The sequence below is a fragment of the Streptomyces sp. NP160 genome (genome assembly GCF_006335115.1).
Taxonomy (GTDB): domain Bacteria; phylum Actinomycetota; class Actinomycetes; order Actinomycetales; family Quadrisphaeraceae; genus Quadrisphaera.
The window spans coordinates 1-57,671 of sequence record NZ_VDMJ01000021.1 but is presented as its reverse complement, the minus strand read 5'-3'; the positions used below and the strand labels follow the sequence as shown (position 1 = coordinate 57,671).

The 57,671-nt window shown below is 77.4% G+C and carries 47 protein-coding genes, 1 tRNA gene and 2 pseudogenes (1 of these 50 running past the window's edge); 18 read left to right on the top strand and 32 right to left on the bottom strand.

The window, feature by feature from the left end; translation table 11 throughout:
• The 7 genes from FHN55_RS12140 to FHN55_RS12110 form a co-directional block, all read left to right on the top strand.
• On the top strand, positions 1 to 121 hold the 3' end of the coding sequence (locus FHN55_RS12140; protein ID WP_139712583.1) for a potassium/proton antiporter. 1,442 nt of this gene lie to the left of the window's left edge; the window shows 121 of its 1,563 coding nt (coding positions 1,443-1,563); its start codon lies off the left edge, out of view; the stop codon is at positions 119 to 121.
• The gene (locus FHN55_RS12135; RefSeq protein ID WP_139712581.1) at positions 105 to 710 is read left to right on the top strand and encodes a helix-turn-helix domain-containing protein; all 606 of its coding nucleotides are present in this window, start codon (positions 105 to 107) and stop codon (positions 708 to 710) included. Before FHN55_RS12140 ends, FHN55_RS12135 begins: the two co-directional genes overlap by 17 nt.
• A 143-nt stretch (positions 711 to 853) precedes the next feature.
• The gene (locus FHN55_RS12130) at positions 854 to 2,272 is read left to right on the top strand and encodes a uracil-xanthine permease family protein (protein ID WP_139712580.1); all 1,419 of its coding nucleotides are present in this window, start codon (positions 854 to 856) and stop codon (positions 2,270 to 2,272) included.
• A 4-nt stretch (positions 2,273 to 2,276) separates the two neighbouring features.
• Entirely contained in the window at positions 2,277 to 2,987 is a 711-nt protein-coding gene (locus FHN55_RS12125) for a cysteine hydrolase family protein (protein WP_218974611.1), read from the top strand.
• 98 nt (positions 2,988 to 3,085) lie between these two features.
• Positions 3,086 to 4,234, top strand: a complete 1,149-nt coding sequence (locus FHN55_RS12120; protein WP_180357800.1) for an MFS transporter — start codon at positions 3,086 to 3,088, stop codon at positions 4,232 to 4,234.
• 87 nt (positions 4,235 to 4,321) lie between these two features.
• The gene (locus FHN55_RS12115; RefSeq protein ID WP_139712577.1) at positions 4,322 to 4,663 is read left to right on the top strand and encodes an FmdB family zinc ribbon protein; all 342 of its coding nucleotides are present in this window, start codon (positions 4,322 to 4,324) and stop codon (positions 4,661 to 4,663) included.
• Between the two features lie 141 nt (positions 4,664 to 4,804).
• On the top strand, positions 4,805 to 5,542 hold the full coding sequence (locus tag FHN55_RS12110) for an SAF domain-containing protein (RefSeq protein ID WP_139712576.1): 738 nt from the start codon (positions 4,805 to 4,807) through the stop codon (positions 5,540 to 5,542).
• Positions 5,543 to 5,654: 112 nt separating this feature from the next.
• Here FHN55_RS12110 and FHN55_RS22715 read toward each other — a convergent pair whose 3' ends face one another.
• Positions 5,655 to 5,816 carry a hypothetical protein gene (locus FHN55_RS22715; RefSeq protein ID WP_180357799.1) on the bottom strand — a complete coding sequence of 54 codons (162 nt, stop codon included), beginning with the start codon at positions 5,814 to 5,816 and terminating at the stop codon, positions 5,655 to 5,657.
• A 64-nt stretch (positions 5,817 to 5,880) separates the two neighbouring features.
• Positions 5,881 to 9,699, bottom strand: coding sequence for a DNA2/NAM7 family helicase (locus tag FHN55_RS12105; protein WP_139712575.1), 3,819 nt, complete (start codon positions 9,697 to 9,699; stop codon positions 5,881 to 5,883).
• A gap of 111 nt (positions 9,700 to 9,810) precedes the next feature.
• Between FHN55_RS12105 and FHN55_RS12100 the strand changes: the two genes are divergently transcribed.
• Positions 9,811 to 9,882: transfer RNA gene (locus tag FHN55_RS12100), tRNA-Arg, on the top strand.
• A gap of 10 nt (positions 9,883 to 9,892) precedes the next feature.
• Here FHN55_RS12100 and FHN55_RS12095 read toward each other — a convergent pair.
• From FHN55_RS12095 to FHN55_RS12075, 5 genes are read right to left on the bottom strand one after another with little or no spacing between them, the layout of a single operon-like run.
• A complete protein-coding gene (locus FHN55_RS12095) occupies positions 9,893 to 11,269 on the bottom strand; it encodes a hypothetical protein (protein WP_218974610.1) in 1,377 nt (458 codons plus the stop codon).
• The gene (locus tag FHN55_RS12090) at positions 11,266 to 11,979 is read right to left on the bottom strand and encodes a bifunctional 2-polyprenyl-6-hydroxyphenol methylase/3-demethylubiquinol 3-O-methyltransferase UbiG (RefSeq protein ID WP_139712573.1); all 714 of its coding nucleotides are present in this window, start codon (positions 11,977 to 11,979) and stop codon (positions 11,266 to 11,268) included. Before FHN55_RS12090 ends, FHN55_RS12095 begins: the two co-directional genes overlap by 4 nt.
• Entirely contained in the window at positions 11,976 to 12,656 is a 681-nt protein-coding gene (locus FHN55_RS12085) for a DUF2064 domain-containing protein (protein WP_139712572.1), read from the bottom strand. Before FHN55_RS12085 ends, FHN55_RS12090 begins: the two co-directional genes overlap by 4 nt.
• Entirely contained in the window at positions 12,653 to 13,360 is a 708-nt protein-coding gene (locus FHN55_RS12080) for a glycosyltransferase family 2 protein (RefSeq protein WP_139712571.1), read from the bottom strand. The genes FHN55_RS12085 and FHN55_RS12080 overlap by 4 nt, the downstream gene beginning before the upstream one ends.
• A complete protein-coding gene (locus FHN55_RS12075) occupies positions 13,357 to 14,427 on the bottom strand; it encodes an NAD-dependent epimerase/dehydratase family protein (protein WP_139712570.1) in 1,071 nt (356 codons plus the stop codon). The genes FHN55_RS12080 and FHN55_RS12075 overlap by 4 nt, the downstream gene beginning before the upstream one ends.
• A gap of 64 nt (positions 14,428 to 14,491) precedes the next feature.
• On the opposite strand from FHN55_RS12075, the gene FHN55_RS12070 reads away from it, so the two are divergent.
• Complete coding sequence (locus tag FHN55_RS12070; RefSeq protein ID WP_257570919.1) at positions 14,492 to 15,685, top strand: molybdopterin-dependent oxidoreductase; 1,194 nt, start codon at positions 14,492 to 14,494, stop codon at positions 15,683 to 15,685.
• The gene (locus FHN55_RS12065; RefSeq protein WP_180357798.1) at positions 15,682 to 16,218 is read left to right on the top strand and encodes a hypothetical protein; all 537 of its coding nucleotides are present in this window, start codon (positions 15,682 to 15,684) and stop codon (positions 16,216 to 16,218) included. The genes FHN55_RS12070 and FHN55_RS12065 overlap by 4 nt, the downstream gene beginning before the upstream one ends.
• A gap of 123 nt (positions 16,219 to 16,341) precedes the next feature.
• Here FHN55_RS12065 and FHN55_RS12060 read toward each other — a convergent pair whose 3' ends face one another.
• From FHN55_RS12060 to FHN55_RS12040, 5 genes are all read right to left on the bottom strand, one after another.
• Positions 16,342 to 17,457 carry an FAD-dependent monooxygenase gene (locus tag FHN55_RS12060; protein ID WP_218974616.1) on the bottom strand — a complete coding sequence of 372 codons (1,116 nt, stop codon included), beginning with the start codon at positions 17,455 to 17,457 and terminating at the stop codon, positions 16,342 to 16,344.
• A 16-nt stretch (positions 17,458 to 17,473) separates the two neighbouring features.
• Positions 17,474 to 18,013 (bottom strand): isoprenylcysteine carboxyl methyltransferase family protein, encoded by a 540-nt coding sequence (locus FHN55_RS12055; RefSeq protein WP_139712566.1) that lies wholly within the window; start codon positions 18,011 to 18,013, stop codon positions 17,474 to 17,476.
• The gene (locus FHN55_RS12050; protein WP_139712565.1) at positions 18,010 to 19,128 is read right to left on the bottom strand and encodes a type III polyketide synthase; all 1,119 of its coding nucleotides are present in this window, start codon (positions 19,126 to 19,128) and stop codon (positions 18,010 to 18,012) included. The genes FHN55_RS12055 and FHN55_RS12050 overlap by 4 nt, the downstream gene beginning before the upstream one ends.
• A 67-nt stretch (positions 19,129 to 19,195) precedes the next feature.
• The gene (locus FHN55_RS12045; RefSeq protein ID WP_139712564.1) at positions 19,196 to 20,083 is read right to left on the bottom strand and encodes a hypothetical protein; all 888 of its coding nucleotides are present in this window, start codon (positions 20,081 to 20,083) and stop codon (positions 19,196 to 19,198) included.
• A 41-nt stretch (positions 20,084 to 20,124) separates the two neighbouring features.
• Positions 20,125 to 21,021, bottom strand: coding sequence for a Ku protein (locus tag FHN55_RS12040; RefSeq protein WP_139712563.1), 897 nt, complete (start codon positions 21,019 to 21,021; stop codon positions 20,125 to 20,127).
• Between the two features lie 82 nt (positions 21,022 to 21,103).
• Here FHN55_RS12040 and FHN55_RS12035 point away from each other — a divergent pair, with 82 nt between their 5' ends.
• The 3 genes from FHN55_RS12035 (at position 21,104) to ligD (ending at position 24,716) form a co-directional block, all read left to right on the top strand.
• A complete protein-coding gene (locus FHN55_RS12035) occupies positions 21,104 to 22,729 on the top strand; it encodes a molybdopterin-dependent oxidoreductase (protein WP_139712562.1) in 1,626 nt (541 codons plus the stop codon).
• A 253-nt stretch (positions 22,730 to 22,982) separates the two neighbouring features.
• Positions 22,983 to 23,663, top strand: a complete 681-nt coding sequence (locus FHN55_RS12030) for a fasciclin domain-containing protein (protein ID WP_139712561.1) — start codon at positions 22,983 to 22,985, stop codon at positions 23,661 to 23,663.
• An 84-nt stretch (positions 23,664 to 23,747) separates the two neighbouring features.
• Positions 23,748 to 24,716 carry a non-homologous end-joining DNA ligase gene (gene ligD, locus FHN55_RS12025; RefSeq protein ID WP_218974609.1) on the top strand — a complete coding sequence of 323 codons (969 nt, stop codon included), beginning with the start codon at positions 23,748 to 23,750 and terminating at the stop codon, positions 24,714 to 24,716.
• Here the strand turns inward: ligD and FHN55_RS12020 are convergent, their stop codons facing one another.
• The 7 genes from FHN55_RS12020 to FHN55_RS11990 all read right to left on the bottom strand — a co-directional run bounded on the left by FHN55_RS12020 (position 24,717) and on the right by FHN55_RS11990 (position 33,252).
• Positions 24,717 to 26,723 carry a gamma-glutamyltransferase family protein gene (locus tag FHN55_RS12020; RefSeq protein WP_257570918.1) on the bottom strand — a complete coding sequence of 669 codons (2,007 nt, stop codon included), beginning with the start codon at positions 26,721 to 26,723 and terminating at the stop codon, positions 24,717 to 24,719. It lies immediately after the preceding gene.
• 51 nt (positions 26,724 to 26,774) lie between these two features.
• Positions 26,775 to 27,275, bottom strand: a complete 501-nt coding sequence (locus FHN55_RS12015) for an HNH endonuclease (RefSeq protein WP_139712560.1) — start codon at positions 27,273 to 27,275, stop codon at positions 26,775 to 26,777.
• A gap of 455 nt (positions 27,276 to 27,730) precedes the next feature.
• On the bottom strand, positions 27,731 to 28,558 hold the full coding sequence (locus tag FHN55_RS12010) for a C40 family peptidase (RefSeq protein ID WP_139712559.1): 828 nt from the start codon (positions 28,556 to 28,558) through the stop codon (positions 27,731 to 27,733).
• 379 nt (positions 28,559 to 28,937) lie between these two features.
• A complete protein-coding gene (locus FHN55_RS12005; protein ID WP_139712558.1) occupies positions 28,938 to 29,618 on the bottom strand; it encodes a metal-dependent transcriptional regulator in 681 nt (226 codons plus the stop codon).
• Between the two features lie 36 nt (positions 29,619 to 29,654).
• Positions 29,655 to 30,788, bottom strand: coding sequence for a bifunctional 2-methylcitrate synthase/citrate synthase (locus tag FHN55_RS12000; protein ID WP_139712557.1), 1,134 nt, complete (start codon positions 30,786 to 30,788; stop codon positions 29,655 to 29,657).
• Positions 30,785 to 31,705 carry a methylisocitrate lyase gene (gene prpB / locus FHN55_RS11995; RefSeq protein WP_139712556.1) on the bottom strand — a complete coding sequence of 307 codons (921 nt, stop codon included), beginning with the start codon at positions 31,703 to 31,705 and terminating at the stop codon, positions 30,785 to 30,787. Before prpB ends, FHN55_RS12000 begins: the two co-directional genes overlap by 4 nt.
• The gene (locus FHN55_RS11990) at positions 31,705 to 33,252 is read right to left on the bottom strand and encodes an MmgE/PrpD family protein (protein WP_139712555.1); all 1,548 of its coding nucleotides are present in this window, start codon (positions 33,250 to 33,252) and stop codon (positions 31,705 to 31,707) included. Before FHN55_RS11990 ends, prpB begins: the two co-directional genes overlap by 1 nt.
• Before the next feature lie 64 nt (positions 33,253 to 33,316).
• Here FHN55_RS11990 and FHN55_RS11985 point away from each other — a divergent pair, with 64 nt between their 5' ends.
• On the top strand, positions 33,317 to 34,705 hold the full coding sequence (locus FHN55_RS11985) for a deoxyribodipyrimidine photo-lyase (RefSeq protein ID WP_139712554.1): 1,389 nt from the start codon (positions 33,317 to 33,319) through the stop codon (positions 34,703 to 34,705).
• An 18-nt stretch (positions 34,706 to 34,723) separates the two neighbouring features.
• On the opposite strand, the gene FHN55_RS11980 is transcribed toward FHN55_RS11985, so the two are convergent.
• The gene (locus FHN55_RS11980) at positions 34,724 to 36,025 is read right to left on the bottom strand and encodes an MFS transporter (RefSeq protein ID WP_139712553.1); all 1,302 of its coding nucleotides are present in this window, start codon (positions 36,023 to 36,025) and stop codon (positions 34,724 to 34,726) included.
• Positions 36,026 to 36,349: 324 nt separating this feature from the next.
• Here FHN55_RS11980 and FHN55_RS11975 point away from each other — a divergent pair, with 324 nt between their 5' ends.
• Positions 36,350 to 37,099 carry a PIG-L deacetylase family protein gene (locus FHN55_RS11975; RefSeq protein WP_218974606.1) on the top strand — a complete coding sequence of 250 codons (750 nt, stop codon included), beginning with the start codon at positions 36,350 to 36,352 and terminating at the stop codon, positions 37,097 to 37,099.
• A 1-nt stretch (position 37,100) separates the two neighbouring features.
• Here the strand turns inward: FHN55_RS11975 and pdxH are convergent, their stop codons facing one another.
• Entirely contained in the window at positions 37,101 to 37,775 is a 675-nt protein-coding gene (pdxH, locus tag FHN55_RS11970; RefSeq protein WP_257570917.1) for a pyridoxamine 5'-phosphate oxidase, read from the bottom strand.
• Positions 37,776 to 37,848: 73 nt separating this feature from the next.
• Between pdxH and serC the strand changes: the two genes are divergently transcribed.
• Positions 37,849 to 38,973: a phosphoserine transaminase gene (gene serC, locus FHN55_RS11965; RefSeq protein WP_218974614.1), complete on the top strand. Its 1,125-nt coding sequence runs from the start codon at positions 37,849 to 37,851 to the stop codon at positions 38,971 to 38,973.
• Here serC and FHN55_RS11960 read toward each other — a convergent pair.
• From FHN55_RS11960 to FHN55_RS11925, 9 genes and pseudogenes are all read right to left on the bottom strand, one after another.
• Positions 38,859 to 41,885, bottom strand: a complete 3,027-nt coding sequence (locus tag FHN55_RS11960) for a BTAD domain-containing putative transcriptional regulator (RefSeq protein WP_180357797.1) — start codon at positions 41,883 to 41,885, stop codon at positions 38,859 to 38,861. The genes serC and FHN55_RS11960 overlap by 115 nt on opposite strands.
• Positions 41,840 to 42,166, bottom strand: a complete 327-nt coding sequence (locus FHN55_RS11955) for a winged helix-turn-helix domain-containing protein (RefSeq protein ID WP_139712549.1) — start codon at positions 42,164 to 42,166, stop codon at positions 41,840 to 41,842. Before FHN55_RS11955 ends, FHN55_RS11960 begins: the two co-directional genes overlap by 46 nt.
• A gap of 6 nt (positions 42,167 to 42,172) precedes the next feature.
• Positions 42,173 to 42,319: a hypothetical protein gene (locus FHN55_RS22710; RefSeq protein WP_180357796.1), complete on the bottom strand. Its 147-nt coding sequence runs from the start codon at positions 42,317 to 42,319 to the stop codon at positions 42,173 to 42,175.
• Positions 42,316 to 44,925, bottom strand: a complete 2,610-nt coding sequence (locus tag FHN55_RS23755) for an AAA family ATPase (RefSeq protein WP_139712548.1) — start codon at positions 44,923 to 44,925, stop codon at positions 42,316 to 42,318. Before FHN55_RS23755 ends, FHN55_RS22710 begins: the two co-directional genes overlap by 4 nt.
• 11 nt (positions 44,926 to 44,936) lie before the next feature.
• Positions 44,937 to 45,536 (bottom strand): annotated as a pseudogene (locus FHN55_RS24285) (BTAD domain-containing putative transcriptional regulator); the annotation flags it as partial.
• 59 nt (positions 45,537 to 45,595) lie between these two features.
• Positions 45,596 to 49,150, bottom strand: a complete 3,555-nt coding sequence (locus FHN55_RS11940; protein WP_139712546.1) for an ABC transporter ATP-binding protein — start codon at positions 49,148 to 49,150, stop codon at positions 45,596 to 45,598.
• Between the two features lie 111 nt (positions 49,151 to 49,261).
• Positions 49,262 to 50,494 carry an SAM-dependent methyltransferase gene (locus FHN55_RS11935; RefSeq protein ID WP_139712545.1) on the bottom strand — a complete coding sequence of 411 codons (1,233 nt, stop codon included), beginning with the start codon at positions 50,492 to 50,494 and terminating at the stop codon, positions 49,262 to 49,264.
• Positions 50,494 to 51,849, bottom strand: a complete 1,356-nt coding sequence (locus FHN55_RS11930; protein ID WP_139712544.1) for an MFS transporter — start codon at positions 51,847 to 51,849, stop codon at positions 50,494 to 50,496. Before FHN55_RS11930 ends, FHN55_RS11935 begins: the two co-directional genes overlap by 1 nt.
• Positions 51,846 to 52,310: a MarR family winged helix-turn-helix transcriptional regulator gene (locus FHN55_RS11925; RefSeq protein WP_218974605.1), complete on the bottom strand. Its 465-nt coding sequence runs from the start codon at positions 52,308 to 52,310 to the stop codon at positions 51,846 to 51,848. The genes FHN55_RS11930 and FHN55_RS11925 overlap by 4 nt, the downstream gene beginning before the upstream one ends.
• An 83-nt stretch (positions 52,311 to 52,393) precedes the next feature.
• Between FHN55_RS11925 and FHN55_RS11920 the strand changes: the two genes are divergently transcribed.
• Together FHN55_RS11920 and FHN55_RS11915 are read left to right on the top strand one after the other, a co-directional pair.
• The gene (locus FHN55_RS11920; RefSeq protein ID WP_139712542.1) at positions 52,394 to 52,630 is read left to right on the top strand and encodes a DUF2530 domain-containing protein; all 237 of its coding nucleotides are present in this window, start codon (positions 52,394 to 52,396) and stop codon (positions 52,628 to 52,630) included.
• Between the two features lie 90 nt (positions 52,631 to 52,720).
• Positions 52,721 to 54,310: a diguanylate cyclase gene (locus FHN55_RS11915; protein WP_139712541.1), complete on the top strand. Its 1,590-nt coding sequence runs from the start codon at positions 52,721 to 52,723 to the stop codon at positions 54,308 to 54,310.
• 3 nt (positions 54,311 to 54,313) lie between these two features.
• On the opposite strand, the gene FHN55_RS11910 is transcribed toward FHN55_RS11915, so the two are convergent.
• Positions 54,314 to 55,600 (bottom strand): CapA family protein, encoded by a 1,287-nt coding sequence (locus FHN55_RS11910; protein ID WP_139712540.1) that lies wholly within the window; start codon positions 55,598 to 55,600, stop codon positions 54,314 to 54,316.
• Positions 55,597 to 57,671 (bottom strand): annotated as a pseudogene (locus tag FHN55_RS22705) (hypothetical protein); the annotation flags it as partial. The pseudogene FHN55_RS22705 and the gene FHN55_RS11910, both read right to left, overlap by 4 nt.

Below are 57,671 nucleotides of genomic sequence, written 5' to 3'. Positions count from 1 at the left end.
CGCGCTGTCCGAGCGGGGCAGGCTGGCCGGCTGGACGACGCCGGGTGCCTCCCGCGTGCCGGAGCTCCGCCCCGCCCCGGGCCGCGACCGTACAGTGCCGCAGCGTGACGCTGAGCGCTGACGGTGACGGCCCCGGGACGACCGGCGGCGCGGACGACGTCGACGTCCTCGTCGCCGGGGTGGGCGCCAGGGTGCGCGCACTCCGCTCCCAGCAGGGGATGACGCTGTCCGAGCTGGCAGAGGCCGCGGGGCTGTCCGCGTCGATGGTGTCCACCGTCGAACGGGGCCGGACCGCGCCCTCCCTGGGGACGCTGGCGCGCCTGGCGGCCGGGCTCGGCGTCCGCGTCGCGTCCCTCTTCTCCGCAGCACCCGCCGACGAGTCCCCGGTCCTGCGCAGGGCGGACCAGATCGTCGACACCACACCCGGTGGCCTGGTGCGGCGCCTGGCGGTGTTCCAGCCGGAGAAGGACGTCGAGGTCTACGTCGACGAGTACGCGCCCGGGACCAGCCACGCCTCGCGCCCCTCGCAGCACCCCGGCCAGGAGTACGGAGTGCTGCTCGAGGGGACCCTGGAGGTGGAGCTGGGCGATGACGTGCACCGCGTCGAGGCGGGAGACGCCATCCACTACGAGGCCAAGCAGGCGCACCTCATCCGCAACACCGGCACCAGCGCAGCGCGGGCGGTGTGGGTGAACGTCCGTCGCCTCTGATGGCGCCCGTGAGGAACCGGTAACGGTGGCGTAACAGCACCAGGCAGCTCGGGCAACACCGGAGCAACAACACGGTTGTAGGAATTGCACTGACAGCGAAGTCAGTCGACTCGCTCCCTGCTCCCACGACTCGAGGTGGCCCCATGTCCGCCCCCGCCCGCGTGCTCGCCGTCAGTCCCGAGGACCGGCTCCCCGCCGGCCGCACCGCGCTCTTCGGGGTCCAGCACCTGCTGGCCCTCACCGGCATCTTCATCTTCCCGGTGCTGCTCGGCAGCGCCCTGGACCTCCAGACCGCGCAGGTGGGCCAGATCGTCCAGGCCTGCTTCCTGCTGACGGGCATCGTCACGGTGCTGCAGTCGAGCCGCCTGCTGCGCCTGCCGATCGTCCAGGGGCCCACCGCAGCCTTCTTCGTGGCGCTCATGACCTCCGGCGCCACCTACGGCCTGGGCACCGCCTTCGGCTCCATGGTGGTCGCCGGCCTCGTCTTCATGGCCCTGACCGTCCCCCTGGGCAGGCTCGGTGTCTTCGGGCACGTCTCCCGGGTGGCCACCCACCCGCTGGTCTTCGGGTCGCTGTTCGTGGTCATCGGCGCCCAGCTGGCCGCCATCGGGCTGCCCAACTGGTTCGGCGTCCCCGGCACCCCCGGCTTCGGGACCCGCAGCTTCGTCGTCGCCGCGGTCACGGCCGTGGTGGTGCTGGGCTGCCTCGTGCTCGGGCGCGAGGGCCTCGTCAAGCGCGGCGCCGTCGTCTGGGGCATCGCGGCCGGCACGGCCGCCGCCGCAGCGATGGGCACCTGGGCGCCGACCGCGCCGACCGCCGTCCTCGGGGCCCCCGAGCCGCTGCCCTTCGGCTTCGGCGTGGCCTGGCCGGCGGTGCTCCTCATGCTCCTCGCCTTCCTGCAGGCGGGCACGGAGTCGATGGGCATGTACTCCCTCGTCGGCGGCTGGACCGGCCAGAAGGTCTCCTTCCAGCGCGTCAACCGAGGCCTGTTCACCGAGTTCGCGGGCACCGTGGTCGGTGGTCTGTTCGGCGGCATCGGCACCACCTCCTACCCGGAGAACGCCGGCATCGTGCGCGTCACCGGCGTCGGCAGCCGCCGCGTGACGATGGCGGCCGGCGCCTTCGCCGTCGTCCTCGCCTTCGTGCCCGCGGTCAGCCTGTTCATCGCCGGCCTGCCGGGCCCGGTCCTCGCAGCGGCCTCCACGATCCTGTTCGGGACCATCGCTGTGGGCGGCGTCCAGATGCTGGCCGAGGTCGAGTGGGACGACATCAACCTGGCCGTCGCCGGCCCCTCGATCCTGGTGGCGCTGGGGGTGCAGTTCCTCCCCGCCGAGGTCTCCGCCGCGGCCCCGCCGGCCCTCGCCGGACTGGTCACGAGCCCGATGATGGTGGGCGTCGTGCTCCTGCTCGTCCTGCACGCTCTGCTCAACCTCGGCCTGCGCCCCGTCCTGGCCCGCCGGTCCGCCGGCTCCCCCTCCGACGCGGCGACGCCCACGGCTGCCGACGAGGTCGTCCTTCCCGCCCAGGCGCAGCGCGCCGCCGACGACCTCACGAAGGCCTGACCCCGTGACCACCTCCCCCGCTCACCGGGTGTACGGAGAACACCGCCCGCTGGCGACCGACGGCGCCTTCGCCGAGTGGCTCGACCCCACTCGCTCCGCCGTCATCTCCATCGACATGCACGACGGGCACCTGTCCGAGGAGCCCGACTGCCCGTGCCCCGCCCCGCGCGGCCGCGAGGTGGTGGCGCCGGTCGACGCCTTCCACCGCGCGGCCCGTGCCGCCGGGGTGCCCGTCATCCACGTGCGCTCCGAAGTCCGGGCCTCCGGCGTGGACGACGTCCGCGGCGTCCCCAGCGCGTGGCGCACGACCTTCCCCCAGTGGGTGGGCCCCATCCCCGGCGCCGACCAGCACGCCCTCGCCGGCAGCCGCTGGACGAGGTTCACCACCGAGGTGCTCCCGGGCGACGAGGTGGTCACGGGCAAGAAGCGCCTCTCAGCCTTCTACCCCACCGACCTCGACTTCCTGCTCCGGCAGATGGGCGTCCGCACCGTGGTGCTGGACGGGATCATGGCGGACTGCTGCGTCCTCAACACCGCCTTCGACGCGAACAACCTCAGCTACCGCGTCGTGGTGCTGGAGGACCTCGTGCGCGGCACCGACGAGGCGCTGGAGGCCGCTGCCCTGTCCGTGGTCTCGCTGCACCTGGGCCTGGTGACCACCTCGTCCGACCTGCTCGCCGCGTGGTCCCCCGTACCGGCGGTCACGGCCCGGTGACCACCGGCGGCCAGACCGCTGCCCGCCCGCTCCCGGACTCTCCGGCGCCCGCAGCGCCGGGGAGTCCGGCGTGGCGCGCACCGGCCACCGTCGTCGGGGTGGTGGTGGCGTCCACGGCCCTGTCCACCGCTCCCACCCCGCTGTTCCCCCTCTACGCAGCCCGCGACGGCCTGACGACGACCGCCACCACCGCGGCGTTCGCCGTCTTCGCCGTCGGCGTGGTCGTGGGCCTCGCCGCCGCCGGCAGGTCGAGCGACAGGTGGGGGCGGCGCAGGGTGCTGCTGGTGGCGAGCCTGCTGGAGGCGGCGGCCGCGGTCGTGCTGGCCGCGGCCCCGGGCACCGGCGGGCTGGTGGCCGGGCGCGTGCTCTGCGGGCTGGGGGTGGGTGTGCTGGCCTGCACGGCGTCGGTCGCCGTCCGCGAGCTGGTCGCAGGGGCGGCTGAGCCGGTGAGGCGCCGCTGGGCGACGGCCGCGGGAGCCATGAGCATGGCCGGCCTGGGCCTGGGCCCGCTCCTCGCCGGCGCTCTCGCCCAGAGCGCGCCCGCGCCGCTCCACCTCGTGTACGGGGTGCTGGCCGTGGCCCTGGCTGCCTGCTGCGCGGCGCTCGGTCGCCTCCCGGAGACGGCCCCCGGCTCGGGCCCGGGAGAGGTGCTTCCGCCCCGTCAGCGACCTCTCGCCGGGACCGTCGTCGGCGCCGCTCCCCTCCTCACGGCCTTCACGGCCTTCACGGTGACGGGCTTCTACGGCGGGCTCGCCCCCGAGGCGCTGCGCACCGTGGGCGGGCCGCCGGGACCGCTGGCCGCCGGGGCTGCGATCGGGTCCGTCTTCCTGGCCGGAGCCCTCTCCCCCCAGCTGCTCCCAGCTGAGCGGTGGACCGGCCGGCTGGCCGGGGTCCTCTCCGTGACCGCCGGCACCGTCGCAGCCACCACCGCGCTGGTGCTCGCCTCCCCGGGGCTCCTCCTGGTGGCCGCTCCCCTGGCGGGTGCGGGCTGCGGCCTGCTGTTCGCCTCCGCCGTGGCGGCGGCCTCCAGAGTCGCCCCCGCGAACCGGGCGGCTGCGGCCCGCGCAGTCTTCCTCGCCGCGTACGCGGGTCTGGCGGGACCGGTGCTGGCGCTCGGCGCGCTCCTGCGCGCGGTCCCGCTGAGCACCGCCGTGGTGCCGCACGCGGCCCTGGTGGTCGTGCTGCTGGCCGCCTCCCTGTGGGCCGCACGGGTCCGCTCACCCCAGGAACAGGACGACCAGCGGTAGAGTTGGCACTCGAGCGGCCGGAGTGCCAGCGCCCCGCGCGACCGCGTCCCGCCCGCTCGTCGTCGTCGTGAACCGAGGAGCTCCAGCGTGCCCACGTACGCCTACACCTGCACCGCCTGCGACCACAGCCTCGAGGTGCGGCAGTCGTTCTCCGACGCAGCGCTGACGGAGTGCCCGGAGTGCTCCGGTCGCCTGCGCAAGCGCTTCGACGCCGTGGGCGTGGTGTTCAAGGGCAGCGGCTTCTACCGCACCGACTCCCGCTCCGAGGGCAAGGGCGGCTCGTCGAGCTCGACCGGCTCCAGCGACAGCTCGTCCAGCTCGTCCAGCTCGTCCTCGACGCCGTCCAGCGGCAGCTCCTCGAGCTCCGGCTCCAGCTCGGCGAGCAGCAGCTCCGCGCCCGCCAGCAGCTCCTCCTCGTCGTCCTCCTGACGGCCTGACGCCCCGCCCGGTGCTCCCACCGGGCGGGGCGTCGTGCTGTCGTGCGCCCACAGGCGGCCTGGGCGGCCCGTCCGTCCACAGGCGGCGGTCCGGTCACCGCGCGGCGGTCGGGCCCGCCGGCACGCTGCCGCGATGACCACCACCGCCTGGCCGCCCCCGCAGCGGCGCACCGCCCCGTCCTCCCCCGCGCCGGGTGCGGCGCGCCGGAGGCTGCGCCGGGCCCTGCGGCGCTCCCGCCGGCCGCTGGCCGCCGTGCTGCTGGCCTGCGCGACAGCGCTGGGCGTGACGGCGCTGGTGCCCCACGAGGAGACCGGGGGCGGGGTGCCGGTGCTCGTGGCCGCGGACGACCTGCCGGCCGGCGCCGCGGTCGCCGCGGGCTCGCGGGTGGCCGTCCTCCCGCCCTCGGCCGTGCCCTCCGGCGCCCTGGGGCCCGCCGACGTCGACGCCTCCGGGCGCGCCGCGGACGCCCGCCTGGCCGCCCCCGTGCGCGCCGGCGAGGTCATCACCGACGTCCGCCTCAGCGGCGGCGACGTGCTCGCGTCCCTCGCCCCCGGTCAGGTGGCCGTGCCGGTGGCGGTGACCTCACCGCTGCCGGACGGGCTGGTGGTCGCCGGTGCGCGGGTCGCGGTGCTGGCCGCCGCACCCGAGGCTCCGGCGGTCCCGGAGGACGAGGAGGGCACCGCGCCCGCCAGCGGGCTGCTCGTCCGCAGCGCGACGGTGCTGGTGGTCAGCACCGACCCGCTCACCACGGGCCTGCTCGCCGGCGGCAGCGGCGGCACCTCGGTGGTCCTGGCGCTGGACGACGACGCCGCCGCCCGCGTGGCCGCGGCCACGGCGGACGGCGGCGTCGTGCTCGCCCGGTCTGCCTGACGCGGCCCTCAGCGGGTCTGGGCGCGGGCGGCGTACTCGTCGGACGTCGCGATCTTGCCGCACGCCAGCCCGCGGCCGCGGTGAGGAGAAGGGGGCGACGGCGCGTCGCGGCCTAACCCCAGTGGGGCGGGCGGTCGGCGAGCAGCCGCTCCGCCTCAGCCGCCCAGCGCCGCGCGTCCTCGGAACCGCCGGGAGCCGGGGTGGCGCGAGGACCGGGCTCGCGCAGCGTCGGTGCCTCCACCTCCTCGCCGGGGGCACCGGTCGGGGGCGCCACCACGCGGCGCCTCGCGCGCCCCGGGCGGCGTCCCCCACCCGCAGGGCCGCCGGTCGAGGTGGGGTCAGGCACCGCTGGAGAGCTCGCGCAGGACGGCCGCGACGGGCCCGGTCGGGTCGTCGAAGAGCTCCCGGGCGCTGACCCGCACCACCCCCCAGCCCAAGTGCCCGAGCTGCTCGGGCACCACGAGCTCGCGCTGGACGAGGTCGCCCACCGGGTCGTCGTCGGTACCGGCGGGGATGTCGGTGAGCACGGCCACGGCCGGGCCGTCAGCCCCCGCCGGGAGCACCACCACGTCGGGCACCGAGCCGGTGACGAGCGCCCGCGCACCGCGTCCGCCGAGGCGGTCGGACAGGCGCGCCAGCAGCGGGTCCGGAGCCGGCGCCTCGGCCAGCGGGCCACGCCGCGCCCCGAGGGCGCGCAGCGGCTCCAACGGGTCCGTGGCCGGGGGCTCCTCCAGGGACAGCAGCAGCTCCCGCAGGGCGGAGGCGCCGGTGGAGGTGCACTGCGAGGCCTCCAGCACCTCCCCCGCCACGCAGCTGACCACGGTGAGCCGCTTGCGGGCCCGGGTGAGCACCGACGCGAGCCAGCGGTGGCCGTCGGCGTCGTCGAGGGGCCCGAAGCGGTGCACGAAGCGGCCGAGGGGGGTGACGCCCAGGCCGACCGAGAAGACCACCGCGTCGCGCACGGTGTCGGCGCAGCGCTCGACGTCGGTCACCACGAAGCTCTCGCGGCGGCGGCGCCGCAGGAAGGCCGCCAGCTCGGGGCGGGCCGGCAGTGCGGCGCGGACCGCGTCGGCGATGCGGCGCGCGTGCGGCCGGGTCAGCGCCACCACCGCGAGCGACTCGTTCGGGTGGTCGCGCACGTGGCTGAGCACGAGGTCGACCACCGCCGCGACCTCGCCGTCCGGGCTGTTCACCACGCCGTCGGCGTCGGGGCGGCCGGTGACGTCGCTGACGCGGCGCAGCCGCACCGGCGGGCGACCGGGCGGGCAGGGCACGGCCCGCTCCCCCGTGGTGGTGCCGGGCACGGCGCTGGCCAGCGCCGCCAGCTGCAGCGGCATCCGGTGCTGCCAGGCGAGGCGGACGGTGGGCAGCACCTGCTCCAGGGCGTCGAAGACGCTGCGCCGCGAGCCGCGCGGCAGGGGCGCCTCGTCGGAGCGGCGGGGCGCCACGCGCACCGGCGTGGGGCCGCCGGGGTCACCGACCACCACCAGCTGGCGGCCCGCGGAGGCGGCGAGCACGGCCTCGGGCACCCCGACGCGGTGGGCGGCGAGCACCAGCACCACGTCGTAGCGGCGCTGCGAGGCGAGCTCGACCGAGAGGGCGAGCGGGCCGCTCACGCGGCACGGGGCGCTGGCCGACAGGGCCGTGGCCCCGCGCACGCGGTGGACCGCGGCGGCGCGGCGCTGCTTCTCGCGGGCGGCGAGGGCGGCGCTGGCCTCGGCGTGGCCGACGGCGTCGAGCGCGCCCAGGGCGGGGTCTGCGGCCACGAGCGTGTCCAGCACCGACCGCCACCAGGAGCGGCGCAGCTCCACCACGGCCTGGTCGGGGTCGAGGCCGCGGCGGCGCGCCTCCTCCAGCAGCGGCACCAGGCCGCGGCGCTCGAGGACGGCGAGCAGCTGCGCGCGCTGCGGCAGGTCGGCCAGGGTGCCGGAGTCGGCCACCAGCGCCCCGAGCCGCTCGGTGAGGGCGTGCCACGGCTCGTCGGCGAGCCCGCCCCCGCCCGTGGTGGGGGCGAGCACGGCGGACAGGGCGCTGACCTGCGCGACCACCTGGTCGAGCACCACCTCGGCCGCGGGGACGCCCTGCGGCACGCGCGGCGGGGCGCCGGCCGCGTCCTGGGCGCGCCAGGCCTCCCAGTCGAGGCGGGCGCGCTCGGCGTCGACGAGGGCGCCGTGGAGGTCGTCGAGGACCACGCCGGGGCGCACCAGCTCCCGCGCGGCGCGCTCGAGGCGGCGGCGCTCGAAGACGCCGTAGCGCGGGCCGGCGGCCCGCTGCGCCGGCGGCGCGGTCGCGTCGATGAGCGGCGTCAGGGGCCTGTCGAAGACCGCGGGCAGGAAGGAGTCGAGGCAGTCGCGCACGCGCGCCAGCAGGTCGAGCTGGGCCTGGGCGTCGGCCACGCAGCCCGGCACCCGCAGGCCGCTGCCGCCGGCCAGCACGGTGGCCTGGCGGCGCAGGGCGGGCAGCAGGTCGTCGCGCAGGGCGCGCGCCTCGTCGAGGGCCTCGGCGGCCTGGGCGCGGTCGGCCAGCGCCGCCCCCGACCACGCGGTGTCGCCCACGCGCGCCGACAGGGCGCCGAGGTCCACCGCCTCCCGCAGCTCCACCGCGGCCTTCTCGCGCTCGGCGGCGTCCATCGCGCGCAGCGCGGCCGGGGCCAGGCGCACCGGGTCGGGCCCGGGCGGCAGGACGGCGAGGGCCGCCATCGCCTCCAGCGCGGACACCCCCCAGGGGCCGCGGCGGGTGTGCAGCGCGGCGCGGTGGCGCCCCAGCGCGGCCACCACGTCCCCGTCGCCCCCCGCGACAGCGGGAGCGGGCGCGGGCGCGTCCACCGGAATCACCGGCAGGGGGCCGGTGCTGTTCGGGTCCACCGACCCGGTCGCGTCGACGAGGAGGTCACCGAGCCCGCGGGCCGCCAGCCGGCGGGCGACGTCCTCGGCCTCCTGCTGCTGGCCGGCCACGAGCAGCACGCTGCGGCCGGTGGCGGCCAGCGCCGCCACGGTGGTGGCCGCCACCTGGGTGGCCCCGGTGCCGGGGCCGGCCTCCACGCGCACGGAGCGGCCCGCGAGCACGGTGTCGAGCACCCGCCGCTGGGAGGCGTCCAGCGGGAGCACCTGCACGTCGTCCGGGTCCACCCCGCGGGCGCCCTCGGGGAGCTCGACGGCGGCGCCCGGGCTCTGCAGCCGCGTGCGCGCGGGGGCGTCGCCGGCCAGCGCCAGGGCGACGTCGGAGCCGGCCAGCTCGTCGCCGGCCCGGTCCAGCTCGGCCACGAGGGACCTGGCCACGTCCACCAGGACCGTCACGAGCAGACCGGGCTTGACCTGGATGTCGGGGGCCGAGACGCGGGTCAGGGAGCGCAGGCGCTCCAGCGCGGGAGCGGGGTCGAAGCCGTGGGCGTGCACCGACAGGGCCGCCAGACCGGCCGGGTCGACGGGCACGCCGCGGCGCTGCAGCTCCCGCACGAGCGCCGGGTTGGTGCGCACCGGGCCACCCAGGCCGATCTCGTAGTCCACCGGGCCGGAGCCGCGGGCGTGCAGCTCGGCCGGGCGCAGCAGCAGCGGGGTGCTCACGGTGAGGCCGGTGGCCTCGTCGTGCCAGGAGGCGAGCCCGACGGCCAGGACGCAGGCCTGCAGGCCGTGCTCGTCGGCGAGGGCGGACGCCTCGCCGCGGATGGCGCGCGCCCGCCGGCGCGCCTCCTCGAGCGCTCCCGCCTCGCGGAAGAGGTGGGACAGGCGCGTGGGACGGCCGGCCAGGAGCAGGGCGACGCCGGAGGGGTGGGCCGAGGCGAGCTCGAGGGACCCGTCGCGCAGGTCCTCCGCGGTCATGAGCGGTTCGGGGCCGCCGAGGGAGGCCAGCTCGGTGCGCCAGCCCGCGAGGGCCCGCTCGAGGGCGCTCGCGCCGGGGCGGCCGCCGGGGACGGCGCGCCGGCCGGTGGCGGGCACGGGGCGCCCTCCCCTCGGGGCGGCCGGGGCGGCCGGGGCGGCCGGGGCGGCCGGACCACCGGGGCCGGCGAGCTGGCCGGCACCGCCGGCGGGCGGCGCCGGTGCGTCGGGGCGCCCGCCGTCGCCCTCCGGCGACGGGGTGGACGACGGCTGCTGCCCTGCACCCGGTGCCGCCCCGGCACCAGCAGCACCACCCGCCACGCCCATCAGCCCTTGAGTCACTCGGAAAGGCTAGTGCGCCGCGGACGTGGTCAGCACGACCGAACGGTGCGTCGCGACCGCGGCGTCCTGCGCGGCGGGGACGGGGCTCCACCCGGCTACGCTGGGACCCGCGCCCTGGTAGCTCAGCGGAAGAGCAACCGCCTCCTAAGCGGTAGGTCGCGGGTTCGAGTCCCGCCTGGGGCACTCCGTGGTGTCACCAGCTCGTGTAGAGCAGGTGCTGCACCACGAGGGCCCACGCGACCTGGCCGGCGAGGGCCGGTCCGGCCCACCGGGGCGGCAGGGCGAGCAGCGCCAGCGCCATCCACGGGACGACGGGCAGCCAGATCCGCTCGACCTCCCCCTTGCTCATCTGCGACAGCGAGGCCAGCAGGACGAAGGCGGCGGCGCCCGCCACGAGCAGCACCACCGCACGCCGCTCCCGTGCTGCGCCGTCGCCGGCCGCCGTCACCTCGCGGCCCCACCTCCCTGCGGCGGCCAGCCCAGCGCCCACCAGCGGTCCGGCGCTCACCGCGAGCGCGGCCAGGTTGCCCCAGCTCCAGTAGGCGGCGGGCCGCCGGGAGGCGATGCCGTCCCAGTACCGCTCCACCAGCACCGGGTAGGCCTCCCAGATGGCGTACCCGCCCGCGAGCAGGAGCAGGAGGGGGACGAGGGCCGACACCGCGGCCACGGGCAGCGGCGTCCAGCGGCGCCCGGCCGCGAGGACGGCCAGGCACAGCGTCCCGAGCAGGGGCAGGCCGTAGGAGAAGGTCACGCAGGTGCCCAGCAGCAGGCCCGCCAGCACCGCCCAGGCCGTGCGCGCGGACGCCGCGCGCGCCGTGGTCGCCAGTGCGAGGGTGGCCAGGCCCCAGGCCGCGGTCGCGGTGAAGACGGCGTCGGCGCTGACGCAGAGGTAGACGGCCGCGGGGCTGAGCACCAGGTAGGGCGCCGCTGCCCGGGCCGCCGTCGGCGCCCCCAGGGCGCGCAGGGCCACGAGCACCGCGGGCACCGTCGTGGCCGCCACGGCCGTGACCACCAGACCGGCGGCGAGGTCACCGCCCAGCCCGAGCCGCACGAGGGCGACGAAGAACAGCAGCGCCCCGGGCGGGTGGCCGGCGACGTGCGTGACCCAGTTGTCGGGCGCCGCGGAGTACGGGATGCGCGCGGTGAAGGTGGACAGCAGCTCGGGCACGGAGGTCACCTCGCGCGCCGTGGGCAGGTACTCCCAGCGGTTGCCCAGCGCGCGGGTGAGGCCGGAGGGCCCGTCCACCAGCGCGAGCGCGAGCATCCAGGCGGCCGCCGCGACGGCGCTGACCAGCAGCAGCCGCCCCCAGGGCAGGCGCTGGGCCAGCCGCGGGCCCCAGCGGACGCCCGCCACGGCGAGCGCCAGCGCCACCGGTGTGCCGACGCCCAGGCCCGGCTGCCAGATCCCGTGGGTGGGGGCGAACCCGAGGTCGTCGTCGCGGGGGTGGACCTGCCACCCGGTCAGCAGGGGCACCAGGACACCGGCCGCCACCAGCAGCAGCGTGGCGAGCAGCCCGACCAGCGGCGCCCGGCCCGTCGCCACGGGGTCGAGGACCGCCGCCCGGCTCACCGCTGCCACCCCGCGTGCACGAAGCAGCGCGCACCGGCCCGCCGGACCTCGACCTCCTCGAAGCCGCTGCGGTGCAGCGCCGTGCGCAGCGCCCGCAGACCCAGGCGCGCCCAGCGGAACGGGGCGCTGCTGGCGCCGTCGTCGTCGACGACGACGAACCAGCCGTCCTCGTCGGCGTGCTCGTCGGCGTCGGCCTCCACCACCAGCACCCCGCCGGGGGCGAGGAGGTCCGCGCAGCGGGCGAACAGGGCGCCCGGGTCGCCGCCGATGCCGAGGTTGCCGTCCATGAGCAGCACCGTGCGCCAGTGGCCCTCGCGGGGCAGGGCGTCGAAGACCGACCCGCGCACCGCGCGGGCGCCGCGGTCGGCGCACGCCTGCGCGGCCTCCGGGGCGACGTCCACGCCGAGGGCCTCCAGGCCGTGGTGCAGGGCGGCGCGGACCATCCGCCCCGGCCCGCACCCGACGTCGAGGAGCGGGCCCTCGACGCCGGCGATGGCGCTGGTGTCGGCGCTGTCGGCGGGCGCCCGGAGGGTGTCGAGCTCCCAGCTCGTCCCCGTCTCCCGGCGCTGCCCGCCGTCCCCCGGTGGCGAGGACCGGTGCAGGTGGAGCCGCCCGGACCGCCGGCTCCGCAGGTGCCGGCGGTAGGGCTCGTCGCAGCCCTCGCCGAAGACCGGTGGCCCGGGGCGGAGCGCGTCGGCGAGGTGGCTCACGAGGCGCCTGCCGCCGCACCCGCGACGGACCGCGCCCACGCCCTGGCGGTGCGGGTGGCGGGGGCGAGGGCGCTGACGGCGGCGAGGTCGTCAGGGGTGTCGACGTCCCGCAGCTCCCCCAGCAGCCCGACCCGCAGGCCGGCCCCGAGCAGCCGGTCCAGCTGGCGGGCGCCGGTGTCCTCCTGCGACATGGGCACGCCGCGGACGAGGTCGCCGCGAGCGGGCCGGGGGCCCAGGCCGAGGGCCCAGAAGCCTCCGTCGGCCGCCGGCCCGAACCAGGCGCCCCCGGGCCGCTCCCGGCCCAGCAGCAGCCCGAGCGCCGGGGCGAGGTCCTCCGGGCGCAGCTGGGGGGTGTCCATGCCCACGAGCAGGAGCGGCCCGGCCACCACGTCGAGCAGGTGCCCGAGCCGCTCGTCCAGCCCGCCGGCCGGCTGCTCGAGGACCTCCCACCCGTCCAGCTGCGCGGCCCGCGGCGGGCTGCCCTGCAGGAACAGGACGCGGCGCACCCCGGGAGCGCCGTCGGCCGTGAGGTCGACGGCCTCGAGGGTGTCGAGCAGGCTCGCCTCCGCCACCCGCGCGGCGCCCTCGGGCCCCAGCGCCGGTGCCAGCCGTGTCTTGACGTGCCCCGGCACGCACTCCTTCGCGACCACCACCAGCGCTGGTCCCTCACCCGTCATCGGCGTCCCCCCTCGGCTGCCGCGAGCACGCGGCTCATGTCACGCACGGCGCCCACGGTGCCGCGCACCGTGCCGGTGACCTTCGAGCGGCCCGTCCGGGGGCGGTAGGCGACGTCGACCTCCGCCACCCGCAGGCCCGCCCGCACCGCCCGCGCGACGGCCTCCAGCGGGTAGCCGCTGCGCCGGTCGCGCAGGTCCAGCGCCAGCAGGTCCGCCCGGCGGGCCACGCGCATCGGCCCGAGGTCGTGCAGGCGCAGCCCGAGCCGCATCCGCACCAGCACCGACAGCGCGGCGCCGGCCACCCGGGCGTGCAGCGGCCAGGCGGAGCGGCTGGTGGCGCGCCGCCGGCCCAGGACGAGGTCGGCCGCCCCGGCGTCGACCAGCGCCACCAGGCGGGGCAGCTCGCCGAGGTCCAGGCTGCCGTCGGCGTCGCAGAAGGCGACCAGGGGGGCGGTCGCGGCCTCGAGGCCCGCGTGGCAGGCCGAGCCGAAGCCGCGCACGGGCTGCACCACCACGCGGGCGCCGGCGGCCCGGGCGACCTCGGCGGTGCCGTCGGTCGAGCCGTTGTCGACGACGACGGCGGAGTACTCCGGTCCCAGGGCCGCCAGCTCCGCCAGCACCCCCGGCAGGGCGCCGGCCTCGTCCAGGCAGGGCAGCACCACGTCGACGCGGACCCCGCCGCCGGGCGGCTGCGGGACGCTCACGCGCGCAGCGGCGCGACGGCGAACTCGCGCAGGCCCTCGGAGACCGGCACGGCGGCGCGCCACCCCAGCTCGGCGGCCGCGCGCTGGGAGGACGCCGTCACGTGCCGGACGTCACCGGCCCTGAACGCGCCGGTGACCTCCGGCGGCGGGCCTCCGAGCGCCTCGGACAGCGCGGTGGCGAGCTCGAGGACGGTGGTGACCGTCCCGCTGCCGGTGTTGAAGGCGCGGCTCGTGCCGGCGGGGGCGTGCGCCGTCCAGGCCAGCGCCGCCACCCCCGCGCGGGCGACGTCGTCGACGTGCACGAGGTCGCGGCGCTGGGCGCCGTCCTCGAAGACCCGGGGCGCCCGGCCGTGCTCCAGCGCCGAGCGGAAGATCGCGGCGACGCCCGCGTAGGGGGTGTCGCGGGGCATGCCCGGCCCGTAGACGTTGTGGTAGCGCAGGGCGGCGACGCGCCCGCCGGTCTCGCGCGCCCACACCGCCGCCAGGTGCTCCTGGGTCAGCTTGGTGAGCGCGTAGGTGCTGCGCGGGTCGAGGCGGGCGTCCTCGGTGACGACGTCGGGCTCGAGCTCCTCCCCCGTGGCCGGGTCGCGCGGGTCGAAGCGACCCGCTGCCAGGTCCGCCTCGTCCCGGGGGGCCGGGCGGACCGCGGCGCCGTCGCTGGGCCGCCGGTAGGCGCCCTCGCCGTAGACGACCATCGAGGAGGCCAGGACCAGGCGCCCGACGTCCGCGCGCGCCATGGCCGCCACCAGCTGCGCGGTGCCCGTCACGTTGGTCTCGGCGTAGTCGGGGGCGTCCTGCAGGTCCACCCCCAGGCCCACCTTGGCCGCCTGGTGGCTGACGGCCGTCGCCCCGGCGAGGACGGCGTCGAGGGTCCGCGCGTCGCGGACGTCGCCCACCACCAGCTCCACGCCGTCGGGCAGGTCGGCCTGCGTCGGGGGCCTGCCGTGCACGTCGGGCCGGCCGGAGTCCAGCACGCGCACCCGCCACCCGCCGGCGAAGGCGGCGCGCACCACCGCGGAACCGATGAAGCCGGCGCCACCGGTCACCACCAGGAGGTCATCGGGCATCCCGGCACTGTCGCACGCGACCGTTCCGACGGCGCGGCGGCGCCCCGGGGTGTTCCCTGGTCGCGTGACGAGCACGCGCCTGGTGGACCGCGCCGAGCCGCTGGTGCGCGAGCTGCAGCGGCGGGCGAGCTCCCCGGGCCGCAGCCCCCGCACCGCCGTGGTGCTGGGCCGGCTGCTGGGAGCGGGGGTGGTCGTGTGCTTCGCCACCGGCCTGTTCAGCCACCTCGTGCAGGAGCAGCCGGCGTGGCTGCCGCTGTCCCCGCGCCCGGTGTGGCTGTACCGCGCCACGCAGGGCGTGCACGTGGCGGTCGGGCTGGCCCTGGTCCCGGTGCTGCTGGGCAAGCTGTGGGCGGTCTACCCGCGGCTGTTCGCGTGGCCTCCGGTCACCGGCGTGCGCTCGGTCCTGGAGCGGCTGTCGGTGCTCGTGCTCGTGGCCACCGCCCTGCTGCAGCTGGCGACCGGCGTCATGAACACCGCCCAGTGGTACGCCTTCCCCTTCTCGTTCAAGCCGGTCCACCTCGCGCTCTCCTGGGTCCTGCTCGGCAGCGTGGTGCTGCACGTGGCCGTCAAGCTGCCGGTCATCGCCGGCTCCTGGCGCGCTCCGTCGGCCCAGGACGAGGACGCGGACGACGAGGACGACGAGGACGACGAGGAGGCCGTGGCGCGGCGCACCGCGCTGACGGCGGTGGGAGCGGCGACCGCGGCGACGGTGCTGCTGACCGTGGGCCAGTCGCTGCCCGCGCTGGCACCGCTGGCCCTGCTGTCACCGCGCCGCCCGGGGGTCGGGCCGCAGGGGCTCCCGGTGAACCGGACGGCGCGGGAGGCCGGTGTGCTGCAGACCGCCGTCTCTGCGGACTGGCGCCTGGAGGTCGTCGACGAGCGCCGGGGCGCCCTGGTGCTGCTCACCCTCGAGGAGCTGCGGGCCATGCCCCAGACCGGCGCGCGCCTGCCGATCGCCTGCGTCGAGGGGTGGAGCCAGGACGCCGACTGGTCCGGGGTGCGGCTGCGCGAGCTGCTGGCGCTGGTCGGGGCACCGGCCGGCAGCGACGTGCGGGTGTCGAGCCTGCAGGTGCGGGGCGGGTACCGCACCAGCCTCATGAGGGGCGCCTACGCCCAGGACCCCCGGACGCTGCTGGCGCTGGCGCTGGGCGGTGAGCCGCTGCACCTGGACCACGGACACCCCGCCCGCGTCATCGCCCCGGGCCGCCCGGGCGTGCTGCAGACCAAGTGGGTCCGGCGGGTGGAGGTGCTGTCGTGACCGGGTGGCCGCGGGGCCGGGGCGCGCGCCTGGCGGCGGGGGTCCTCGGCGTCCTGCTGGTGCTGGTGGGCGTGGTGGCGGGCCGGGTGCTCGACCGCGGGCCGCTGGTGGGGGCGCTGCTGTGGCTGCTCGCCGCCGTGGTCCTGCACGACGTGCTCCTCGCCCCGGCGGTGGCGGTGGTGGGGCGGGGCCTGCTGCGGCTGGTGGGTGGGTCGCGCCAGGCCCACCGGGTGGCGGTGGCCGCGGCCGCCGTGGCGGGGACCACCGCCCTGGTGGCGGTGCCGGGCCTGGTGGCGCGTGCCCAGGGGCCGCGCAACCCCTCGGTCCACCCCACCGACTACGCGCAGGTGCTCGCGGTGGTGTGGGCGGTGGCCGCCGCGGTGGTGCTGGTGGCCGCCGCAGCGGGCCGCGTCAGTCGGCGGCGCGCTCCGAGCGCACGCGGGAGGAGGTCATCATCCGCGCCTCGTACCGCGAGAAGCCCATCAGCGCGGGGAGGAGCAGCGGGGGAAGGGCCAGGGCCATCCACATCATGATTCTGCGGATGCCCCGTTCGAGCGCAGCTCAAGCGCGCCGTGACTGTTTCGTGACTGATCGCAACACAACCGTTACCTAAAACCCACCCGTCCCTCACGTCACACAGGTCTCGTCCGTAACGATCACCGCGCCAGTCGATCGACCACGGCACCGAAGACCCCGGGCGCCGCCGCGGCCACCGGCACCAGCGCTGCGCGCAGCGGACGGAGCTCGGCCGCCGCCAGCAGACCCGCCGTCAGCGCCCGGTGCGCCCTGGTCTCGCGCGCCCACGCCGCCGCGTACGCGTCGGCCACCCGGCGGGCTCGCTCGCCGGTCACGGCCTCCACCGCCAGCCGCGCCGACGCCAGGCCCACCCGCAGCCCCTCACCCGTCAGCGCGTCGACGTAGCCCGCGGCGTCCCCGGCCAGCAGCACCCGCCCCGAGGCCACCGCCCGCACGCGCTGGCGCAGCGGCCCCGCGCCCCGCGCTGCGGTCGTCCACGGCGCTCCCCCCAGCCGGTGCGCGAGGGCGGGCAGCTGCTCGAGCCCCTCGGTGAAGGTCGTCCCGCGCGGCCCCAGCACCGCGACGCCCACCTCGCGCGGCCCCACCGGCGTGACGTACCCCTCCACCCCGCGACCCCAGTGCACCTCCACGTGCGAGCTCCACGGCACCAGCGCGGCGTGCCGCCGCACCCCGAAGCGCACCGCTCCCCCGCGCGCGGGGGCCTCCAGGCCCGCCGCGCGCCGCACCCCGGAGTGCAGGCCGTCGGCACCCACCACCCACCGCGCCACCAGCGGCTCGACCCCCGCCGCGCCGGGGACGGCGACGTCGAGCTGCACGCGTGCGCCGTCCTGCACCAGCTCGACCACCCGGCCCGCCAGCAGCGGGACCCCCGCGGCGGCGGCGCGCTCCGCGAGCGCGGCGTGCAGCGCGGTGCGGCGCACGCCGCGCCCAGCCCCGGCGGTGAAGTCGTGGGAGACCGCGCGGCCGGCCGCCGCGCCGTCGCCGTCCTGCACGTACGTGATGCCGGTCAGCGGGGCCCCGGGCGGGTCGGCGCCCAGCGCCAGGACCTCGGCGAGCGCCCCCGGGAGCAGGCCCTCCCCGCAGGCCTTGTCGACCACCTCCAGGCCGGTGGCCGCCCCGCCGCCCGCCGGCCGCGCGCGCGGCTCCACCACCACCGCGTCGAGCCCGGCCGCGACGGCCCGCAGGGCCGCGGCCAGGCCGACCGGCCCGCCGCCGACCACGGCCAGGTCGACCACCCGGGCGGCCACGGCGTCAGGCCCGGGCGTCGTGGAGCCGGGCCAGCGCGGCCTCCTCGGCGGGGATCCGGAAGCGCAGCAGGAGCACCGCGTTGAGCACCGTGAACACCACCGCCGTCACCCACGCCGTGTGCACGAGCGGCAGCGCGAGGCCCTCGACCACCACCACGAGGTAGTTGGGGTGCGGCAGCCACCGCAGGCGGTACGGCCCGGACGTCACCCGCGGCATGCCCGGCACCACCACCACGCGGGTGTTCCACTGCCGTCCGAGCGCGTGCATGCACCACATCCGCAGGGCCTGCGTCACCACGAGCACCGCGACCATCGTCCAGCCGAGCACCGGCACGAAGGGCCGGTCGGCCACGACCACCTCCACCAGGCAGCCCACCAGCAGCGCCGTGTGCAGGGCGGCCATGGCGGGGAAGTGCCCCTGCCCGGTCTCCACGCCGCCGCGCTGCAGCGCCCACGCGCGGTTGCGCGCGCTGATGACCAGCTCCACCAGCCGCCACAGGCCCACGGCGAGCAGCAGCAGGGCGTACCAGCCGACGCTGCTCACCGCTGCTCCTCCCCGCCCCACTCCAGGAGCACCAGCTCGGCGCTGAAGCCCGGACCGAGGGCGAAGAGCACGCAGCGCTGCGGCGCCCCGCCGTCGTCCTGCTCCTCGGGGCGGTCGGAGGCCAGGACGTCGGCGAGCACGTGCAGCACGGACGCGGAGCTGAGGTTGCCCGCCCGCGCCAGCGAGGCCCACGAGGGCGCCAGCGCCCCCTCCTCCAGGGCCAGCGCGCGGGAGGCGGCCTCGAGCACCTTCGGGCCGCCGGGGTGGGCGACCCAGCGGGTCACGTCGTCCCGGTCCAGCCCGAGCGGCGCGAGCAGGCGCTTGACGTCCTCGGCGAGGTGGGCCTCGACGACGTCGGCGAGCGAGGCGGACAGCACGATCCGGAAGCCCGTCCCGCCGACGTCCCAGCCGAGGACGTCGGTGGTGCCCGGGTAGAGGTGGCTGCGGGTGGCGAGGACCCGCGGCGACCTGGCGTCCAGCCCCATCGCGGCGGCGCGCGCGTCGCCCACGAGCACCGCGGCGGCCGCGCCGTCGCCGAAGAGGCCGGAGGCCACGAGGTTGGCGGTGGAGGGGTCGTCGCGCTGCACCGTCAGGGAGCACAGCTCCACGGACAGCAGCAGGGCGACGTCGCCGGGGTGCCCGGCGAGGTGGTCGTGCAGGCGCGCCAGCCCCGACGCGCCGGCCACGCAGCCCAGGCCGAACAGCGGCAGCCGCTTGACGTCGGGCCGCAGCCCCAGCGGGGCGGCGATGCGCGCGTCCAGGGACGGCGCCGACACCCCGGTGACGGTGGTGAAGAGGACGACGTCGACGTCGTCGGCGGCCAGGCCCGCCTGCGCCAGCGCGTCGCGGCAGGCCCGCAGGGCCAGGGAGGCGCCGTCGCGCAGCCAGGCGTCGTTGGCGTCGGTGAAGCCCCCGAGCCGGGCGTACTCCTGCGGCGGCCTGACGAGGTGACGGCGCTGCACGCCGCCGGAGCGGTGCAGGCGGCGCAGGAGCGGCGCCTTCGCGGCGGCCGGCGACCCCGGGGGGCAGACGAGGTCGACGAGGGCCTCGGTGATCTCCTCCTGGGGGTAGCTGTGCTCGGGCAGCACGGGCGCCACGGAGACGACGCGGCTCACTGGTGCTCCCCCACGCCCACACCCTGCGCGGCAGCGCCCCGCGGCGCCACCCCACCCCTGTTCGTGGTCACGGACCTCCCGCGCAGGCGCCGACGAGCGCACCGGTGGCCACCGCTCGGTCGGGCCTGGGCACCCAGAGCCGCACGGGGACCGCCGGGGCTCCGTCGAGCGACAGCTGGAGCTGCGGGCCGAAGCCGCGCTTGTCGTCGGCCAGGGCGTGCGCGTCGCAGCGGGCGGGCTCGAGCACCACGGCGACGTCGGCGCTCTGGCCCGCACCCAACCGCACCGGACCGCCAGGCAGGTGCCAGTGGAACAGCGGCGTGCTGCCGACGCCCTCCAGCGCGGCGGTGCCGCCCGGCGCGACGGGCCCGAGGTGCAGCACCCCGACCGCGCGCAGGTCGGCGCCGCTGCCGGTGGTGGTCCAGGCGGGGTCCCAGCGGGCGGGGACCACGGCGGCCGCGGCGGCCACCGCGCACGCCTCGGCGTGGGCGCGCGCCAGGTGGCGATCGGCGTCCGGCAGGTCGACGGCCGCGGAGGCGCCGTCGGCGAGGGCCAGGACGGCGGTGGCCGGGAGCGGCGGGGAGCTCTCACCGCCGGGGTCCCGTTCCTCCTGCGCGGTGCACGCGGAGGGGGGTCCGAGGTCGACGGCGAGGTCGACGGCGGCCCCCGGCAGCACCTGGACGCCGGCCGCGGCCCGGCCCGTGGGCGCCGCGCCGGGGAAGGCGGCGCTGCGCAGCTGCAGGCCCGTGACGTCGAGGGGCGCCGCGCCGCTGTCGAGCGTGAGCTCCACCTGGATGCGGCGGGCCTCGACGTCGGCGCGCTGCTGGACGAGGTCGGCGCTCAGCCCGGGCACGGCCGTGGGCGCAGGCTCCGCGCCGTCGACGGCTCCTGAGGACGAGCAGCCGGCGAGCAGCGCGACGAGGACCGCCGCGAGGAGGACGACGACCCTGTGCACCCCGACCACCTCCGGCCCCGAGCATGCCGCGGCCGGGCGGGTCAGGCGGACTTGCTGGTCCCCTTCTTGGTGGGGGCGCCGCGCTTGCGGGTGGTCGAGCGGGTCGGCACGGGCTCGGGGGCGGGCTCGTCGCCCTCGGAGGTCTCCCCGCGGCGCGCCTTGGCGCGCTCCACGCTGCGGCGCAGCGCGGACAGCAGGTCGACCACCTCGCCGTCGCCGTTCCCGGAGCCCTCGGCCACCGCGGGCGCGCGCCGCACGTCGCCGGAGGCGATCTTCTCCTCCACCAGCGCCCGGACGGCCTCGCGGTACCCGTCGGCGTACTGGGTGGGGTCGAAGTCGGCGGCCAGGGACTCCACCAGGGAGGAGGCCATCGCCAGCTCCGCGGGCTTGAGGGTGACGTCGGTGCCCAGCACCTCGAAGTCGGGCTCGCGGACCTCGTCGGGCCACAGGACGGTCTGCAGGCAGATGACGTCACCGCGCACGCGCAGCACCGCGAGGGTCTCGCGCTGCCTCAGCGCCACCTTGACCACGGCCACCCGCTCGGTGGCGGTCAGCGCCTCGCGCAGCAGCGCGTACGGCTTGGCGGCGGTCTTCTCGGGCTCGAGGTAGTAGGCCTTGTCGTACATCAGCGGGTCGACCTGGGCCTCGGGCACGAACTCGACGACCTCGATCTCACGGCCGGTCGAGAGCGGCAGCGCGGCGAGGTCGGCGTCCGACAGGACGACGAGGTCGCCGTCCTCGGTCTCGTAGCCCTTGGCGATGTCGCCGTAGGCGACGGGCTCGCCGTCGACGCTGCACGTGCGCTGGTACTTGATGCGGCCGCCGTCGGCGGCGTGGACCTGGTGGAAGGACACGTCCTTGGTGCCCGTGGCGGCGTACACGCGGACGGGCACGTTGACGAGCCCGAACGACACCGCTCCCTTCCAGATGGCGCGCATGCTGGTCAGGGTGCGGCGGCCGGCCGAGTGACCGCCAGCCCTGCTGACCCATCCGAGTCCACCCGGGGGACGAACTCCAGCCATGGCCACCACCTCCTCACCCGCTGCGACGCCGGTCGGCTCTGACCAGCGCCGACGCCGCCTCCCGGGCCGCCGGCCGAGCGCGTCCACCGGCGTCGCCGCGCTGGTGGGCGTGGTGTCCGCGGGCCTCGCGCTGGGCGTGGCGCAGCTGGTCGCCGCGCTGGTCCGGCCCGAGGCCGCGCCGGTGCTGGCGATCGGGTCGGCCTTCATCGACAGGGTGCCGCCGTGGCTGAAGGACACGGCGGTCCGCCTGTTCGGCACCAGCGACAAGCTGGTGCTGCTGGGCTCCATGGCCCTGGTCATCGCGCTGCTCGCGGCGCTGGCCGGCGTGGCCGAGCGGTGGCGCCGCGGCGCGGGGCTGGCGCTCGTGGTGCTGTTCGGCGCCGTGGCGGTGGGCGCCGCCGTGACGCGCGCCGGCGCGGGTCCCTTCGACGCGGCGCCCTCGGTGCTGGGCTTCGCGGTGGGCGGGGTGGCGCTGCGGCTGCTCGTCGAGAGGCTGCGCGCCGCGGACGCGGCCGCCGACCGCGACACCCCGGAGGCCGGCTCGCCGACGCGGCGCGCCGTGCTGGCGCTCACGGCGTGGGTGGCCGTCGGCGCGGCCGCGGCGGCAGCGGCCGGGCGGGCGCTGGGCTCGGCGGCGCGCAGCGCGGTGGCCGCCCGGTCCGCGCTGAGGCTGCCCGCCCCCGCCACCCCGGCGTCCCCCGTCCCGGCCGGCGTGTCGAACGGCGTCGCCGGCACCACGCCCTACCTGACGCCCAACGCCGACTTCTACCGCATCGACACCGCGCTGACGGTCCCCTCCATCGACCCGGCCACGTGGTCGCTGCGGGTGCACGGGCTGGTCGAGGAGGAGGTCGAGATCTCCTTCGAGGAGCTGCTCGCCATGCCCATGACCGAGGAGCGGGTGACGCTGACCTGCGTCTCCAACGAGGTCGGCGGCGGGCTGGCCGGCAACGCCACCTGGCTGGGCGTGCCGGTCGCCGGGGTCCTGGAGCGAGCGCGCCCCCAGGCCGGGGCGGACATGGTGCTCTCGCGCAGCAGCGACGGCTTCAGCGCCTCCACACCGCTGGGCGCCCTCACCGACCCCGGCCGCGGGGCGCTGCTGGCGGTGGGCATGAACGGCGAGCCTCTGCCGCTGGAGCACGGCTTCCCCGTGCGCATGGTGGTGCCGGGCCTGTACGGCTTCGTGTCGGCCACCAAGTGGGTGGTCGACCTGGAGGTCACCCGCTTCGCCGACGCGACCGCGTACTGGACCACCCGCGGATGGTCCGCCGAGGGCCCCATCAAGACGGCGTCGCGCATCGACGTGCCGAAGGGCTTCGCCCAGGTGGCGCGCGGGACGGTGGCGGTGGGCGGCGTGGCGTGGGCGCAGACCCGCGGCGTCCGCGCGGTGGAGGTGCAGGTCGACGACGGCCCCTGGCAGCAGGCGGCCCTGGCCGCCGAGGACGGCCTGGACACGTGGCGGCAGTGGTCGTACGCGTGGGACACCTCCTCGGTCGGCGCCGGTCCCCACACGCTGCGGGTGCGCGCGACGGACGGCACCGGCCAGGTGCAGACCGGCGAGCGCGCCGCGCCGGCGCCGGACGGCTCCACCGGCTGGCACTCCGTGTCCGTGACCGTGCAGTAGCCGCGCAGCAGCCGCGCAGTCGCGCAGCGGTCGCAGGAGCACCAGTCCGCGCGCCGGGGGGCTCCGAACCCCGGTCGGAGACGACGAGGCCCCGGTCTCCCACACCGCGTGGGAGGCCGGGGCCTCGCTGCGCCGATCGGGCGTTGAACAACCCGTGACCTGATCGTGACCCATCCGCACGGTGACCGGCTGCGAACCCCCGGTGTCAGCAAGCCCGAGCCGCCGACCGGCGGCCCGACCCGGAGGTAGAACCATGAAGCGCTCCCTCACCACCGCCTTCTCCGTCTCCGCCAGCGCCTTCCTCGTGCTCGGCCTGGCCGCCTGCGGTGGGGGGTCGACCGACGCCGGCGCGGCGGCCAGCGACGCGGCCTCCTCGGCGATGCCCTCGGAGTCCTCCTCGATGAGCCCCTCGGACTCGATGACCTCCGACGCCGCCATGGCGTCCGGCCCCGTGGGCCCGGGCTGCGCCGACTACGCCGCCGCGGTGCCGAGCGGCGCCGGCTCGGTCGAGGGCATGGCGACCGCCCCCGTGGCCACCGCCGCCAGCAACAACCCGCTGCTGAAGACCCTCGTCTCCGCGGTCTCCGGCCAGCTGAACCCGAACGTCAACCTCGTCGACACGCTGAACGGCAGCCAGTTCACCGTCTTCGCGCCCGTCGACGACGCGTTCGCCAAGGTCGACCCGGCCACCGTCGAGACGCTCAAGACCGACTCCGCGCTGCTGCAGAAGGTCCTGACCTACCACGTGGTGCCCGGCCAGCTCACCCCCGAGCAGGTCGTCGGCATGCAGACCACCGTCGAGGGCCAGCAGGTCGACGTGACCGGCACGCCGGACGACCTCAAGGTCAACGGCGCCCAGGTCATCTGCGGCGGCGTGAAGACCGCCAACGCCACCGTCTACCTCATCGACGGCGTGCTCATGCCCCCGTCCTGAGCCTCGGCCTGACGCACGGCCCCGCCACCTCCCGCAGGTGGCGGGGCCGTCGTCGTCCCGCCGCGGCTGGGGCAGGCTGGGCGCGTGGTGGACGCGGCGGCGCAGGTGGTCGAGATCGCGGGGCGCCGCGTGAAGCTCACGCACCTCGACCGGGAGCTGTGGCCCGGCGGGCCCGGCCGGCGGGCCACCACCAAGGCGGAGCTGGTCAGCTACGTGCTCGACGTGGCCCCGGCGCTCCTGCCGCAGCTGGCCGACCGGCCCGTGACGCGCGTGCGGTGGCCGCAGGGGGTGGGCGGTCCGCGCTTCTTCGAGAAGAACGCGCCGTCCGGCACGCCGCGGTGGGTGCGCACGGCGGAGCTGGAGGGCACCGGTGGCGGGCGCTGGGGCTCCTCCCAGGACGACGACGGCCGGGGCGGTCCCGTGACGTACCCGCTCGTCGACGACGAGGCCGGCCTGGTGTGGCTGGCCAACCTGTCGGCGCTGGAGCTGCACACGCCGCAGTGGCGGCTGGACCACGCCGGCGGTCCCGGGGAGCGGCTGGCGCCCGACCGGCTCGTCGTCGACCTGGACCCCGGGCCCGGGACGGGCCTGGCGGAGTGCTCGGAGCTGGCCGTGCTCGTGGCGGAGCGCCTCGCTGACGACGGGCTCGTCGCCGTCCCCGTCACCTCGGGCAGCAAGGGGATGCAGCTGTACGCGCCGATCAGCGGGCAGCAGGGCTGCGACGTCGTCTCGGCCTACGCCAAGCGGCTCGCCGAGGGCCTCGCGAAGGACCACCCCTGGGTGACCGCCGTGATGGCGAAGGAGGTGCGCCGCGGCAAGGTGCTGCTGGACTGGAGCCAGAACAACGGCGCCAAGACCACCATCACGCCGTGGTCGCCGCGGGGCCGGGAGCACCCCCAGGCGGCCGTGCCGCGCAGCTGGGACGAGGTCGGTGACGACCTGTTCCAGCTGACGCTGAGCGAGGCCGCGGAGCGCTTCGCCACCGACGGCGACCCGCTGGCCGGCGTCCTGACGCCCGACGCGCCGCCCGGCCCCCGCCTGCCCGAGCGCTGATCAGCGGCCGACGGCGTAGCCCTGGGCGCCGCGCGGGTTCGCTGCCGCGCGGACCCACCCGCCGTCGAGCGCCACCGCCGACAGGCGGCCCAGCGACCAGCCGTCCACCACGTGCGCGTCCCAGCCGCGCCGCCGCAGTCCCTCGGCGACGCCGGGCCCGAACCGGTCCTCCAGCAGCAGCCGTCCGGGCAGCGCCTGCCGCGGCCAGAACGAGCTCGGCGCGGTCTCGGTGTGGAAGGTCGGCGCGTCGACGGCGGCCTGCAGCGCCGTCTCCACCGCCTCCCCGCCCGCGCGGGCCCGCTCGGCGGCGTGCACGAGGCGCAGCACGAACGGCACCTGCCAGGCGTCCTGCTGGTCACCTCCCGGCGTGCCGACCGCCATCCACGGCTCGCCGTCGCGCAGCAGCAGCGTCGGGGACAGCGTGGTCCGGGGACGGCGCCCCGGCCGCAGCGTCGAGCCCAGCGCCGAGCCCCACCGCGCCGCGGCCGCCCGCGAGCGCGGCGAGCCACCGCCCGTCACCCCCGCGGTCCCGGCTCCGGCCGGCAGCCAGCACATCTGCGCGCGGGTGCCGAGCGGGAAGCCGAGCTCGGGGATGACGGGCGAGCTCTGCAGCCATCCGCCGCTGGGGGTGGCCGAGACGAGGTTGCCCCACCGGTCGGCGACGTCGACGTGGCACGTGTCACCACGGCCCAGCTCCTCGCGCGAGAGGTCGGTGCGCCGTCCCTGCTCGTCAGCGGCCGGCCGGCGGTCGACCGTGGGCTCGCCGAAGGCGACGTCCCCGTCCTCCACCGCCGCCACGCGCGGCGGCACGGGCAGCTGCGGCAGCCGGCGTGCGGTGCCCCCGGGCCAGCCGGGCTGCAGCTCGTGGCCGGCGGCGTCAGCCCGCTCGCCCAGGAGCGCCCGCCGCGACGCGGTGTAGGCGGGGTCGAGGAGGTCGGCGACGTCGGGCACGTCCACGCCGTCCTCCTCGGCGCCGACCGGGTCGCCGTACCAGGCCTCGCGGTCGGCGCTGGCCAGGTCGAAGGCGGCGGCGCACGCGTGCACCCACGCGTCGTCGTCCTCGGCGAGCGGGTCGGGGGCCCCCTCCGCTCCGAGCTGGCCGTCGAGCAGCGCGAGCGTCTGGAGCAGCAGCGGCCCCTGCCCCCAGGTGCCGGTCTTGGCCACCTGCACGCCGCGGTACTCCCCCACCGCGGGCTCCTCCACGGTCGGCTCCCAGCCGGCGAGGTCGGAGCCGCGCAGCAGGCCGGGCTGGACGGCGCCGGTGACGTCGCGCCAGCGGGTGGTGGAGCAGAACCTGTCGACGGCGTCGGCGACCTCGCCGCGGTACCAGTGCTCGCGCGCCGCCTCGTACTGGGCGTCGCGGTCGGAGCCGGCGGCCTCCGCGGCGGCGACGACGCGGTCGTAGGTGTCGGCCAGCGCCGTGAGGCGCAGCCGCGACCAGGGCTGCGGGGCGCGCGCCGCGCCGGCGTCGCCGGTCAGGTAGGTGGCGGCCGAGGTGGTCCAGGCGCCCTCGCCCTGCGTGTACAGCGGTGTGACCGACGCGAGCGTCGCGGCGACGCGGGGCAGCACGGGCGCGCCGTGGCGGGCGTAGCCGATGGCGGGCTCCAGCACGTCGCGCAGCCGCCACGTGCCCCACCGCTGCAGCAGGAGCGCCCACGCGCCGAAGACGCCGGGCACGGTGGCGGCGAGCAGACCGGAACCGGGGACGGCGGTCAGGCCGAGGTCGGCGAAGGCCTGCGGGGTCGCGGCGGCCGGCACGGTGCCCTGGCCGCACACCACGTGGGCCTGCCGGTCCTGCGCGGACCACAGCACCACCGGCAGGTCGCCCCCCGGACCGTTGAGGTGCGGCTCCACCACCTGCAGCACGAACCCGGCGGCCGCGGCGGCGTCGAAGGCGTTGCCGCCGCGCTCCAGCACCGCCATGCCGGTCTGGCTCGCGAGCCAGTGCGTGGACGCGACGGCGCCGAAGGTGCCGGTGATCTCGGGGCGGGTGCTGGTGAGGGGCACGCCCCCACTGTCACCCACGTCCGCCGGCGCCGGCGACACCGGCCCGCCCGCTCAGGCGGCGTCGAGCTCGGGCAGGTACCCGCCCCACAGGGGGCTGCGGTGCTCGCTGCCGCGCAGCAGCCACGCGGCGCCGTGCGGCGCCCGCAGGCGCACGTGCAGCTGCCAGCCCATCTCCTCCGGGGTCCGGTCGCCCTTGACCCCGTTGCAGCGCAGGCAGCAGGCCACGAGGTTCTCCCAGGTGTCGCGCCCGCCGCGGCTGCGCGGCAGCACGTGGTCGATGGTGGACGCCGGGCGGCCGCAGTAGCCGCAGCGGTGGCCGTCGCGGCGCAGCACACCGCGGCGCGAGACGGGCACGGCCCGCCCGAACGGCACCCGCACGTAGCGGTTGAGCACGATGACGGCGGGCCGGGGCAGCGTCACCGTGGTGGACGCGACGGGCACCTCGTCGGCGACGACGACGTTCGCCTTGCCGGCCAGCACCAGGACCAGCGCGCGGCGCAGCGGGACCACCGCCAGCGGCTCGTAGCCGGCGTTCAGCACCAGGGTCCTCACGGTGCCACCTCCTCGTCGTGGATCGTCAGCGGGCTCGTGCAGGTCGTGCTGCTCGCGCTCGGGGCGCGGGGCGGGGACGCACCGGCGCGTCATCGGAAGGGCTCGCTGACGGGCCCCGGAACGGCGACAGGCGCCGTCCCGCGGGGGACGGCGCCTGTCGTGGTCAGGGCGGTGGGGCTGGCCGGGCTGGTGGCGCGGCGCGCGCTGCTGCGCACGGCGCTGCACCTGGCGCTGCTGCCGGGCAGCGGACTGCCGTGGTGGTGCTGGTGCGGATGGTGGAGCCGCTGCCTGCACGCCAGGCCGCTCGGCGCAGCGCTGCGCAGGACGCTCGGACCTGCGAGCGCCCCGCTCAGCGGATGTGGCGGCACCACGGGGGAACTGTACGTCGCGCACGGGCCGAGGTGGCCGCGCTCCACCCGCTGTTCTCGTCACGACCCGGTCACGCCGGGCGCGGCTCAGGCGACGCGGGTGAAGACGACCGAGGAGGACCAGACGTCGCGGACGTCGATGGCCTTGCCCGAGCGCGGGGAGTCGATCATCTTGCCGTTCCCCAGGTAGATCCCGTTGTGGTAGATCCCGCCCTTGCCGGTGAAGCTGATGATGTCGCCGGCCTTGGCCTCGGAGGCGGACACGCGGGTGCCGGCGGTGGCCTGCTGCGAGGCGGTGCGGGGCAGGTCCTTGCCGACCTGGGCGTAGACGTAGCGGACGAAGCCCGAGCAGTCGAAGCCCGCGGGCGTGGTGCCGCCGAAGCGGTACTTGATGCCCGTGTAGCGCTTGGCGATGTCGATCACCGAGGCGCCGGCGGTGTTCGCGCTGGGGGCCGGGGCGGCGGAGCTGTCGTCGCTGGGCTCCGGGGGGCCCTGGTCGACGTCCGGGTCGTCAGCGGTGGAGTCGGTGCTCGCGACGCGGCTGGCCTCGCGGGCCTCCTTGGCGGCCTGGAACCTGTCGGCGGCGCGCGAGGCGCGCTCGGCGACGGCCGCGCGCTCACCGGCGGTGACCTGCGCGTCGTGCTGGAACTGCGCGGCGTCGACCGTGGTGAGGGAGGTGAGCGCGAAGCTCACCTGCGCCTTCGGGGAGGCCTTCACCGAGGAGGAGCCGGCGACCGCGCTCTGCGTGGTGGTCGAGGGGTCCTGCGGGGCGTCGGAGGTCGCGGCGACGGCCGGCATGCCCATGGTGACGAGGAGCCCGCCGCTCACGGCGATGACGGCGGAGCGGCGGCCGACGGTGGTCGCGTTGGTGGCGACGGCGTCGCCGAGCACGGTGAGCGGGGTGCGGGTGCGCACGGCACGGCGGTGACGCGCTGCGGTCCGGCTGCTCGCGGACATCTCGACCACTCGGCCTCTCCGTCGCCTGCGGGGTGAGCTGTCGGGTTCGGGCGAGGTCTGCGCCCGGCGCGCACCACCCGGGGTCACCGGGCGGGGTGCGCGCTTAACCCCGAGGAGCTCCGCCTGGGAGCCCCGTGGTGCGTGGGTCCCCCGCCCCTGCCAGCGGTGTCCGCCCGACCGCGCCCGGTGGCAGGGTTCAGCGCCCGGTGCGGACCTCGCGAGGTGTCTCTCGAGGCAGGACTGACAGTAGTGACGCGTGACTCTGCGTTCCGGGAACTCGCGATCGTGGCTAAACGTGACCTGGGTCACACTCTCGCGGTCGCGGCGCCGGGGCCGGTCAGCTGGTGGCGGTCACGAAGACGTGGACGGCCACGTCGTCGGCCAGCACCTCGCCGGGGTCGCCCACGAGCACGCCACCGGCCACCCGCTGCACGCGCACGGTGCCGCCGGGGCGCAGGCCCAGGGCGGACAGGCGGTGCATGGCGCCGGTGTCGGCCTGGGCCGGCTCACCGACGCGACGCACCTGCACCTCGGCCGGGGCGCTGGACGCGGCGGCCATGAGCGTGCGCAGCCCGTCGAGGGTGTCGGGGACGTCCACGCCGCCGATCTCCGCCAGCCCCGGGATGGGGTTGCCGTACGGGTCCTCCCGGGGGGCCTCGAGCAGGTCGAGCAGGCGGCGCTCGACGCGCTCGCTCATGACGTGCTCCCAGCGGCAGGCCTCGTCGTGGACGTACTCCCACTCCAGGCCGATGACGTCGATGAGCAGCCGCTCGGCCAGGCGGTGCTTGCGCATCACCTGCGTGGCGCGCTCGCGCCCGTGCGCGGTGAACTCCAGGTGCCGGTCTCCGCTGACCACCACGAGCCCGTCGCGCTCCATCCGCGCCACCGTCTGGGAGACGGTGGGCCCGCTCTGCTGCAGGCGCTGGGCGATCCGCGCGCGCAGCGGGACCGTCCCCTCCTCCTCCAGCTCGAAGATGGTCTTGAGGTACATCTCGGTGGTGTCGATGAGGTCGCTCACGCCGCCCACCCCTTCCGTGCCGGTCCTGCGAGCAGCCTAGTTGCCGGTGATCGACCGCCGACCAGGGCCGGTGTACTGCGACAGCGGGCGGATCAGGGCGTTCGCCTCCACCTGCTCGCGCACGTGCGCCGTCCACCCCAGCACCCGCGCCATGACGAAGAGCGGGGTGAAGAGCTCGGTGTCGAAGCCCATGAGCGCGTACGCCGGGCCGCTGGGGTAGTCGAGGTTCGGGCGGATGCCGGTGGCGTCGGCCATGGCCTGCTCGACGGCGTCGTACAGCTCGGCGAGGTCGCGGCGGCCCTCCCGCTCGACCATGACGTCGAGGGCGGCCTTCATCGTGGGCACGCGCGAGTCGCCGGTCTTGTAGACGCGGTGCCCGAAGCCCATGACCTTGCGCTTCTCGGCCCGCGCCCTCGCCACCCACTCGACGGCCCGGTCAGCGCTGCCGACCTCGGCGAGCACACCCATGACGGCTTCGTTGGCCCCGCCGTGCAGCGGGCCCTTGAGCGCGCCGACGGCGGCGGTGACGGCCGAGTGGTAGTCGGCCAGCGTGGAGGTCACCACGCGCGCGGTGAACGTCGAGGCGTTGAAGGAGTGCTCGGCGTACAGCACCATCGACACCTCGAAGGCCCGCACCACCTCCGGCGCCGCCTCCTGCCCGAACGCCGCGGCGAGGAACGCCGCGCTCCAGCCGAGGTCGGTGCGCAGCGGCAGCGGCTCCAGGCCGCGCCGGCGCCGCTGGACCCGCGCCACCACCGCGGGCAGCTGCGCGAACAGCTGCAGCGCGCGGGCCAGGTCGTCCTCGCGGGTGCGCTCCTCCGGCGCCAGCGTCGGCCAGGTGGCGCCGATGGCGCTGACCGCGGTCCGGACGAGGTCCATGGGGTGGGAGTCCACCGGCAGGGCGTCGAGGACGGCGACGACGGCGTCGGGCAGCGCCCGCTGCTCCCGCTCGGCGCGCTCGAAGGCCACGAGCTGCTCGGTGGTGGGCAGCTCGCCGTACCAGAGCAGGTGCGCGACCTCCTCGACCGTGCAGCGGGCGGCGAGGTCCTGCACGGGGTAGCCGCGGTAGAGCAGCTCCGAGGGCCCCGTGGCCGGCGCGGTCACCGAGGAGACCCCGGTGGTGTCGACGACGACGCCGGCCAGTCCGCGCTTGATCTCGTGCTCGCTCACGCCTGCACGCCCTTCTCGCCGTCGGGCACCTCGAAGGTGAAGACGTCGGCGTCGAAGTCGCTGTAGCCGGCGTAGTCGACGAGCTCGTACAGCCGCGCTCGCGTCAGCATCGACGGCACCTCCCCCTCGAGGGTCCCCGTGGTCGCGAGCGCGTCCAGCGCCCGCTCGACGGCGCCCATCGCCGTCCGCAGCAGGCTGACGGGGTGCAGCGCGATCCGCACGCCGACCTCGGCCAGCTGGGCGTGGGTGAACAGCGGCGCCTTGCCGAACTCCGTGATGTTCGCGAGCACGGGCACCTCGACGGCCGCGATGACGCGCTCGTAGTCGGCCAGCGACAGCATCGCCTCGGGGAAGACGGCGTCGGCCCCGGCGTCGACGTAGGCCTTCAGCCGGTCCACCGCGGCGTCCAGGCCCTCCACGGCCCGGGCGTCGGAGCGGGCCATGACCAGCAGGTCGGGGTCGCGCCGGGCGCGCACGGCGGCGGCGATGCGCTGCGCGGCCACCTCCCGGCCGACCACCTGCTTGCCGTCGAGGTGGCCGCAGCGCTTGGGGTTGACCTGGTCCTCCAGGTGCAGCCCGGCCACCCCGGCGTCCTCCAGCACCTGCACGGTGCGGGCGACGTTCATGGGCTCCCCGAAGCCGGTGTCGGCGTCGACGAGCACCGGCAGGTCGGTGGTGCGGGCCACCTGCGCGGCGCGCTGGGCGACCTCCGTCAGCGTCGTGAGGCCGATGTCGGGCAGGCCCAGCTCCGCGGAGACCACGGCACCGGAGACGTAGACGCCCTCGAAGCCCCTGCCCTCCACCAGCGACGTCGACAGGGGCGTGAAGGCCCCGACGAAGCGCTGCAGCTGCCCGCTCGCGAGCCCGGCGCGCAGGGCCTGGCGCTTCTGCGACGCGGTCTTCGCAGCGTGGAGCATCAGAAGATCCCTCCCGCCGGGGTGGCGGTGCGCGCGCGGACCGTCAGCTGCGACAGCTCACCGGGCCCCAGGTCGGGCAGGCGCTGGGCGACGTCGAGGAAGCGCTCCACCTCGTCGTCGTCGAGCACGCCCTCGGCCAGGGTGCGGAACTTGGCGACGTAGTCGGCCCGGGCGAACGGCCGGGCGCCGGCGGGGTGGGCGTCGGCGACGGCGATCTCCTCCACCACCCGGCTCCCGTCGGCCAGCTCGGCCTCCAGGCGGCCGCCGAACGCCCGCTCCATGGGGTCGGGGTCGTGGTAGCGGCGGGTCCACTCCGGGTCCTCGACGGTGGTGACCTTCCGCCACAGCGACACGGTGTCCGGGCGGCCGGCGCGCTCGGGGGTGTAGCTGCGCTCGTGGTGCCAGCCGCCGTCCTGCAGAGCCACCGCCACGATGTACGGGATCGAGTGGTCGAGCGTCTCGCGGCTCGCGGTGGGGTCGTATTTCTGCGGGTCGTTGGCCCCGGAGCCGATGACGTGGTGGGTGTGGTGGCTCGTGTGGAGCACGATCGACCGCACCTGGGCGGGGTCGCGCAGCGCCGGGTGCTCCGCACCGAGGCGGCGGGCCAGGTCGATCCAGGCCTGCGCCTGGTACTCCGCGGAGTGCTCCTTGGTGTAGCTGTCGAGGATGCCCCGGCGCTGCTCGCCGGCCTCGGGCAGCGGCACCTCGTAGACGTGCCCGAAGCCCGAGAGCAGGCGCGCGATGACGCCGTCCTCCCCCTCGTAGATGGGCGTGGGGCTCGTCTGGCCGCGCACCGCGCGGTCGACGGCCTCGACGGCGGCCTTGCCGGCGAAGGCCGGGGCGTGCGCCTTCCACGTGCTGATCTCGCCCTTGCGCGACTGCCGCGTGGCGGTGGTGGTGTGCAGCGCCTGGCCGATGGCGTGGAAGACCTGCTCGGTGGGCAGGCGCAGCAGCGTGCCCAGGCCGGCGGCGGCCGAGGGGCCGAGGTGGGCGACGTGGTCGATCTTGTGCTCGTGCAGGCAGATGCCCCGCACCAGGTCGATCTGCACCTCGTAGGCGGTCACCAGGGCCCGCACCACGTCGGCGCCGGTGACCCCGCCGAAGGGCCCCTGGCTGGCGGCCAGGTGCTGGGCGACCGCGACGACCGGCGGGATGTTGTCGCCCGGGTGGGAGTAGTCGGCGGCCAGGAACGTGTCGTGGAAGTCCAGCTCGCGGACCGCCACGCCGTTGGCCCACGCGGCCCACTCCGGGCCGTAGCGCCCGGGGGCGCCGTGGACGGTGGACCCGGTGCCCTGGCTGGGGGCGGCGCCGGACGCCGGGTGGGCCATCGCCTGCGCGCGGGCGGCGAGGACGGGTGCCCGCGTCAGCGACGCGGTGGCCACGGCGGCGTCGTCGATGACGCGGTTGACGACCATGTCGACGACGTCGTCGTCGATGCTCGCCAGGGCGGTGGTGTCCGCGGCGAGCTGCGCCAGCTTCCACGCCAGCTGCTCCTCGCGCGGCAGGTTCTCGTCGCTGCGGTGGGCTCGGACCTGGTGGGTCTGCACGCTGTCACGCTAATCCGGGTCCGCTGCGGTGGCCGAGGCGCTCCCCGTGCGCGACGCTCCCCGCGTGACCTCGACCGTGCTCTGGCTGCGCCGCGACCTGCGCCTGCGCGACCACCCGGCCCTGCTCGCCGCTGCCGAGGAGGCCGGCGGCTCCGGCGTCCTCCCGCTGTTCGTGCTCGACCCGGCCCTCCTCGGCCCCGCCGGCCCCACGCGAACCGCGTGGCTGTTCCGGTCGCTGCGGGCGTGGTCGGCCAGCGCCGACGGAGCCCTCGTGGTCCGGTCCGGGAAGCCGGAGGACGTCGTGCGGCAGGTCGCCCGCGAGGTGGGCGCGGAGCACGTGCACGTCACCGCTGACGCGGGCCCCTACGGCCGCGCCCGCGACGAGCGCGTCGAGGAGGCGCTGGCCGGCGACGGCGTCCAGCTGGTCCGCACCGGCACGCCCTACGCCATCGGCCCCGGCACGGTGGTGAAGGGCGACGGCGCGCCCTTCCAGGTCTTCACGCCGTTCTCGCGCGCCTGGACGGCGCACGGCCACCCCGAGCCCGCCGCCTCGCCCCCGCAGGACCTGCGCTGGGTGCGCCGCGTGGAGGGCGAGGAGGTCCCGGACGACCCCGAGGAGCTCATGCGAGGGGACCTCACGCTCCCCGACGTCGGCGAGGAGGCCGCCCTGCGCCGCTGGGAGGCGTTCCAGGAGCGGCTCGACGACTACGACACCGACCGCGAGCGCCCCGACCGCGACGGCACCTCGCAGCTGTCCGCGCACCTCAAGTACGGCGAGGTGCACCCGCGCACCCTGCTGGCCGACCTCGCCGCCAGCCGGCACGGCGCCACGAAGGGCGGCCAGACGTTCCGCACCGAGCTCGTCTGGCGGGAGTTCTACGCCGACGTGCTGTGGCACCGGCCCGACTCGGCCCGCGAGTACTACCGCCCGCAGCTGGCGGGCATGCGCTTCGACTCCCCCGCCCGCGGTGACGGGAAGGCGCACCTGGAGGCCTGGCAGGAGGGCCGCACCGGCTTCCCGTTCGTGGACGCCGGCATGCGCCAGCTGCGCACCGAGGGCTGGGTGCACAACAGGGTGCGGATGGTGGTGGCCAGCTTCCTCGTCAAGGACCTCCACCTCGAGTGGCAGCACGGCGCGCGGTACTTCATGCGGTGGCTGCGCGACGGGGACCTGTCCAGCAACAACCACGGCTGGCAGTGGACCGCCGGCTCCGGCACGGACGCGGCGCCGTTCTTCCGGGTGTTCAACCCCGTCAGCCAGGGCGAGAAGTTCGACCCGGACGGGGAGTACGTGCGCCGCTACGTGCCCGAGCTGCGGCACCTGGCCGGCAAGGCGGCCCACTCCCCGTGGGACCACGCCGGCGGCTACGACCACGGCTACCCCGAGCGCATCGTCGACCACAGGGCCGAGCGCGAGGAGGCCCTGGCCCGCTACGCCGCGGTGCGCAGCTGACGCGCCGTCCTCGCGAGGTCAGGGGACGGGGTCGCGCGCGTCGTACCGCAGGAACCCCCGCTGCCAGGCCATGAGGACGACGACGGCGAGCACGCACGCCACGCCGCCGACCACCGCCGCCAGCGCCTCACCCAGCGCGTCGGCGTCGGCCCCGGCGACGAGGTCGCCCAGGCGGGGGCCGCCGGCCACCACCACGATGAAGACGCCCTGCAGGCGACCGCGGGCCCAGTCGGGCGCGGCGGACTGCAGCACGGTCTGGCGGAACACCGAGCTGACGGCGTCTGCCGCGCCGGCCGCCGCCAGGGCGGTGCAGGCCGCCCACAGGTGCCACGACGCCCAGGGCACGGCGGTCGAGGTGACCGACCCGGTGTGCGCGGCGGACGGCGAGGCCAGCAGCAGCACCAGGCCGAACGCGACGATCGCGGCGCCCCAGGCCGCCACCGACACCGCGATGGCCACGCCGTGGCGGTGGACGCGCCCCAGCGGCCCGGACACGAGGCTGGCGAGCACGGACCCGACGGCCACGGACGAGGCGAGCACGCCCGCCGTCGTCGCCCCTCCCCCGATGAGGACGGCTCCGACGGCGGGGAAGAGGGCACGGGGCTGGCTGAGCACCATCGCGCAGATGTCCAGCAGGAACGTCATGCGCACGTTGCGCCAGCCCCTGAGCAGGCGCAGGCCCTCCAGCACGCTGGCCAGGCCGGCCTTCCGCGCGCCGCCGAGGGGCGGCAGCGGCGGCAGGCTCAGCACGGTGACCAGGGCGACGAGCAGCGTGACGACGTCGATCGTGTAGGCGGGCCCGAAGCCCACCGTGCCGACCAGCAGGCCGCCGACCAGCGGCCCGACGGTGACGCCGAGGTTCATCGACAGCGTGCCGAGGGCGTTGGCGGCCGGGAGCTGCTCGACCGGCACGAGCATGGGGATGATCGCGGTGCGCGCCGGGGAGTTCACGGCGAACGCGGCGCTCTGCAGGGCCACCAGCCCCAGCAGCAGGACCACGGAGCCGACGTCGAGCCAGGCCTGGCCGGCGATGAGCACCGAGGCGACGAGCAGGGCCGCCGAGGACAGCACGATGACGCGGCGCCGGTCGTGGGCGTCCACGAGGGCGCCGCCGTAGAGGCCGAGCACCACGAGCGGGACGAAGGAGACCAGACCCACCAGGCCGACGGCGAACGACGAGCGGGTCAGCTCGTAGACCTGCAGCGCCACGGCGGTCACCCCGAGCTGGCTGCCGACCCCGGCGAGGGTGAGACCGATCCACAGCCGCCGGTACTCCGGCGAGGAGCGCAGCGGGGCCGTGTCGAGGAGCAGCGCGGACATCGGGTCCATGGTGCCTCAGGCACCTGTCAGGGGCGTCCCCGCCGCCTCCCAGGGCGTGGAAGAGCCCGCGGGCTCCCCTCCGACCTGGAGGGGGCGTCGCGCTGGACGAGGGCGCGACTCCCGCGGGCTCCGGTGACTGCCTGGGACTAGCAGGCCGTCCGGGTGGCTCACGCTGCCTGACGGCTAGCGGGCAGTCACCTCACGCGTCCGAAGAACAACCACTTCTCGGATCACCTCCTCTCCCGTGTGCCTCCACGCTACGTCCGCTTCCGCGGGGCGTCGAGACCTTTTTCCCGGCCCGTCGGCGGCTGCCACGATGGCCGCGTGAGCGACGCCGCCCCGACGCCCCTGCCCGGCCTCCCCGAGGACTTCGACCGGGTGCTGTGCGTGGTGGCCCACCCCGACGACGTCGAGTACGGCACCGCCGCCGCCGTGGCCCGCTGGACGGCGGCGGGCAAGCAGGTGGTCTACGCGATGGCCACCTCCGGCGAGGCGGGGATCGACACCGTCCCGCCGGCGAAGGCGGGCCCGCTGCGCGAGGCCGAGGAGCTGGCCAGCGCGGGTGCCGTGGGCGTGCGGGAGGTGGAGTTCTTCCGCCACCGCGACGGCCGCCTCACCGAGAGCATCGACCTGCGCCTCGACATCGCCCGCGCCGTCCGGCAGCACCGCCCGCACCTCGTGGTGACCATCAACCACCACGACACCTGGGGCCCCGGCAGCTGGAACTCCGCCGACCACCGGGCGCTGGGCCGCACCGTGCTCGACGCCGTCGCCGACGCCGCCAACCGCTGGATCTTCCCCGAGCTCGGCCACGAGGGCTTCGCGCCCTGGAAGGGCGTGCGCCGCGTCGTCGTCGCGAACAGCACCGCCCCCACCCACGTCGTCGACGTCACGGACACCGAGGAGGCCGGGATCGCGGCGCTGGCGCTGCACGAGGAGTACTTCCGCGCGCTCGACCCCGACGTCCCCGTGCGCCGGCAGGCCGAGGAGGTCTACCGGCAGGTGGTGCGCCGCGACGAGCCGGGCTGGGAGGGCCGCGCCGTGCTCGCCGTGGAGCTCGCCCTGCAGCAGTGACTCACGGCTGGCGGCGGACGACCCGCCACGCGCCGGCGTCGTCCAGGGGCGCCGGCCCTCCGCTGACCGACAGGTAGACCAGCCGGTCGTGCAGCCGGGAGCGGCGCCCCACCCACAGCTCCACCTCCACCGGCCGCACCAGGAACCCGCCCCACCCGTCGGGCAGCGGCACCTCGCCCGGCTCGGGGAAGCGGGCGGCCGCCTCCTCGTAGGCGCGCGCCAGGTCCTCGCGCGAGGCCACCTCGGCGCTCTGCCGGGAGGCGTGGGCGCCCAGTTGCGACCCGCGCGGGCGGGAGGCGAAGTACGCGGCGCTCTCCTCGCGGCTCACCTGCTCCACCGCCCCCCGCACGCGCACCTGGCGCTGCTGCGGGTGCCACGGCAGGACGAGCGCCGCGTGGGGCACGGCGGCCAGCTGGCGGGCCTTGGCGGAGCCGAGGTTGGTGTAGAAGACGAACCCGCGGGCGTCAGCGCCCTTGAGCAGCACGGTGCGCGCGTCGGGCAGGCCTTGGGAGTCCGCGGTGGCCAGCACCACGGCGTTCGGCTCGGCGATCCTCGGGTCGGAGCTCGCCTCGTCCCACCAGCGGTGGAACTGCTCCAGCGGGGTCGGGGCGAGGTCGGTGGCGTCCAGGCCGGCGTCGGAGTAGTCGACGCGGTGCTCGGCCAGCTCGCTGCTCACGCTCTCCACACGGTGCAGGATGCACGCCGTGAGCGTTCGCGACACGTCAGGTCCGGGCCCCGCTGCCGCGGGTGTGCCCACCATCACCGTCCCGCCGTCGCTGCTGCCCCGCGACGGCCGGTTCGGCTCCGGCCCGTCCAAGGTCCGCGACGACCAGGTGGCCGCCATCGCCGGGGTCGGCCGCACCGTGCTCGGCACCTCCCACCGCCAGCTGCCGGTGCGCTCGCTGGTGGCGCGCACCCGCGCGGGGATGACGGACCTGTTCTCCCTGCCCGACGGCTACGAGGTGGTGCTCGGCAACGGCGGGTCGACCACCTTCTGGGACGTCGCCACCACCTGCCTGGTCCGCGAGCGCGCCCAGCACCTCGTGCTGGGCGCGTTCAGCGAGAAGTTCGCGAAGGCGACCGCGGCGGCCCCGTTCCTCGCCGCCCCCGACGTGCGCCGCTCGGAGCCGTTCAGCGCCCCGGCCGTCGCCGCCGAGCCGGGTGTGGACGCGTACGCCTACCCGCACAACGAGACCTCCACGGGTGTGGTGCTCCCGGTGGTCCGCCCCCGCGGGCTGGCGGACGACGACGACGCGCTGGTGCTCGTCGACGCGACCTCCGCCGCTGGCGGCGTGCCGGTGGACGCCTCGCAGGCCGACGCCTACTACTTCGCCCCCCAGAAGTCCTTCGGCTCCGACGGCGGGCTGTGGCTGGCGCTGCTGTCCCCCGCCGCGGTCGCGCGCGCCGAGGAGCTGCAGCCGGGCCGCTGGGTGCCCGGCTCGCTGGACCTGCTCGCGGCGCTGTCGGAGAGCCGGCGCGAGCAGACGGTGAACACCCCGGCGGTGGCGACGCTGCTCATGCTCGCCGAGCAGGTGGAGTGGATGCTCGACCGGGGCGGCCTGGAGTGGGCGGCGGCGCGGTCGGCGGAGTCGGCCTCGCGCCTGTACGAGTGGGCCGAGGCCAGCCAGTACGCGCGCCCGGCCGTGCGGGACCGCACGCTGCGCTCACCGGTGGTCGGCACCGTCGACCTCGACCCGTCGGTCGACGCCGCCGCGGTGCGGGCGGTGCTGCGCGCCAACGGCGTGGTGGACGTCGAGCCCTACCGCGGGCTCGGCGGCAACCAGCTGCGCGTGGGCATGTTCCCCGCCGTCGACCCGCACGACGTCTCCGCGCTCACGGCGTGCGTCGACCACGTGGTCGAAGCCCTCTCCTGAGCGCTGCTGGGGTCGCGGCGCAGCAGGCCGACGGCGCCGGTCTCCTCCGCCGTGCGCTCGGCCATCTCGCGGTGGCGTGCGACGACGTCGGCCGCCGCGCCCGTCCGCTCCGCGAGCGCCGCGACCTGCAGGTGGACGGCCGGCAGGTAGAACCTCTCCCCCGTGCGGTCGGCGTCGGCCACGGCCCGCTGGGCGGCGGCGAGCGCCTCCTCGTGGCGGCCGGCCGCCGCGAGCACCTCGGCCAGCACGCCGACCATCGGGGAGTCGAACATGTGCCCGCCGGGCAGCTGGGAGAACAGCTGCAGCCCCAGCTCCGACTCGGCGAGGCCCTCCTCGGTGCGCCCGGTGTGCGCCAGCCCCCAGCCGTGCGGGGCGAGGGCGAACGCCAGCAGCTGGTCGAAGCCCTGCTCGCGGGAGATGGCCATGCCCGCCTCGGTGGTCGCCAGCGCCTCCGCGGGCGCTCGCCGGAAGATGCAGCGCCAGCCCTCCAGGATCGTGAGGTAGGCGGAGGTGTAGTCGTGGCCGAGCCGCACGGCCGCCCGCCGCGCCTCCTCGGCACGGACGTGCGCGGCGTCGTCGTCGCCCAGGAGGGTCAGCACGAAGGCGAGCCAGGCCGGAGCCGTCACCACCGGGTGCTGCAGGAAGACCGCGAGGTTGACCCCCTCGAGGTTCTCGTGGGTGAGGACGCCGGCGCGGTGCAGGTGCTCGGCGGCCTCCGGCAGCCGGCCCTGGTGCATCCGCACCTGGCCGAGGGCGTGGTGGTGGGCCAGCAGCAGCACGTCGTCCTGGCGCCGCTGCGCGGCCTGCGCCAGCTCGAAGGCCGCCTGCTCGGCGGCGGGGAAGTCGCCGGAGACCAGCGCGACGCCCCAGGCGCCCCACAGGGCGGACAGGGCGTGCTCGGCGGTGCCCACCTGGGCCACCAGCTCCAGCGCCCGGCGGCGCTCGGCGGCCACCGCGGTGCCGCTGTAGCCGTGCAGCAGCGTCAGCAGGGAGCCCAGGCGCACCCGGACCTCCAGCTCGAGCTCCGCCGCCACCGACCCGGGCACGGAGCCCAGCTGCTCCAGAGCGGTGCGCAGGTGCTGCTCGGCCTCGTCGTGGGCGGCCTCCGCCTCGGCCACCTCGGCGGCCAGCAGGCAGGCGCGCACGGCGCGCTCCGGGTCTCCCACGGCGCCGGCGGCCACGTGGTGGTGCGCCAGCTGGGAGGCCACGCGCGCGAGGTCGCCGGCGTGCTGGACCTCCAGCACGTCCGCGGCGCGGGCGTGCAGCGCAGCGCGGCGCATCGGGCCGGTGGCGGCGAGGAGCACCTCCTGGACCAGCGCGTGGGTGAACTGCTGCCCGCCCTCGGGGGCGGGACGCACGACACCCGCGGCGGTGGCCGTGTCGAGGTCGTCGACGAGGTCGAGCGGGCTGCGCCCCAGCACCCCGGCGAGCAGCCGCACGTCGAGGTCGCGCCCCAGCACCGCCGCCGCGCTGAGCACGGCGGACAGCCCGGCCCCCAGGTGCGCCAGGCGCCGCTCGAGCACGGCCTGGACGCTGCGGGGCACCTCCACGTCGGCGCGGCCGCGGCTGGCTCGCTCCTCGCCCAGCAGGCGCACCAGCTCGGCGATGAAGAAGGGGTTGCCGTTGGTGCGCGCGTGGAGGCGCTGCGCCGCCTCCAGGGCCACCGGCGCGTCGAGCGCCTGCACGGCGTAGCGCTGCACGTCCTGGGGGGACAGCCCCTCCAGGTCGACGCGCACGGCACCGGGCAGGCGGCTGACCAGGGCGAGCACCCGGTCTGACGGGCACCCGCCGTCCAGGGCCCCGCGGCCTTCGGGGTCCCGCACGGTGAGCAGCAGGCACACGGGCGCCGCGACCAGGTGGGCGGCGACGTGCTCGGTGAGCAGCACCGTCTCGGGGTCTGCCCAGTGCAGGTCCTCCAGCACCACCAGCAGCGGTCCGGAGTCCGCCACCACCCGCAGCAGCGCCGTCAGCCCCTCGAACAGGGCGGTGCGGGCGGCCTCGGGAGACCCGGCCGGGCCGCGGGCCTCGTCGCCGGTGCGCAGCGCCTCGAGCAGCAGGGACGCACCGGCCCCGGCGCCGCTCGTCGCGCGCTCGACCGCCTCCGGCCGGGCGTCGGCCAGCGCCCGGACCACCTGGCGCCAGGCCGCGTAGGGCGCGGCGCCGGTGCCGTCCAGGCAGCGCCCCCAGGCGACGAGGCCGCCGTCCGCCGCGGCCTGGTGTCCGACCTCCTCCGCCAGTCGGGTCTTGCCGATGCCGGCCTCACCCACCAGCGCCAGCACGCCCGCGGTGCCGGCGGCAGCGCTGCGCCAGGCGGTCCCGCAGGCGGCGATCTCGGCGGAGCGCCCCACCAGCGCGTCCCGCTCCTGCCCGGCGGCGGGCGCGGCGGGACCGACCGGCCGGGCCGGCCGGGTCGGTCGGGTCGGCCGGGCCGCGGGCGGCGGGTCCAGGGCCGGGTCCTGCCGCAGCACCAGGGCGTGCAGCCGCTGCAGCTGCGGGGACGGGTCGATGCCCAGCTCCTCGGCCAGCACCTCCCGCCCCTGCTCGTACACCTCCAGAGCCCGGGCCTGCTCCCCGCACCGGTACAGCGCCAGGACCAGCGAGCCCCGCAGGCTCTCGCGCAGGGGGTGCTCGGCCACGTCCAGCGGCAGCCGCTCTGCCACCTGGGCGTGCCGTCCGAGCGCCAGGTCCAGCTCGGCGGCCAGCTCCACCGCGGTCAGGCGCAGCGCCTCCAGGCGGGTGACCTCGGCGTCGACCACGCCGGCGCGGACGTCGGCGTACGGCTCACCGCGCCACAGCGCCAGCGCCGCGGTGACGTCGGTGCGCGCCTCCGCGAGGGCGTCCTGCGCGAAGCGCTCGCGCGCCCGGGTCAGCAGCGCGGCGAAGCGGTGGGCGTCCAGGTGGCCCGGCTCCACGCGCAGCCGGTACCCGGGGGCGCCGTCACGAGCACACCGGCGGCGGCACCCAGCCGCTTGCGCGTGCGGGAGACCACCACCTGCAGGGACGTGACCGCTGCCTCGCCGGCGTCCTCCCCCCACACCGCGTCGACCAGGGCGCTCGCGCTGACCGTGCGCCCCGCCTCGGCGAGCAGCACCGCCAGCACCGCCCGCTGCTGCGGTGCCCCGGTGCCCAGGTCGCGCCCGCCGGCGTCCAGCACCCGCAGCGGTCCGAGCACCTCGAACCTCACGCCGTCCACCGGGGCTCAGCCCCCGAGGGCGGGGCCGGCCGCTCCTGCCGCGGCGGGTGGGTCGGCGGCGCTCGGCGGCTCGACCGGGGCGGCGGGGGCCGCGGCGGGTGCGGGTCCGAAGAGCTGCTCGAGGGTGTCGGGGAAGGGGTCGGGTGCGGTCATGCTCCGAGGGTGGAGCCGACCCCTTGCCGTTCGGTTGCCGAGCGCCGCAGGAGCGCCACGGCGCCGGTGCGCTCGGCGACCGCACGGGCCAGCGCCTCGTGCTCGGCGGCCTCCCGAGCCGGAGCGCCGGTGCGGCGCAGGCACTCCGCCAGGGCGCGGTGCACCGCGGGGAGGTAGGGCTCCTCGCCGCGCTCGGTGAGCGCCGCCAGCGACCGACGGCCGGCCTGCAGCGCCTCCTCCCACCGGCCCGCCGCGCCGAGCGCCTCGCAGAGCGCGAACAGCAGGTTGCCCGTCGACGCTCCACCGGGCAGGGACTCGAACACCTCCAGCGCGGCGCGGATCTCCGCCGCTCCGGTCTCGACGGCGCCGGGTCCCCCGGACCTCGCCAGCCCCCACCCGTGGGGTCCGAGGCAGAACGCCTCCAGCTGCTGGAAGCCCTGGGTGCGGGCGGTCTCCCGGCCCTCGTCGCTGACCCTCACCGCCTCCCGGGGCCGGTCGGCGAAGACGTGCCGCCAGCCCTCGAGCACGGCCAGGAAGACCGCGGAGTAGGCGTGCCCGAGGCTGCGCGCCGCGGTGCGGGCCTGCTCGGCGCAGGCGTCGGCGGCGTCGTCCTCGCCCAGCAGGCCGAGCACCAGGGCGAGCCACCCGGGTGCGGACACCAGCGGGTGCTCCAGCAGCTCGACGGGGGTGACGCCGCCGCGGCGCCCGGCGGCCAGGTCCGCCGCGAGCGCTGTGGCCAGCTCCAGCTCGGCGCGGGCCGCGGCGATGCGGCCGGTCTGGACGTGCACGACGCCCTTGCCGTGGTGGTGGGCCAGGCGCAGCTGGTCGTCCTGCCAGCGCTCGGCCACCCGGCCCATCTCGTCGGCCTGCTCGTCGGCCGCGGTGAAGTCGCCGCGGAAGATGGCCGACCACATGGCCCCCCACAGCGTCGACAGCCGCTGCTCCGGGGTGCCCACGAGCGCCACCAGCTGCTGCGCGCGGCGCTGCTGGGCCAGCACGTCGGCGGCGCCGTAGCCGTGGACGAGCGAGGCCAGGGCGGCCAGGCGCACCCGCACCTCGAGCTCCAGCTCGCTCGACCGGGACCCGCCGCCGCTGGGCACCAGCTCCAGCGCGGTGGTCAGGTGCCGCTCGGCGTCGGCGTAAGCCGTGTCGGCCAGCGCCGTCGAGGCGGCGAGCAGGCAGGCCCGCACCGCGCGCTCGGGGTCTCCCACGGCGCCGGCGGCCACGTGGTGGTGCGCCAGGCGCGCCGCCACCCGGGCGAGGTCACCGGCGTACTGGGCCTCCAGCACGTCGGCGGCGCGGGCGTGCAGCGCGGCCCTCCGCATCGGCCCGGTGGCCGCCAGCAGGACCTCCTGCACGAGCGCGTGGGTGAACTGCTGCTGACCAGCCGCGCCCGCGGACCGGAGCACGCCCGCGGTGGCCGCGGCGTCCAGCGGCTCCAGGAGGTCGAGCGGGCTGCGGCCCAGCACACCGGCGAGCAGCCTGACGTCGACGTCCCGCCCCAGCACCGCAGCCGCGCTCAGCACCGCGCGCAGGTCGGAGCCGAGGTGGGCCAGGCGCCGCTCCAGCACGGCGTGCACGCTGCGAGGCACCTCGACGTCGGCGCGCCCGGCCACCGCCCGCTCCTCGCCCAGCAGGCGCACCAGCTCAGCGATGAAGAAGGGGTTGCCGTTGGTGCGCGCGTGCAGGCGCTGCGCCACGGACGCGTCGACGGCCACCTCCAGGCGCGAGGCGGCGTAGCGCTGCACGTCGTCGGGGGACAGACCCACGAGCTGCACGCGCTCACCGGTGGGCAGCCGGCTCACCAGCTCGAGCACCCGGTCCGTCGCCTCCGCCGCGCCCGGCTCGGGGTCGCGGACGGTGAGCAGCGCGCACAGCGGAGCCCGCGCCGCGCGGGAGACGACGTGCTCGGTGAGCTGCACGGTCTCGGGGTCGGCCCAGTGCAGGTCCTCCAGCACCAGGAGCAGCGGCCGCTCGGCGGCCAGGACCTCCAGGAAGGCGGTCACGCCCTCGAAGAGGTGGGTGCGGGCGACCTCCGGAGACGCCGCGGGGACCGCGGCGGAGGCGCCTCCGGCACCGGGCAGCAGCACCAGGGCCCCGGCCCCGCGGCCAGCGCTGGCACGGGCGACGGACTCCGGCCCGCGGCTGTCCGCGAGCGCCTGCACCACCTGCCGCCAGGGCGCGTACGCCGCGCTGCCCCCGCCGTCCAGGCAGCGGCCCCACACGAGCTCGGCGCCGCCGGCGCTGGCCCGCTGCCCCACCTCCTCGGCGAGGCGGGTCTTGCCGATCCCGGCCTCCCCGACCACGGCCACCGCCGTCGGCCGTCCCGACAGGGCGGTCCGCCAGGCCGCGGTGCACGCGTCGACCTCGGCCGCGCGGCCCACGAGCGCGTCCGGCGCGCCCGCCGCCACCTGGCCGGACACCGGGGACGGCGGGGGCGGGGTGCTCGGGCTGGGCCGGTCGACGGGCGGGTCGAGGGCCGGGTCCTGCCGCAGCACCAGGGCGTGCAGCCGCTGCAGCTGCGGGGACGGGTCGATGCCCAGCTCCTCGGCCAGCCCTCCCGCCCCTGCTCGTACACCTCCAGCGCGCGGGCCTGCTCCCCGCACCGGTACAGCGCCAGGACCAGCGAGCCCCGCAGCCCCTCCTGCAGCGGGTGCTCGGCCACCTCGGAGGGCAGGCGGCCGGCCACCTGGGCGTGCCGTCCGAGCGCCAGGTCCAGCTCGGCGGCCAGCTCCACCGCGGTCAGGCGCAGCGAGACCAGGCGCGCGACCTCGGCGTCGACCACGCCGGGACGGACGTCGGCGTACGGCTCACCGCGCCACAGCACCAGCGCGGCGGTGACGTCGGCCCGTGCCTGGACCAGCGCGTTCTGGGCGAACCGCTCCCGGGCGCGCGCCACGAGCGCGCCGAAGCGCCGCGCGTCGACGTCGTCGTCGTCCACCTGGAGCCGGTAGCCGGGGGGCGCGGTGACGAGCAGCGCCGGACCCGCCGGGCCGAGGCGCTTGCGCAGCCGCGACACGACCACCTGCAGGGAGGTGCCCGCCGCGTCGCCGGCGTCCTCGCCCCACACCGCGTCGACCAGCGCGGCGGTGCTCACGGTGCGGCCGGCGTCGGCCAGCAGCGCGGCCAGCACCGCCCGCTGCTGCGGCGCCCCTGTGCCCACGTCGGCGCCGACCCCGTCCAGGACGCGCAGCGCTCCCAGCACCTCGAACCTCATCGCCGTCCCCCCGCGCGACCGTCCTGGTCAGGGCCGGACCGTACCGCCACCGGCGGGTGTCACCCGGCCAGGTGGCCCCACTCCTCGGACAGCTCCGACCACGCACCCGTGGCCGCCACCTGGCCGTCCTCGAGGACGACGACGACGTCGGCCAGCGCGAGCGCGCTGCGCTTGGCGCTGCAGCCGACCACCGTGGCGCCCCGCTCGCGCAGCGCCGACCAGAGCTCCAGCTCGGTCCTGGCGTCCAGCGCCGACGACACGTCGTCGGCGACGACGAGCTCGGCCTCGGTGGCCAGGGCCCGCGCGAGCGCCAGGCGCTGCACCTGCCCGCCGGACAGGCGCACGCCGCGGTGCCCGACCAGCGCGCCGGTGCCGCCGGCCTCGCGGACGTCCCGGTCGAGCCGGGCGTCGCGGATGGCGCTGCCGAGGGCCACCGAGCCGCGCTCGTGGCCTAGCGTGACGTTGTCGGTGAAGGTCCCGGACAGCACGCGCGGCACCTGGGCGACGTGCGCGACCTGCCCGGGCCGCAGGAACAGCTGCGGGTCGCCCACCTCGGCGTCGTTCCACCGGATGGCGCCCTCGTGGTCGACCAGGCCCACGAGCGAGGACAGCAGGCTGGACTTGCCGGAGCCGACCCTGCCCACGAGCAGCACCAGCGAGCCCGCCTCGACCTCCAGCGACACGTCGCGCACCCCGACGGTGCCGTCGTCGTGGACGGCGGTGACGCCGTCGAGCACCAGCCGCTGCAGCGGCACCCGTCCGGCGGGCTCCGGCGCGGGCGCCGCGCCGGTCACCAGGTCCACCGAGGGCGGCAGGTCCACGAGGTCGGCGCGGCCGGCCAGCTCGCTGGCGGCGCGCAGCCACGTGCGGGCGATGGGCAGCTCCACCACGGCGGCGCCCGCCACGATGCCGAACCAGCCGAAGCCGGAGACGGCTGTGGAGACGGCCAGGGCGGTCCCCAGGCCCCACGCGCCCGTGAGGAAGAGCACCCACGCGGCCACCACGCCCACCTGCACGAGCACGCCCGGCACGCCCTCCAGGAGGCTGCGGATGCGCTGCTCGCGCACGCTCGCCTCCACGCGGCGCGCGTCGACGGCCTGCAGGTGGCCCTGGACGGCGTGCACGGCCGCGGCCAGCTTCACCGTGCGCACCGCGTCGAGGGCGCTCACCAGCTCCTTGCCGAAGCGGGCGCGCTCGTCACCGGCCAGGCGGCCGGCGCGGCCCGCGGCGGGGGCGCCCGCGGCGGCCGTCAGCGCCGACAGCGCCAGCACGCCGCCCGCCACGAGGGCCGCGACGGCGCTGCCGTTGAACAGGCCGGTGGCCAGCACCGCCGCCGCACCGATGAAGACGTCCACCCAGCGGTCGCAGTAGATGACCAGCCGGTCGCTGTCGAGGGCGCGGGCGGCCACCTCGCCCGGCGGGGTGCGGCGCAGGCGCCGCTGCTCGGTCTGGCCGCGCAGCACCGCCAGCCGCAGCCGCAGCGTGGCCGCGGACCACCACATCGGGTAGACGCGGAACGCGAGCGCGATGCCCACCGGGGTGAGCAGCAGGCAGGTCGCCACGAGGGCTGCGAGCAGCCACGGCTGCCCGGCCTGCTGGCCGTCGAGCACGACGACGAGGCGCCCCCACGCCCAGCCGGTCAGCGCGCCGTAGGCGCCGAGCAGCGTCACGGCGAGGAAGGCGAAGGTGCCGACCACGCCCCACTGCGGGTGCACCACGAGCAGCTTGGCCACCTGCCGCGCCAGGCTCGGGCGGGGTGCGGGAGGCGCCGGGCGGGGCTCGCGGCGCTCGCGCCGCGTGACCAGCGCGGCGGACGCCGCCGACGGCGCCGGCGCTGCCACCGCGACGGCGGTCGCGCCGCCCGCAGGGCCGCCGCCGCCGGCCGCGCTCGTCGTCGTCCCGGGGCCGCTGGAGGGCGCGCGCTCGGAGCCGGAGGCCACGAGCAGGTCGCGGAAGGGTCCCAGCGTGGTGGCGAGCGCGGCGCGCGGGCCGTGCTGGACCAGCCGGCCGGAGTCGAGCACGGCCACCGCGTCGCACCAGCGGGTGGTGGACAGGCGGTGGGCGATGACCACGCCGGTGCGCCCCGCCAGCAGGCGCTGGGAGGCGCGGGTGACCAGCTGCTCGGTCTGCGGGTCCATGCGGGCGGTGGCCTCGTCGAGGACGACGACGCGCACGTCGCGCACGAGCAGCCGGGCGAAGGCCACCAGCTGCTCCTCCCCCGCGGACAGGGTGGCGCCGGACGCGCCGAGGCGGGTGTCGAGCCCGTCCGGCAGCGAGGCGACCCACTCGCTGATGCCGAGGTCGGCCAGGGCCCGCTCGACGCGCTCGCGCGGGACGGGGGCGAAGAGCGTGATGTTGTCCTCGAGGGTCGCCGAGAGCACCTCGGTGCGCTGGGTGACCACGCCGACCGCGCGGCGCAGGGAGCCGAGCTCGGTGGCCACCACGTCCTGCCCGGCGACGAGCACGGTGCCGGCCGGCGGCTCCACGGCCCGCGAGAGCAGCTTGGCGAAGGTCGACTTGCCGGCGCCGCTGCGCCCGACCACCGCGCAGGAGGTGCCGGCGGGCACCACGAGGGAGTCGATGGCCAGGGTGAAGCCCTCGCCGTAGGTGAAGCGCAGGCCGCGGACCTCCACGCCGTCGCGCACCGGGTCACCCGACGGCGCCGGCACGGGGGCTCCGTCGGAGGGCTCGCGCTCGGCGGCCATGAGCGAGCGGATGCGGGTGAGCGCACCGAGGCCCTCCTGCACCTCGGGGAGGTGGTTGGCCACCTCCCCGAGGCGGCCGACGAAGGTGGTGACGAGCAGCCACTGGGTGATGAGCAGCGGCAGGCCCAGCTGCCCGCCGGTGACCAGCCACACGCCGACCAGCGCGAGCGCGGCGAGCAGCGCGTGCAGCACGAGGCCCGTGCGCAGGCCGACGGCGGTGGCGGCGCGGCAGGTGCGCGCGCAGCGGCGCAGCACCTCGGCGGAGCGCGCGGAGAACTGCGCGAGCACGTGCGCCTGGCCGAGGGAGGTGCGGACGTCGTCGCGGCCGGCGACGGACTCCTCCAGCTGCGTGGCGGAGTCGGACCAGGCCAGCTCCTCCTCCGTCTTGCGCGCGGCCACCACCGGCGTGAGCCGGTGCACCCACAGGTAGGCGAGGGCCGCGACCAGCGGGAAGGCGAACCAGGCGGGCCAGAACGTCAGGCCGGCCACCACCCAGGCCAGCACGGAGCGCAGCAGCGCGCGGCCCAGCTGCCAGCCGGTCTGGCGGACCAGCTGGGCCAGCTGGCGGGTGTCGTCGTCGACCCTGTCGAGCAGCTCGCCGACGCCCTGGGACTCCAGGGTGGTCAGCGGCTGGCGCAGCGCGGCGTCGAGGAGGTCCGAGCGCAGCCGCCCCTCGGCGCGGCCGACCACGGTGGAGAAGCCGGTGCGCCCGACCATGTCGAGCACGGCGGAGCCGACGAGCAGCGCCGCGAGCAGCGCGACGGCGCCCGTGGTCGGTCCGCCCGCCAGCGAGCCGGCCACCACGGTGCCGACCGTCTCGGCCACGGCCGCGACCACGGCGAGCGCCAGGGCGGTGGCGCTGCCCCAGCCGGACAGCCGCCGCCACGTCAGCGGCGCGTGCTCGCGCACAGGGCGACCTCCTCGGAGGGCGGGTGGGGGGAGGGAGGCCCCGGCGGTGCGCCCGGTGCCGTTGTGACGCTACAACCGCCCTCCGACGGCCCGCCTCCCCTTTTCGCCCCGTCAGGGGGCGAGGCGCTCGGCGATCGCGGGCCGCACCCGCCACGACGCCGCCAGCTCCTCCAGCTCCCGCTGCGCCGCGTCGCGCGCCGCGGCCGGCGCGGGCCGCGGGGGGAGCACGGCCCGCAGCAGGGCGTTGCGCGGCGTGTGCCTGCTGTCGACGAACTCCACGACGTCCACCCGGTACCCCCGGGCGCGCAGCGCGGCGGCGCGCAGGGAGTCGGTGAGCACGTCGGCGAAGCGCTCCCGCAGGATCGGGGAGGAGACCAGCGCGTCCTGCGCGGCCGGCAGGGACGAGGCCGCCGTGCCCGCGCCGGCGGCCACCAGCTGGCGCTGCACGTCGCGGTGGCAGCAGGGCGCGGCGAGCACCACGGGAGCCTCCCAGGCGGCGGCGCGGGCGAGCGCGTCGTCGGTGGCGGTGTCGCACGCGTGCAGCGCCAGCACCACGTCGGGCGGACCGCCGAGCAGGTGCGTCGGGTCGGCGTCGGCGATGGTGCCGGCCGCGAAGACCAGCCCGTCCACGCCCGCCGCCGCAGCGCGCTCGGTGGAGCGCTGCACGAGGTCGGCGCGCAGCTCCACGCCCACGGTCCGCGCCCCGGCGGGACGGCCGGCGAGCCAGCGCTGCGCCGCGAGGGTGAGGTAGGCGTTGCCGCAGCCCAGGTCGACCACGCGCAGGGGCCTGTCGGCGGCCAGGCCCTCCGGGAGCGCGGCCGAGAGCTGGCGCAGGAACGCGTCCACCTGGCGGCGCTTGTCACCGCCGGCGCCCAGCACGGCGAAGAGCGGGTCGCCGGGGTCGAGGAGGTGCTCCTTGCGACGGTCGTTCGCGAGATCGCCGCCAGGGCGAGCACCGGCGCCGGGACCAGCGGTCGCCGCGGTCCGGCCGACGGTCGCCAGGCCCTTCTTGGTCACCTGGACCTGCACCGCACCGGCGGCCGTCTCGGCGTGCCAGGTGGCGAAGGGCAGCGCCAGCAGCGCGTCGAGGGCCTCGTCGTCGACGGAGCCGGCGGGTCCCTGCACCCGCAGGTTGCGCGTGCGGACCACGGGACCGGTGCGCTCGGTGACCTGCAGGTGCCGCACGCCGCGCAGCAGCACCGGACGCACCTCCACCCGCTCCGGGCGGTCCGCCACCGCCTCGGTCCCGCGCCGGCGCCCACCGGCCGTGGCGCGCACGAAGGACTCCTCCAGCAGCGACGACCTCACCGCGGCCAGCGCCTCGGGCAGCTCGACCAGCGCCATCAGGCCACCTCCCGCCTCGCGCCGGACGCGACCGGCTCGCGCAGCGCCGCCGGAGCGGGCTCCTCCAGCGAGCCGACCTCCACCAGCAGGTGGGGCCGCTCGTGCAGGCGGTAGTGCACGTGCACCTCCTGGCGCCGGGAGACCACCAGGACGACGACGGCGGCCGCGACCAGCGCGGCGATGCCGCCGACGGCGATGGACCAGCGCGGGCCGGCCACCTCGCCGATCCAGCCGACCAGCGGTGCCCCCAGCGGCGTGGTGCCGGCGAAGACGGCCATGTACAGCGCCATGACGCGGCCGCGCAGCTCCGGCGGGGTGGTCATCTGCACGGTGGCGTTGGCGGCGGTCATCAGCGTGAGCGCCGACAGGCCCACGGGGACGAGCGCCACGGCGAACGTCCAGTACCCGGGCATCACCGAGGCGAGGATCGCGAAGACGCCGAACGCCGTCGCCGCGCCCACGACGAGGCGCAGCCTCGGCTGCTCGCGCCGGGCGGCCAGGAGCGCTCCGGTGAGCGAGCCGATCGCCATGATCGAGCCGAGCAGCCCGTAGCTGTCCGCCCCCAGGCCGAACTCCACCCTGGCCATGAGCGCGGTGGTCATCTGGAAGTTCATCCCGAACGCCCCGACCAGGCCCACCACCAGCAGGATGAGCATGACGTCGGGCCGGCTGCGCACGTACGCCAGCCCCTCGCGGGTGGCGCCGCGACCCCGCCCGCGCCGGGGTGCGGGCACCAGCTCGCTGCGGCGCATGAGCGCCAGCGAGGTGCACGTGGCGGCGAACGTGACGGCGTTGATGAGGAAGACCCACCCCGTGCCGACGGCGGCGATGAGCAGTCCGGCGACGGCGGGCCCGATGAGCCGGGCGCCGTTGAAGGAGGCGCTGTTGAGGCCCACCGCGTTGGCGAGCATGCCGTGCGGCACGAGGGAGGTGACGAACGTCTGGCGCACCGGGGCGTCGAAGGCGCTCGTCACGCCGAGCAGGCCGGCGAGCACGTAGACCTGCCACAGCTGCGGGTCCCCGAGCACCACGAGCAGGCCGAGCAGCAGCGCCCAGGTGCCCATGAGCGCCTGCGTCACCGCCAGCACCGCGCGCTGGGGGAACCTGTCGGCCACGGCGCCCGTCAGCGGGCCGAGCACGAGCTGCGGCCCGAACTGCAGCGCCGTCGTGATGCCCACGGCCACCGCGCTGTTGTTCGTGAGCTGGGTCAGCACCAGCCAGTCCTGGGCGACGCGCTGCATCCAGGTGCCGACGTTGGACACGATGGCGCCGCCCGCCCAGATCCGGTAGTTGCGGACCGTGAGCGAGCGGAAGGTCGGCGCGAGGGCCCGGCCGGTGCTGGCGAGGACTGTCATCGGGTGGCGATCTCCTGCAGGAGGGCGGCGGCGCGGGCGAGGGTCGCGCGGTCCTCGAGGCCGAGCGCGGCGAGCTGCTCGGCGAGCCACGCGTCGCGGCGGCGGCGCGTCTCGTGGACGTGGCGGGTGCCCGCCTCGGTGAGGACGACGAGCAGCTGGCGCCCGTCGTCGGGGTGCGGGGTGCGGCGGGCCAGGCCCGCCTCCTCAAGGGCGGTGACGGTGCGCGTCATGGAGGGCGGCTGGACGTTCTCGTGGTCGGCCAGGGCGCGCAGGCTCTGCGGCCCGCGGCGGTCGAGACCGGCGAGCACCGAGTACTGGGCGTCGGTGATGTCGCTGCTGCTGCGCTCGCGCCGCAGGCGGCGGGCCAGGCGCATGGCGCCCACGCGCAGCTCGGCAGCCAGCGGCGCGGGCCTGCAGCGGGTGGGTGCCACCCGGGGCGCGGGAGCGGCGGCCTGGGTCACGTGATGAGCATAAGTCATTACTGTTGCTAACGGTAGCCCGAGGCCACCGCATTCCCGCCGGCCCGCGCCCTAGCCTGGTACGCGTGCGGTTCTACCTGCGGCGCGAGGAGCGCCTCCCCGCCCCCGGGCCACCGCCCGGCGACGACCGCCGCCCCTTCGGCACGATCACCCTCGCCTGGCTGGTGCTGCTCGTGGCCGGCCTGCTCCTCCACGGCTGGCTGAGCAGCACCGGGCGCACCTGGTGGCTGTGGACCTGCGCCGCCGGCGCCGGTCTGGGCCTCCTGGCGCTGGCGCGGGAGAACCGCCGCCGGCGCCGCTGAGCGCCGGCGTCCCCCGCCCGCGTCCCCACCTCGGAGGACCGGCACCCCCTCCTGGCAGACCCGCGACCTGCCGATGATCACGGGGTGGCGGTGGCGTGGACGGCAGTGCTCACGGCGTGCGCGCTGTGCTGCGCCGTCGCGGCGACCCTCGCCTGGCGGCGCCCCGAGCGCGGCGCGGCCCGGACCTACGCCCTCGGCAGCGGCGGCGCCACCCTGTGGTGCGCGGCAGGCGCCGGGCTCAGCACCGCCACCGACCTCCGGACGGTGGCGGCGCTGCGGCTGCTCGCCACCGCGGGAGCGCTGGCCGTGGCGGCCGGCGCGTACTGGCTGGCCCGCACCGGCGACGCGCCCCACCGGCGCCCCGGCCCGCTCGACCTGGCCGTGCTCGTGCTCCCCCCGCTGCTGGTGCTGCCCGCGCTGGCGGCCAACCCGTGGCACCAGCTGCTCTACACCGACTCCCCCGGCGCGGCGGGCTCGCCGGACCGCTGGGCCGACGGACCGCTCTACCCGGCGGTCGTCGCCGCGCTCGGGGTCCCGGCCGGCCTGTCGCTGGTGCACCTGGCCCGCGGGCTGGTCCGCTCCCCCGCCGTCTACCGGCCGCACCTGCGCACGCTGCTGGTCTGCGCGCTCGCGGTGACCGCCGGCGTGGTCGTCTCGCTGGGCCGCACCACAGCGGACCAGCACGTCGACCTCGTACCCCTCGCCCTGGCGGCGGCCTCCCTGGTCGCGGTGCGCGGCATGCTGCGCCGCGAGATGCTCGCCGTGCTCCCGCTGGTCCGCACCCAGGTGCTCGAGGACCTCCCGGACGCCCTGCTCGTCACGGACGCCCGCGGGACCGTGGTGGACCTCAACGCCTCCGGCCGGCGGCTGCTCGAGCGCCTGGCCGCCCCAGGGGCGGCGCCGGACCCCGAGGGCGCCCTGGGCCGCCCCCTCGCCGACGTCGCGCCCTTCCTCCCCCCGCTGAGCACCACGACGGCGGCGGTCGGCGCACAGGTCTCGCCGATGCCCGGGCTCCACCTCGACGTGCGCGTCAGCACCATCCGCACCCGCCGCGGCGTCGTGGCGGGCCGCGCGGTGCTGCTGCGCGACGTCAGCGAGGTGGTGGAGCGCCGCCTGGCTGCGGAGAGCACCTCCCGCCGCCTCGCCGACGAGGCCGTGCGCGACCCCCTGACCGGGCTGCTGAACCGCCGCGGCCTCCACGCGGCGGCGGCGGCCCTCCCCCCGGGGGCGCCGCTCGCGGTGGTCATCGTGGACGTCGACCACTTCAAGGCGGTCAACGACACGCACGGCCACGACGCCGGTGACGCCGTGCTGCTGGTCCTGTCCGCCGTGCTCGCCGACGCCGCCGTCGAGCACCTGCCCGACGGCGCGTGCGCCTCCCGGCTGGGCGGGGAGGAGTTCGCCCTGCTGCTGCCGGGCCTGGACGCCCCGGCCGCCACGGCCGTGGCCGAGCGGGTGCTCGCCGGCGTGCGCGCCGCCTCCGCGCAGTCACCGCTGACGGCGGCGGTCATCCGCGTCACCGCCTCGGCCGGCGTCGCCGCTGCGGTGGGGCGCCCGGCGTCCTCGCTCATGCGCGACGCCGACGCGGCCCTCTACACCGCCAAGCGGGCGGGTCGGGACCGCGTCGTCCTCTCCGGGGACGGGGCGGTGGACGGGGCGGTGGCCGGGGCGGTGGCCTGAGCGTCAGCCGGAGGCCGACGCCGACGCGCCCGGCTCCGACGGGCTCGCCGCCGGCGGCTCGGGCTCCGTGCGGGAGGCCGTCGGGGTGGCGCTGGGCCCGGCCGGCGCGCTCGGCGGCGCCGAGGACGCCCCCGGGCCGCCGTCGTCCCCGCCGTCCCCGCCGTCCCCGCCGTCCCCGCCGTCGTCACCGGTGACCCGCTGCTGCGCCGGCGCCGAGGGGGTGCTCCCCGAGGCGCACGCGCGCCCGAGGTCGACCAGCTCGTCGGGGCTGCGCCCGCCGGCGGTCGCCGTGGCCCCGGTCAGCAGCTCGGGCTTGCCGGACCGGATGACCGCCGGGTGCCACCGGCTGCCCTGCGCGCCGTCGCGGCCGACCTCCACGGTGAGCACGCCGGTCTGCGTGCCGAGGGTGTTGCCGGGCTTGGCGTAGAAGTGGAAGTTGCCCAGCCCGTACGCCACGAGGGCCGAGCCGACCTCGCCGGTCGGCTGCAGCACGTGGGCGTGGCTGCCCACCACCACCGACGCCCCCGCCTCGGCGAGGTCGGCGGCCAGCGAGCGCTGCCGGGCGGTGGGGCACTGCACGCGCTCGGTCCCCCAGTGGAGGAAGACGACGACGACGCGCCCCGCCTGCGCCTCGTCCCGCACGTCCTCGAGGAGCCGGTCGGAGTCCTTGGCGGAGGCCAGGCCGGGCTTGGTGGCGGTGGCGGTCCACGCCGTCTGCACGGAGGTGTCGATGACGTCGGTGGCGGCGATCACCGAGACCGGCACGCCCTGCGGCTCCAGGCGCAGCGGGCGGAAGGCGTCGTCCACGTCCTCGCCGGCGCCGAGCACCGGCAGCCCCGCCTCGCGCCCGGCCTCCAGCGTGTCCTGCAGGCCGGAGGCGCCGTAGTCCATCCCGTGGTTGTTCGCGAGCGTCACCGCGTCGACCCCTGCGGCCTCCAGCGCGGCCACCGCCCTCGGCGGGGCGCGGAACGCGAACTGCTTGTCCACCCGCGTGCCGCCCGTGGTGACGGCCGTCTCGAGGTTGACCAGGGCCACGTCGGCCTGCGCGAGCACGTCGAAGGCGCTGCCCAGGTCGGTGGTCGACGACGACGACCCCTCGAAGTGCACGTCCCCGGCGAAGGCCAGCACGGCCGTGCCGCCCTGGTGGGCCACGCCGTCGGCGCCGGTGGTGGTGGCGGCGCTGCTCGGCGTCTCGGCGGCGTCGGGGTCAGGGTCGGCGCCGGCGGGGCTGCAGGCCGCGAGCGCCAGCGCCGCCGCCGCGGCGAGCAGCGGCCCCGGGCGCCGGGTCACGCGCGCCCCCCGGCGGCGTCCTCGACCAGCGCGGCGGCCGCGCGGCCGGGCTCGGCGAGCAGCTCGGCCACCAGCGCCCGCGCCTCCCACCGTCCCGCCGCGAGCGCCAGGCCGCGGGCCAGCCCGTCGGCCGTGGTGGCGCGGACGTCGGCCGCCTCACCGCGCCCGCTCACCCACCACGCCACGTCGTGGCCGTCCACCCCCAGCGCGTCGTGCTCGGTCCAGCGCGCCGGGCAGCCGGGCAGCGCGGAGCGCACCTGCGGCGGCACCGCTGCCGTCGTCGTCGGACCCACGGGGTCCACTGTGCCCGGTGCGAGCTCGCTGGACAGCGAGATCTCGAGCACGTCGGCCAGCGCGGCGGCCAGGTCCGCCCCCGCCACGAGGCGCGCGCCGAGGTCGGTGCGCTGAGCCCAGCACGGGTCGTCCACCACCGCGGCGGCCTCGGCGGGCACCACGACGACGGCGCCGCCGGCGTCCAGCGCGAGCACGTGCGCGGGCGGCTCGAGCGCGGCCCCCAGGTCGCCGTCGGCCAGGGCAGCCCGCGCCAGCGCCCGCCACAGCGGCAGCAGGGCCGCCGCCCCCAGCGGGCCCGCCAGCGCAGCGGGCACCGGCGCGGCGCCTCCGTCGGGGCCGGAGGCGCCGTCGAGCACCCGCTGCCAGCCGTCGGCGTCGAGGTCGTCCGCGTCCGCCACCATCCCGAGGACCCGCCCCAGCGCGGGCTCCACCGCCCGGGCCCACGCGGGCGCCGGCGGGAGCACCGCCGCGAGCCCCTCCCCGCAGCCCGGGCCGGCGCAGCCCGCCAGGCCCAGCTCGGCGCGCAGCCAGCCGGCGCTCGGCGTCGCCACGTCCACCGCGGACCCGTCGGGGCGCACCACACGCACGGGTCCCAGCACGGCGGTGCGCAGCGCGGGGACCGACGCCAGGTGCTCCAGCAGCGGCCCCTGCGCGCCCTCGCGCAGCAGGTCGAGGTCGCGCACGGCCACCACGCCGGTGGCGACCGCGCCGTCACCGGCGCGCGCCAGCACCTGCGCCAGCCACTCCTCGCCGCCGGCCACGTCGAGGAGCTCCTCCGGCGGGTCGTGCGGGTCGACGTCGCCGAGCGGCAGCAGTGCGAGCGCCCCGGCCACGCCGACGGCGGCCAGCACCGGCTCGCCCCAGCGGGCGAGCAGCTCGGGGTGGACCGGGGCCACCTCGTCGGGGTCGAGCAGCTCGGCCGCCACCGAGCCCGGCAGCACCAGCCCCGCCGCGGGGAGCACCTCTCCGGTGCCGGCCCGCAGCGGCAGCTCCGCGAGGGCGGGCAGGTCCCCCGGTGCCAGGCCCTGCGTGCTCACGGCGTCGGCGACGAGCGCGAGCAGGGACCCCACGCGCCCGTCGTCGTCGTCGAGATCGCGGACCAGCTCGGCGACCTCCGGCGCCGCCAGCAGCTCCCGCGGGCCGGCGAGCTGGGCGCCGAGCGCCGTGAGCAGCCGCACGGCGGCGGGCTCGGCGGCCACCGCGGGGTGCGCGAGCCGCAGCCCCGCCGCGGCCAGCTCCACCAGAGCGCCCTGCGCGACCGCGGGGTGCGGCAGCACCACGCCGCGCGGCGACGGCGCGGTGCGCCCGTCCGCCAGGGGCACCCGCAGCACGGCCAGCTGCTCGCGGGCGGCCGGGTCGGCGGCCGCGGGGGCCAGCGCCACGACCGCTGCGCACCAGGCGGCGGGCTCGGCGGGCAGCACCTCGGCCACCTCGGCCAGGCCCACCCGGCGCACGCCCAGCACCTCCAGCGCCCCGCGGGCGCGCCGCGGGGCCGCGACCAGGCCCCCGACCAGCCCGGCGAGCGCGGCGAGCGCGGTCGGGTCGTCGGCGAGCGGGCCGTCGTCGAGGGCCTGGGCGCGGTCGGGCCGGAGCGGCTCGCCGCCCTCGACGGGCCGCAGCACGCGCTCGGCCCCGAGCGCGTCGGTCGCCGCGGCGCGCACCGCGGCGTCGACCCACCCGGCGGCCAGGCCCACGGGCACGGCGTCGAGCACGTCCTGCCCGGCGAGCGCCCGCTCCGCCAGCAGCGCGGCGTACGCGGCGCCGGCCTCGCGCAGCA

Coding starts and splice junctions, on each gene's coding strand:
- FHN55_RS12130 (WP_139712580.1), top strand. CDS start 854: ATGTCCGCCCCCGCCCGCGTGCTCGCCGTCAGTCCCGAGGACCGGCTC.
- FHN55_RS12110 (WP_139712576.1), top strand. CDS start 4,805: ATGACCACCACCGCCTGGCCGCCCCCGCAGCGGCGCACCGCCCCGTCC.
- FHN55_RS12085 (WP_139712572.1), bottom strand. CDS start 12,656: ATGACGGGTGAGGGACCAGCGCTGGTGGTGGTCGCGAAGGAGTGCGTG.
- FHN55_RS12075 (WP_139712570.1), bottom strand. CDS start 14,427: ATGCCCGATGACCTCCTGGTGGTGACCGGTGGCGCCGGCTTCATCGGT.
- FHN55_RS12040 (WP_139712563.1), bottom strand. CDS start 21,021: ATGCGCGCCATCTGGAAGGGAGCGGTGTCGTTCGGGCTCGTCAACGTG.
- FHN55_RS12035 (WP_139712562.1), top strand. CDS start 21,104: ATGGCCACCACCTCCTCACCCGCTGCGACGCCGGTCGGCTCTGACCAG.
- FHN55_RS12030 (WP_139712561.1), top strand. CDS start 22,983: ATGAAGCGCTCCCTCACCACCGCCTTCTCCGTCTCCGCCAGCGCCTTC.
- prpB (WP_139712556.1), bottom strand. CDS start 31,705: ATGCTCCACGCTGCGAAGACCGCGTCGCAGAAGCGCCAGGCCCTGCGC.
- FHN55_RS11980 (WP_139712553.1), bottom strand. CDS start 36,025: ATGTCCGCGCTGCTCCTCGACACGGCCCCGCTGCGCTCCTCGCCGGAG.
- FHN55_RS22710 (WP_180357796.1), bottom strand. CDS start 42,319: ATGACCGCACCCGACCCCTTCCCCGACACCCTCGAGCAGCTCTTCGGA.
- FHN55_RS11935 (WP_139712545.1), bottom strand. CDS start 50,494: ATGGCGCTGGTCGAGCTGCCCGAGGCGCTGGCCGCGGTGAGGTCGTCG.
- FHN55_RS11930 (WP_139712544.1), bottom strand. CDS start 51,849: ATGACAGTCCTCGCCAGCACCGGCCGGGCCCTCGCGCCGACCTTCCGC.